The organism is Kitasatospora sp. LaBMicrA B282 (assembly GCF_050325825.1).
Taxonomy (GTDB): domain Bacteria; phylum Actinomycetota; class Actinomycetes; order Streptomycetales; family Streptomycetaceae; genus Kitasatospora.
The window spans coordinates 1-40,553 of the sequence record NZ_JBNQTI010000068.1; the positions used below are offsets into that span (position 1 = coordinate 1).

General features: G+C 74.3%; 35 protein-coding genes, 3 tRNA genes and 1 pseudogene. 15 read left to right on the forward strand and 24 right to left on the reverse strand.

Annotation, left to right across the window (positions count from 1 at the left end; genetic code table 11):
• Positions 1-1,804, reverse strand: a 1,804-nt coding sequence (locus ACQRUO_RS20070) for a PAS domain-containing protein (RefSeq protein ID WP_428317358.1), incomplete at its 3' end; no start/stop codon positions are given.
• Positions 1,805-2,006: 202 nt separating this feature from the next.
• Here ACQRUO_RS20070 and ACQRUO_RS20075 point away from each other — a divergent pair.
• From ACQRUO_RS20075 to ACQRUO_RS20100, 6 genes are all read left to right on the forward strand, one after another.
• Positions 2,007-2,100 (forward strand) — tRNA-Ser (locus ACQRUO_RS20075).
• Between the two features lie 286 nt (positions 2,101-2,386).
• Positions 2,387-2,462: transfer RNA gene (locus ACQRUO_RS20080), tRNA-Arg, on the forward strand.
• A 261-nt stretch (positions 2,463-2,723) separates the two neighbouring features.
• On the forward strand, positions 2,724-5,330 hold the full coding sequence (locus tag ACQRUO_RS20085) for an Ig-like domain-containing protein (protein ID WP_428317359.1): 2,607 nt from the start codon (positions 2,724-2,726) through the stop codon (positions 5,328-5,330).
• A gap of 114 nt (positions 5,331-5,444) precedes the next feature.
• Positions 5,445-6,707, forward strand: a complete 1,263-nt coding sequence (locus tag ACQRUO_RS20090; RefSeq protein ID WP_428317360.1) for an SPFH domain-containing protein — start codon at positions 5,445-5,447, stop codon at positions 6,705-6,707.
• Complete coding sequence (locus ACQRUO_RS20095; RefSeq protein WP_428317361.1) at positions 6,704-7,726, forward strand: C40 family peptidase; 1,023 nt, start codon at positions 6,704-6,706, stop codon at positions 7,724-7,726. Before ACQRUO_RS20090 ends, ACQRUO_RS20095 begins: the two co-directional genes overlap by 4 nt.
• Before the next feature lie 294 nt (positions 7,727-8,020).
• On the forward strand, positions 8,021-8,221 hold the full coding sequence (locus tag ACQRUO_RS20100) for a hypothetical protein (RefSeq protein WP_428317362.1): 201 nt from the start codon (positions 8,021-8,023) through the stop codon (positions 8,219-8,221).
• Between the two features lie 40 nt (positions 8,222-8,261).
• Here the strand turns inward: ACQRUO_RS20100 and ACQRUO_RS20105 are convergent, their stop codons facing one another.
• The 8 genes and pseudogenes from ACQRUO_RS20105 to ACQRUO_RS20140 all read right to left on the reverse strand — a co-directional run bounded on the left by ACQRUO_RS20105 (position 8,262) and on the right by ACQRUO_RS20140 (position 18,267).
• Positions 8,262-9,263, reverse strand: coding sequence for an endo alpha-1,4 polygalactosaminidase (locus ACQRUO_RS20105; protein ID WP_428317363.1), 1,002 nt, complete (start codon positions 9,261-9,263; stop codon positions 8,262-8,264).
• A gap of 45 nt (positions 9,264-9,308) precedes the next feature.
• Positions 9,309-10,025: a spherulation-specific family 4 protein gene (locus ACQRUO_RS20110; RefSeq protein WP_428317364.1), complete on the reverse strand. Its 717-nt coding sequence runs from the start codon at positions 10,023-10,025 to the stop codon at positions 9,309-9,311.
• Positions 10,022-10,927, reverse strand: a complete 906-nt coding sequence (locus tag ACQRUO_RS20115; RefSeq protein WP_428317365.1) for an NAD-dependent epimerase/dehydratase family protein — start codon at positions 10,925-10,927, stop codon at positions 10,022-10,024. Before ACQRUO_RS20115 ends, ACQRUO_RS20110 begins: the two co-directional genes overlap by 4 nt.
• A 119-nt stretch (positions 10,928-11,046) precedes the next feature.
• Positions 11,047-11,751, reverse strand: a pseudogene (locus tag ACQRUO_RS20120) (nucleotidyltransferase family protein); the annotation flags it as partial.
• Positions 11,752-11,804: 53 nt separating this feature from the next.
• The gene (locus tag ACQRUO_RS20125; RefSeq protein ID WP_428317366.1) at positions 11,805-12,797 is read right to left on the reverse strand and encodes an SDR family NAD(P)-dependent oxidoreductase; all 993 of its coding nucleotides are present in this window, start codon (positions 12,795-12,797) and stop codon (positions 11,805-11,807) included.
• Between the two features lie 86 nt (positions 12,798-12,883).
• A complete protein-coding gene (locus tag ACQRUO_RS20130) occupies positions 12,884-14,374 on the reverse strand; it encodes a hypothetical protein (protein ID WP_428317367.1) in 1,491 nt (496 codons plus the stop codon).
• A gap of 73 nt (positions 14,375-14,447) precedes the next feature.
• A complete protein-coding gene (gene pelF, locus ACQRUO_RS20135; RefSeq protein ID WP_428317368.1) occupies positions 14,448-15,899 on the reverse strand; it encodes a GT4 family glycosyltransferase PelF in 1,452 nt (483 codons plus the stop codon).
• A gap of 127 nt (positions 15,900-16,026) precedes the next feature.
• Complete coding sequence (locus tag ACQRUO_RS20140; protein ID WP_428317369.1) at positions 16,027-18,267, reverse strand: hypothetical protein; 2,241 nt, start codon at positions 18,265-18,267, stop codon at positions 16,027-16,029.
• A 386-nt stretch (positions 18,268-18,653) separates the two neighbouring features.
• Between ACQRUO_RS20140 and ACQRUO_RS20145 the strand changes: the two genes are divergently transcribed.
• Positions 18,654-19,598 (forward strand): tyrosine-protein phosphatase, encoded by a 945-nt coding sequence (locus ACQRUO_RS20145; RefSeq protein ID WP_428317370.1) that lies wholly within the window; start codon positions 18,654-18,656, stop codon positions 19,596-19,598.
• A gap of 56 nt (positions 19,599-19,654) precedes the next feature.
• Here ACQRUO_RS20145 and ACQRUO_RS20150 read toward each other — a convergent pair whose 3' ends face one another.
• From ACQRUO_RS20150 to ACQRUO_RS20195, 10 genes are all read right to left on the reverse strand, one after another.
• Positions 19,655-20,515 (reverse strand): RNA polymerase sigma factor SigF, encoded by an 861-nt coding sequence (locus ACQRUO_RS20150; protein WP_428317371.1) that lies wholly within the window; start codon positions 20,513-20,515, stop codon positions 19,655-19,657.
• 195 nt (positions 20,516-20,710) lie between these two features.
• Positions 20,711-21,682 (reverse strand): RNA polymerase sigma factor SigF, encoded by a 972-nt coding sequence (locus ACQRUO_RS20155; RefSeq protein WP_428317372.1) that lies wholly within the window; start codon positions 21,680-21,682, stop codon positions 20,711-20,713.
• Between the two features lie 166 nt (positions 21,683-21,848).
• On the reverse strand, positions 21,849-22,142 hold the full coding sequence (locus tag ACQRUO_RS20160; protein ID WP_428317373.1) for a Dabb family protein: 294 nt from the start codon (positions 22,140-22,142) through the stop codon (positions 21,849-21,851).
• A 93-nt stretch (positions 22,143-22,235) separates the two neighbouring features.
• Positions 22,236-22,376 carry a hypothetical protein gene (locus ACQRUO_RS20165; RefSeq protein ID WP_428317374.1) on the reverse strand — a complete coding sequence of 47 codons (141 nt, stop codon included), beginning with the start codon at positions 22,374-22,376 and terminating at the stop codon, positions 22,236-22,238.
• Between the two features lie 433 nt (positions 22,377-22,809).
• Positions 22,810-23,295: a DUF6917 domain-containing protein gene (locus tag ACQRUO_RS20170; RefSeq protein WP_428317375.1), complete on the reverse strand. Its 486-nt coding sequence runs from the start codon at positions 23,293-23,295 to the stop codon at positions 22,810-22,812.
• Positions 23,292-24,314, reverse strand: a complete 1,023-nt coding sequence (locus ACQRUO_RS20175) for a Gfo/Idh/MocA family protein (RefSeq protein WP_428317376.1) — start codon at positions 24,312-24,314, stop codon at positions 23,292-23,294. The genes ACQRUO_RS20170 and ACQRUO_RS20175 overlap by 4 nt, the downstream gene beginning before the upstream one ends.
• Positions 24,311-25,606 carry an Ldh family oxidoreductase gene (locus tag ACQRUO_RS20180; RefSeq protein ID WP_428317377.1) on the reverse strand — a complete coding sequence of 432 codons (1,296 nt, stop codon included), beginning with the start codon at positions 25,604-25,606 and terminating at the stop codon, positions 24,311-24,313. The genes ACQRUO_RS20175 and ACQRUO_RS20180 overlap by 4 nt, the downstream gene beginning before the upstream one ends.
• On the reverse strand, positions 25,597-26,931 hold the full coding sequence (locus ACQRUO_RS20185) for a M20/M25/M40 family metallo-hydrolase (RefSeq protein WP_428317378.1): 1,335 nt from the start codon (positions 26,929-26,931) through the stop codon (positions 25,597-25,599). Before ACQRUO_RS20185 ends, ACQRUO_RS20180 begins: the two co-directional genes overlap by 10 nt.
• Positions 26,925-27,944 carry a sugar phosphate isomerase/epimerase family protein gene (locus tag ACQRUO_RS20190; protein ID WP_428317379.1) on the reverse strand — a complete coding sequence of 340 codons (1,020 nt, stop codon included), beginning with the start codon at positions 27,942-27,944 and terminating at the stop codon, positions 26,925-26,927. Before ACQRUO_RS20190 ends, ACQRUO_RS20185 begins: the two co-directional genes overlap by 7 nt.
• A complete protein-coding gene (locus ACQRUO_RS20195) occupies positions 27,934-28,974 on the reverse strand; it encodes a Gfo/Idh/MocA family oxidoreductase (RefSeq protein ID WP_428317380.1) in 1,041 nt (346 codons plus the stop codon). Before ACQRUO_RS20195 ends, ACQRUO_RS20190 begins: the two co-directional genes overlap by 11 nt.
• Before the next feature lie 342 nt (positions 28,975-29,316).
• Here ACQRUO_RS20195 and ACQRUO_RS20200 point away from each other — a divergent pair, with 342 nt between their 5' ends.
• From ACQRUO_RS20200 to ACQRUO_RS20230, 7 genes are all read left to right on the forward strand, one after another.
• Positions 29,317-30,516, forward strand: a complete 1,200-nt coding sequence (locus tag ACQRUO_RS20200) for a DegT/DnrJ/EryC1/StrS family aminotransferase (RefSeq protein ID WP_428317381.1) — start codon at positions 29,317-29,319, stop codon at positions 30,514-30,516.
• Positions 30,513-31,649: a DegT/DnrJ/EryC1/StrS family aminotransferase gene (locus ACQRUO_RS20205; protein ID WP_428317382.1), complete on the forward strand. Its 1,137-nt coding sequence runs from the start codon at positions 30,513-30,515 to the stop codon at positions 31,647-31,649. Before ACQRUO_RS20200 ends, ACQRUO_RS20205 begins: the two co-directional genes overlap by 4 nt.
• 302 nt (positions 31,650-31,951) lie before the next feature.
• A complete protein-coding gene (locus ACQRUO_RS20210) occupies positions 31,952-32,461 on the forward strand; it encodes a hypothetical protein (RefSeq protein ID WP_428317383.1) in 510 nt (169 codons plus the stop codon).
• 82 nt (positions 32,462-32,543) lie between these two features.
• The gene (locus ACQRUO_RS20215) at positions 32,544-33,344 is read left to right on the forward strand and encodes a class I SAM-dependent methyltransferase (protein WP_428317384.1); all 801 of its coding nucleotides are present in this window, start codon (positions 32,544-32,546) and stop codon (positions 33,342-33,344) included.
• Positions 33,345-33,407: 63 nt separating this feature from the next.
• Entirely contained in the window at positions 33,408-34,379 is a 972-nt protein-coding gene (locus ACQRUO_RS20220) for a UbiA family prenyltransferase (protein WP_428317385.1), read from the forward strand.
• Complete coding sequence (locus ACQRUO_RS20225; protein WP_428317386.1) at positions 34,376-35,989, forward strand: class I adenylate-forming enzyme family protein; 1,614 nt, start codon at positions 34,376-34,378, stop codon at positions 35,987-35,989. Before ACQRUO_RS20220 ends, ACQRUO_RS20225 begins: the two co-directional genes overlap by 4 nt.
• The gene (locus ACQRUO_RS20230; protein ID WP_428317387.1) at positions 35,989-37,326 is read left to right on the forward strand and encodes a protoporphyrinogen/coproporphyrinogen oxidase; all 1,338 of its coding nucleotides are present in this window, start codon (positions 35,989-35,991) and stop codon (positions 37,324-37,326) included. Before ACQRUO_RS20225 ends, ACQRUO_RS20230 begins: the two co-directional genes overlap by 1 nt.
• A gap of 82 nt (positions 37,327-37,408) precedes the next feature.
• On the opposite strand, the gene ACQRUO_RS20235 is transcribed toward ACQRUO_RS20230, so the two are convergent.
• From ACQRUO_RS20235 to ACQRUO_RS20250, 4 genes are all read right to left on the reverse strand, one after another.
• Positions 37,409-37,498: transfer RNA gene (locus ACQRUO_RS20235), tRNA-Ser, on the reverse strand.
• Between the two features lie 68 nt (positions 37,499-37,566).
• Complete coding sequence (gene tadA / locus ACQRUO_RS20240) at positions 37,567-38,076, reverse strand: tRNA adenosine(34) deaminase TadA (protein WP_428317388.1); 510 nt, start codon at positions 38,074-38,076, stop codon at positions 37,567-37,569.
• A 45-nt stretch (positions 38,077-38,121) separates the two neighbouring features.
• On the reverse strand, positions 38,122-38,676 hold the full coding sequence (locus tag ACQRUO_RS20245) for a hypothetical protein (protein ID WP_428317391.1): 555 nt from the start codon (positions 38,674-38,676) through the stop codon (positions 38,122-38,124).
• Between the two features lie 284 nt (positions 38,677-38,960).
• Positions 38,961-39,215: a hypothetical protein gene (locus tag ACQRUO_RS20250; protein WP_428317389.1), complete on the reverse strand. Its 255-nt coding sequence runs from the start codon at positions 39,213-39,215 to the stop codon at positions 38,961-38,963.
• A 107-nt stretch (positions 39,216-39,322) separates the two neighbouring features.
• Here ACQRUO_RS20250 and upp point away from each other — a divergent pair, with 107 nt between their 5' ends.
• Positions 39,323-39,958, forward strand: coding sequence for a uracil phosphoribosyltransferase (gene upp, locus ACQRUO_RS20255; RefSeq protein WP_266295966.1), 636 nt, complete (start codon positions 39,323-39,325; stop codon positions 39,956-39,958).
• A gap of 139 nt (positions 39,959-40,097) precedes the next feature.
• Here upp and ACQRUO_RS20260 read toward each other — a convergent pair.
• Positions 40,098-40,553, reverse strand: a 456-nt coding sequence (locus tag ACQRUO_RS20260; RefSeq protein ID WP_428317390.1) for a LytR C-terminal domain-containing protein, incomplete at its 5' end; no start/stop codon positions are given.

Genomic DNA, 40,553 nt, shown 5'->3' on the forward strand with positions numbered 1-40,553 from the left:
CGCCCGTGGCCGGACCCAGCGCCAGCGGGCCGCGCTCGACGCCCGCCGGCTGCGCTTCGGCGTTCCGGCCCCGGCCGGAGCGCGGCTGCTCGGCCGGCGGTGTGGCCTCGTCCTGCGGTCCGGTCGGCCCGGTGGGCTCCGCCGCCCGGGCCTCGGCAGCGGCCGCCCGGACCAGCTCCTCGGCCAGGCCCGGCAGGTCGGGCAGGACGGCGGTGTCGGTCTCCCGCGGCACCTGACGGCCGCCGTTGGCGGCCTCGCGCGCCGCGGCGGCGCGGGCCGCCGCCGGGTCGATCGGCAGTTCCACCACATAGGTGGTGCCCGCGTGGCCCGGCAGCTCGTGCGGCTGCAGCACCCCGCCGTGCCGTTCGACCAGACCGCGGGCGATCGGCAGGTGCACCCGGCTGCCGCCCCGGCCGGGGCCGCGGACCTCGATCCGGGCCACCTCGCCGCGCTGCGCCGCCGCCAGCACCACCATCGGCTGCTCGCTGCCGAGCGGGCCGTTCAGCTCGCCGCCGGTCACGTCGGCGACCAGGTGGGCCAGCGCCTGGGCGAGCCGCTCGTGGTCGACGGTCACCTCGACCGGGGCCGCGTGCACCGAGAAGCGCAGCCGGCCCGGGCCGACCAGCTGACCGGACAGCTCCACGGCGCGGGCGACCAGCTTGTCCAGCGAGGTCTCCGCGCGGTTCAGCGCGTCCTCGCCGTCGCCCTCACCGCCGTCCCGGCCCTCGGCGCCGCCCTCGCGTTCGTAGCGCTGGTGCGCCAGCACCCCGTCGATCAGCATGCCGAACCGCCGGCAGTCGTCGGCGAGCGCCCGCAGCGTCCAGTTGGCCTCCGGCCACAGCTGGCTGGCCGGGTCGCCGACCAGGGTGTCGATCCGCTGTCGCAGCGCCTCCAGGGCGCCGCTGACCTCGGTCTCCAGCACGGCGGTCAGATGCTCGGCCCGGGCGGTCAGGGCCAGCTCGCGGGTCCGGTCGGTGAAGGTCATCACCGCGCCGACCAGCTGCTCGCCGTCCCGCACCGGGGCGGTGGTCAGGTCGACGGTGACCGGGCGGCCGTCCTTGCGCCAGAGCGTGGCGCCGCGCACCCGGTGCTTGCGGCCGGAGGCGAGGGTGTCGAGCAGCGCCGACTCCTCGGCGGCCAGCGGGGTGCCGTCGGCCCGGGAGTGCTGGACCAGCGGGTGCAGCTCGCGGCCGCCCAGCTCGCTGGCCCGGAAGTCCAGGATGTGCGCGGCGGCCGGGTTGACCAGGACCACCCGGCCTTCCAGGTCCACCCCGAGCACGCCCTCGGCCGCGGCCCGCAGGATCATCTCGGTCTGCTTGTGCTGGCGGCGCAGTTCCGCCTCGACGCCCAGCTTGCTGGTCAGGTCGCGGACCAGGAGGAGCAGCAGGTCGTTGGGGTTGGAGGCGCGGCCGCCGTCCCGGTACGGGTCGTAGGGGACCAGGGGGGAGAGCGCGTAGCCGCGGCCCTCGCTGCCGCCGTCGTCGGCGAAGTCGTTGCCGGAGACCTCGACCGGGAAGGTGCTGCCGTCGGTGCGCCGGGCGGTCATCCGGACCGGCTCGGCCGCTTCCTGGGGGTCCTTGGGGGCGGGCCGCATCGAACCGGGGATCCGGCTCGGGTCGAAGTCGGGGAGCAGATCGAGGACGCCTCGGCCGACCAGGGAGGTGCCGGGGGTCTGCATGCTGAGCACGGCGGCCTGGTTGGCATCCACCACGGTGCCGTTGCTGTTGACCAGCAGCAGCGCGTCGGGGAGGGCGTCGAGTATCGCGGCGAGGCGAGCAGCGCCTCGGATCGGCCTGCTGCTCACGTCGACAGGTCTCCTCACGACTTACGACTTGCGGTTCGCGCTCGCGGACCGGGCTGTCTCCGGGGGTTGGAGTATCCCATTGTTTTTGCCGAGAGGACGACCCGCCTAGTAACGTAACCAGCGGTTGGTGCCGGAGCCCCGAGCTGTGGCATCATCGCATGCACGCGGTTCGCAACCGGAGACGGTGGCGGCCCGGGTGGATGGAGGCTTCGCCTAGTCCGGTCTATGGCGCCGCACTGCTAATGCGGTTTCGGGGTTATTCCTGATCGAGGGTTCAAATCCCTCAGCCTCCGCCAGACGAGAGCCCCGTCGACTTCGGTCGGCGGGGCTCTCGCCGTCTCCGGAGTAGGACGGGGTCGCCGGCTGGGGAGCCGGCCGTGGGGGTCCGCCTCGTGGGAGTCGGTTGTGCGGATCCGACTCGTGGGAGCCGGCCGTGGGGATCCCGCCCGGGGATCCGGTCCAGCGACCCGGCCCCGCCCCCTGCGGGTGGTCTGACCCGCCCGAACTTATCGATTTCACCCCAGGTCGACGGTCATGTAATGTTGTTCCCGCACCGCCCCGGAGGCCAAGTCGCCGGGGCGAGCGCTCATAGCTCAACGGATAGAGCACTTGACTACGGATCAAGAGGTTGCAGGTTCGAATCCTGCTGAGCGCACCACCTGTCGAAGGGCCCCTCATCGAGGGGCCCTTCGGCGTTTCCGGGGTCGATCGCCCGGCGACCGTCGACCGTGAAGCCGATGTGATGCCCGTCACTCCGCACCCGTCCGGGTGGTTCTCCCGGCGTGCCTCGAGGTTCGTCCGCTGACCGACAGTTAGATCGTGATTTCTTCTTGTCACATCGTGTGCACAGGAGGATCTCATGCCCGCGAGATCGCCACGCCGCAGCCGCAGGGGCGGCGCCGGGACCCTTCGGACGGCCGTGGTGGCGGTGGTACTCGCCACCGGGCTCGCGGTCGGCTGGCTGCCCGCCGTCTCGTCGGCCGAGCAGTCGCCGGACTCGTGGACGGCCGACCAGCGCGCGGTGCTGCGCTCCGGGCTGGCCGTCGACCTCGACTTCGCCGCCGTCCCCGGGGTCACCGTCCAGGCCGCCCCGGGCGCGCTGCCCGACGGCGGAGCGCAGTACGTGGACGGGATCCGCCCCGGCGCGCCCGCCGAGACCCTGCGGCTCGCCGAGGACCGCCCGCAGTCCGACGGCAGCTGGCGCACCCTGGGCACCCTGCAACTCAGCTTCTCCCGACCGGTGCGCAACCCCCGGCTGCACCTGAGCGGCCTGGCCGGCGCGGCGGACGGCCCCGGCGGCCGGACCAGCTCGGCCCTGCGGCTGAGCGTCATCGGCGGCAGCCCCGGCGGCCCCGCGCTCACCTCCCGCTCCCCGTGGCAGGGCTGGACCACGGCCGACGGCAGCCTGGCCCCCGGCAGTCAGGACGGCAGCGGCGACGCGAGCCTGGACCCGGCCGGCAGCCTGGAACTCGACGGCACCTTCGACACCGCGACCTTCCGCGTCGAACGCCGCGACACCGCCGCCCACGGCAGCAGTACCGCGCCGCCGGACCTGACCCAGGCCTTCACCGTCACCCTGGACGAGACGCTGGGCAGCGCACCGGTCGGCTACGGCAACGCCTCCCACGTGATCTCCGACCTCTTCCTCGGCAGCGACGCGCTCGGATCGGTGCCGACCACGGGCCTCAGCCACCGCGGCGGCACCGGGCCGCAGCCGGCGCCGCCCGAGCTCCAGCCCGGGCGGGTCGAGCACGTCGCCAACGACCCGGCGGTCAGCTTCCCCACGGCCGCCTCGATCGGGAACTACTACGACGTCACGGTGCCGGTCAGCCCCGGCCCGACCGGCGCGACCCTGGCCGGCTGGATCGACTTCGACCGCGACGGCCGGTTCGACGCCGCCGAACGCGCCCAGGCCGACGTCCCGCCCGGGGCGACCAGCGCCACCCTGGAGTGGATCGTGCCGCCCGGCGTCTCCGCCGGGGACACCTGGGCCCGGCTGCGGATCGCCCGCGACCCGGCCCAGGTGGTCTCCCCCGACGGCTACGCGGACGCCGGCGAGGTCGAGGACCAGGCGATCCGGCTGGGCGTCGGCGCGGCCAAGCCGGAACTCACCAACCCGGTGCCGGGCACCGAGGTCGCCGACCTGCGGCCGCAGTTCAGCGGTGACGCCGGGGTGCCCGGGGCGACCGTGACCGTGCAGGAGGGCGGCGCGACGCTCTGCCGGGCGGTGGTGGACGGCGACGGGAACTGGAACTGCCGCCCGACCGACGCGCTCGCCCAGGGCGCGCACACCGTCCAGCCGGTCGAGACCACCAGCGGCGGCGTGCCGCTCGCCGGCGACCCGGTCCGGATCACCGTCAACACCACCCCGCCCGCGGTGCCGACGTTCACCCTGCCCGAGTTCACCAACGACCCGGGCCTGCTGCTCACCGGCACCGGCGGGCCGGGCAGCACCGTGGTGGTGACCGACGGGGACGGCAGCGAACTCTGCCGCACCGAGGTGACGGACCGTCGGACCTGGTCCTGCCTGCCGGTCGAGCAACTGGCCGAAGGCCCCCATGTCCTCACCGCCACCGCCACCGACGAGGCCGGCAACCGTGCCGTCGGGCACCCCACCACGCTGGTGGTGGACACCGTGCCCCCGGCCAAGCCGGTGATCACCGTGCCCGGCCCCGGCGAGGAACTGCACCAGCTCCGCCCCCGGCTCGCCGGCACCGGCGAGCCGGCCAGCACCGTGACCGTGGTGGCGGGCGGCGGCGGTGCGCTCTGCTCGGCGGTCACCGCGGTCGACGGCAGCTGGACCTGCAACGCCATGCGGGACCTGGCGGTCGGGGAGCAGCTGCTCACTCCGACGGCCACCGACCGCGCGGGCAACGCGACCACGGGCGACCCGGTCCGGGTGCGGGTGGTGCTGGCGACGCCGAGCGTGAGTGCGAGCGCGAGTGCGGGGGTGAGTCCCGGGGTCAGTACGAGTGCGAGCGCCAGTCTGAGTCCTGGTGCGAGTACGAGCCCGCAGGCCAGTGCCAGTGCCAGTGCCAGTGCCAGTGCCAGTGTCAGTGCGAGTGCCAGTGCCGGCTCCAGCCCGAGTCCGAGCCCCAGTCCCAGCCCGAGTCCGAGTCCCAGCTCCAGTCCCAGCCCCGGCACGGTTCTCGTGCCGATCCCGGTCCCTGCCCCCGGCCCCACGGCCGGCGCGACCCCGAGCCGGAGCGCGACCCCCAGCGCCGCGAGCCCGACCGCAACGAACGCGGCCGGCCCCGCACCTGCCCCGACCTCCCCAGCCCCGGCGTCCCCCACCCCTACACCTGCACCCACCCCCGCTCCCACCCTGCCGCCCGCCGTTTCGCTCGACCAGGCGTTCGAGCTCGCGCCGCCGCCACCCCCCGGCGCGACCCAGGCACAGGCGCGGGCCGTGGCGGAGCTGGAGGGCTGGCGGGTGGTGAGCTGCGGGGCGCTGCTGATCCTCGCGGGGCTGACCTTGATCCTCCGGCGGATCCTCGCCAGTGGCCCGGGCAGTCGGCGGCGCTGAGGTCCGGTCAGCTGAAGTGGCGCCACGCCGACCGACCGTCCACCAAATGTCGCATATGAAGAGTTATGTACTTAATCTGACCATGTGTAAGACATCGACCCCGAGGATCCCCTGATGGACGTCCCCCGCGACCTGTCCCGCGTCACCCTCGCCGGGGCGACCCCGCTGCCCAAGCGGCCCACCGGCCTGCGGCCCGCCAGCGCCCAACCGGCCCCCCTCGAGCCCGCCCCCGCCCCGACGCCTGCCCCCGCCCCGACGTCCGCCCCCGACCCCGTCGCCACCAGCCCCATCCCCGTCGTCGAGGCGCTCCCCGCGCCCCGTCCACAGCTTGTGGACACCCGGGCCGAGGCCGCTGCCCGGCGCCCGCCGAAGGTGGATCCCCGGTTGCGCGAGCGCGCGGCGCTGGCCCTGCCGGGGTGGCTGGCGGTGGCCGCGCTGCTGCTCGCCGCGGGCTCGGTGGCGCTGGTGCTGGGGCGGGTCGGGCTGCTGCCCCGGTTCGCCGAGCCGCTGCCCGACCTGCGTGGCCCGGCGGCCCGGGCGGCGGGCGGGCCGGTGGTGACGGGGTGGGCGCTGGCCGGCGCCGTCGTGGGTGCGCTGGTCTGCCTGGTGGTGCTGGTGGGCCTGCTGGCCAACGCGGGCGGCGAGACCAGGGTGCTGAGCCGCTGGGGCCGGTACCGCGGGACGGTGCGCCGGACGGGGCTGGTCTGGGTCAGCCCGTTGGCCCGCAGGCACCGGGTCGACGTCCGGCTCCGGCACTGGCGCAGCGAGCCGGTGCGGGTGACGGACCGGACCGGTACGCCGATCGTCGTGCGGCTGCTGGTGGTCTGGCGGATCAAGGACACCGCCCGCGCGGTCTTCGCGGTCGGCGACCACGAGGACTACCTGCGCGAGCAGATCCACGCCGTGCTGACCCGCACCGCCAGCACCCTGCCCTGTGACAGCAACGCGGCGCCCGGCCCGGCGCTGCGCGACGGGCAGTGGTTCGCCGACGAGCTGACCCGCGCCCTGGTGGCCGAGGTGGCCCCGGCCGGGCTGGAGGTGTACTCGGTGCAGCCGGTGGCGCTGGAGTACGCGCCGGAGGTGGCCGAGTCGATGCGCCGCCGCCGGTTGGCGGACCTGGACGCCGGGCTGCGCACGGTGCTGGTGGACGACGCGGTGGAGGCGGCCGCGCTGGCGGTGCGGCGCCTGGAGCGTGCCACCGCGCACGAACTCGACGAGGCGGCCCGCAGCGCCCTGATGGAGCAGTTGCTGGTGGCCTTCGTCGCGCCCGCCGGTGTGCCGAGCGGGCTGCCCGGCACCGTCCCGGGCCCGGCGGCCGCGCCCCAGGCGCAGCCGCCACGGGTGGCCAACCGGAAGAGGGAAGGGAACCGCGCATGAAGATAGCCAACGGCCCCGGCGCGATCGGGTTCGAGGAGTGGATCGGGCAGCCGCCGGATCCCGCGCGGTGCGGCTGCCCGTCCTGTGCCGCCGCCCGGGCGGCCGCGACGGCCGCGGCCCGGGTGGACCGCGAGCGAATACCGCGGTTCGGCCTGACCGTGCGGGGCGCCTGCCTGGCCACCACCGTGCTCGCCGGCGCGGGCACCCTCGGCCTCACCGTAGGGGCCGGCCCCGCCGCTGCCGCCGACTCCGCCCCCACCCGTCCGGGCTGGGACGGCTCCCGCTACTGGTTCAAGAACGCCGCGGGGGAGTGGCGGTACACCTCGCACTACGACGTCTACCTGAGCCGGACCGGCCAGTCGGCGGCCGGCCAGTCGACGGATGACGACCCGGCGATGCGCCAGGGCTGGGACGGTTCTCGCTACTGGTTCAAGAACGCGGCGGGCGAGTGGCGCTACACCACCCACTACGACGTCTACCTGAGCCGCACGGGCCAGTCGGCGGACGACGGCTCCGGGATGCGCCAGGGCTGGGACGGTTCCCGCTACTGGTTCAGGAACGCCGCCGGCGAGTGGCGCTACACCACCCACTACGACGTCTACCTCGGCAACACCGGCGGCACCGCCACCACCAGCGACGAGGCGAGCCCCGCCGCCACCGGGGTCGAGCAGGCCGTCGACTACGCCCTGGCGCAGCTCGGGAAGCCCTACCTCTGGGGCGGCGACGGGCCGGACGGCTACGACTGTTCGGGGCTGGTGCAGCAGGCGTACCGCCGGGCCGGGATCGAGCTGCCCCGGGTGGCCGACGACCAGTACGCGGCGACCACGCCGGTCGCCGCGGACCAGCTGCGCCGCGGTGACCTGATCTTCTGGTCCGACAGCGGCCGCGCCTCCGGCATCCACCACGTGGCCATCTACCTGGGCGACAGCCGCTACGTCGAGGCCCCGCGCCCCGGCCGCAGCGTGCGGATCGCCACCCTCAGCGCGGGCTACTACCCCACCCAGCTCGGCCGCCCCTGACCACGGACCGAGCCGGTGGGCCCGGCACCTCGGGTTGCTGTCCACAGCCTGTGGACAGCAATCCGGGGTGCGACGGACTCAGGCCGGCGCCACGGTGGCCGGCTGCACGCCGTGCCCGGCGGCCACGTGTCCAGGGCGGCGAGTACGACGGTTGAACAACCGGCGTCGCCGGGTGGCCGTTCCGGGGCGGGCGGTGATCGTGGGGACCCTTCTGTGTCGGTTTGGCGCAGGCACTCACCCCGGAGAGGGGCCGGACTGTCCTGATGAGTCCGGGATTGGTTAGAGTCCCATGCCATGGCTGAGAACTATGAAGACCCCGCCGGCAGCACCCAGATGTTCCGGGCCTTTGTCGAGACCCCGGCCGCCCAGGCCACCCAGACCAACGTCTCGGTGCACCGCAGCAGCGGCGGCAGCAGCCGCACCGGCGTGATCGCGCTGGCCGCGATCGTCGCCATCGCGGTGATCGTCGGCGTGGTCTGGCTCGCCGTCAAGTAACGGGACCTCAGCGCGCAGCCGCCGGGCGGGCGGGCCGTGCTCAGCACGGCTCGCGCCAGGCGTCCAGGTTCAGGTGCTTCTCCATCGAGCTGAGGTCCAGCTGGGCGGACTGCGCGCAGTACTGGTCGTTCGGCACGTTGTACTCGACGTGCAGCACGGCCTTGCCCTGCTTGATGAAGGGCGTCAGTTCGTCGCACTCCTGGAACTCGGCGCACTGCTCGTCGACCGAGAAGTCGAAGTAGTCGACGAGCTGCGCCACCTGGTCCGCGTCGTTCTTCAGGGCCACGCCGAGGCCGCGCTGGTGCGCGAGCTGGGCGATCATCTTGTTGTAGGCCAGCTGGTCGTCGGCGGTGATCGGGAACCCGGTGTGGTTCTGGTAGGCGTCCAGCAGGTCGGGCTCCACCGCGTCGAAGCCCTTCTCCTTGCACATGTCGAAGCGCTTGGCGATCAGCGGTTCCAGCACGCCCAGCTGCCGGACGTCGAACCACTTCTCGCCCTTCCAGCCGTCCCCGGAGCCGAGCACCGCGTTGGGGAAGGCACCGGCGTCGGGTCGGAAGGTCTCCCAGGCGCCCGCGTTGACGTAGCAGATCACCTTGCGGCCCTTGGCGTGCAGGGCGGCGACCACCGAGGCGTCGTTCTCGAAGCCGTCGATGTCGTACACCGGCACGTCCACCGACTGGTCGACTGGTGTGGTCAACTGCCACTGCCAGGCGGTGCCCGGGGTCGGGTGCCAGATGCCCTGGGCCGGCGAGCCGCTCGCGCCCGGCGAGGCACTCGCGCTCGGCGAGCCGCCGGGCGAGCCGCTCGGGGTCGGTGAGCCGCTCGGTGAGCCGCCCGGTGACCCGCTCGGCGAGCCGCTCGGCACGGAAGTCGACGGCGCGCCGGTCGGGTTGACCGGGCTGCTGCTGCCGGAGGGCACCGGGTTGGGCGGGGTCGAGTCGTCGTCATCGCCACCGCCGCCGTCACTGGCGCAGCCGCTGGCGAGCACGGCGGTGGTGGTCAGGAGCAGCGCCGCCAGCAGGGCGGTGGTACGACGGGTCACGGCGAGCACTCCAGGTGGATCGGTCGAGGTGGTGGAGTGGCGGGGTCACCCGTGGCGGCGGGCCGTTGCTGATGGTGCGTCGGGGCCGGCGTGCAGCCCGTAGGGCAGCGTAGCCCAGGGGTTCGCACCGGAGCCGGGCACCGCGCAGCCGAAGGCGGCGCGGTGCGAGCCGATCAGCGCGCCGGCGGAGCCGGCCCGGGCGGTGGGGACTTCGTAGACCAGGTGGCAGAACCGCTCGGCCGGGTGGTGCCCGGTCCACAGCGGCAGCGCCAGGGCCTGGTACTCCCGCCAGCTGCCCTCGAAGGTGACCAGCAGGTCGCCCGACTCGGGCTCGGCGAAGGCGGGTTCGGGGTGCAGGCCGTGGCCCAGCACCACGGTCTCGCAGCCGGCCGCGCGGGCCGCGGTGGTCAGCCGGCGGTAGTGCGCGAGGGCCGCGGTGTGCGCGGCGGCCTGGTCGAAGTAGACACCGGTGGTGCCGTACCACTGGCGGTGGTTCAGCAGGTCGGCGACGACCGCGGCGTGCGGGCGCCGCCCGTAGTCGGTGTCCACGTAGCCGAGCAACGGGATGCCGGCTGCGGTCAGGTCGGCGGCGGCCCGCTCGAAGGCGGGGTCGGGCGCGGGGCCCGGGCCGTTGGCGACGTTCAGCACCACGGCCCGGACCAGCTGCGGCCCGGCCGCCGCGACCGCCTGCCAGGCCGCCGGGTCCACCTCGGGGTGGACGTACAGCGGCACCAGCAGGCGGGCGGCTACGGGGTGGGTCATCGAGTGCCGGCCACCTGGGGGTCGCCGGACACGCCGGCCCACAGGTCGCGCAGGCTCTGTTCCAGGGTGATCCGGGGCCGCCAGTCGAGCGCCTGCTCGGCCGCCGAGATGTCCCCCTGGTGCCAGGAGACGCTGGCCGACCGGTCCGAGCCGGCACCGCTCTCCTCGATCGTCCCGGTGAAGCCGGCGGCCGCGACCAGGCCCTCGGCGATCGCCCGGACCGGTTGCGCCCGGCCGCCGGAGATGTTGAGGATCCGCGGCAGCGGCCCCTCGACGGTCGCCGCGGCGACCACCGCGGCGGCCAGGTCGCGGGCGTCGACGAAGTCCCGGAAGGCCGACAGGTCGCCGACCGTGACCGTGCCGCCGGGGCGGGCCGCCATCTCGGCGGCCAGCTTGCCGGGCAGCGAGGCGGCGGAGGCCCCCGGGCCGACCGGGTTGAAGACCCGCAGCGAGACCGCGTCCAGCGCGGAGTCGGCCACCGCGAAGGTCCCGGCCAGCTTGGTGGCGCCGTAGATCCCGGTCGGGCGCGGCAGGTCGCTCTCCTTCAGCGGCTTGCCGTGGTCCGCCGGACCGTACTCGCCGCCCGACCCGAGGTGCACCAGCCTGGCCTTCGGGCAGGCGCGTTCGAGGGCCTCGACCAGGACCGCCGGGCCCCGGGCGTTGACCTCGCTCTGGTGCCGGGCGCTGCCGGCCACCGCCCCGGCGCAGTTGACCACCAGGTCGGGGGCCAGTCGGGCCAGGTCGTCGGCCAGCGGCTCGACCTGGGCGTTCGTCAGGTCCACCCGCAGGTGGTGGGAGGGCCGCCGACCGGCGGTGGCCAGTTCGGCCGCCGGCACGTCGCGCAGCGCGTCGGCGATGTGCCGCCCCAGGAACCCGTCACCCCCGAGGAGCAGGATCTTCACGCGGCCCGCCCGTCCGCCGCGCCCACCACGGCGGGCTCGGCCGGCTCCAGTTCGATGGCCTCCACCGCGGCCGCGGCGGTGCGGCCGAGCTCGTTCAGTGCCCGCTCGGTCCGATCGTCCTTGAGCAGCATGGACTTGCGGGAGGCGAACTCGGCGTTGGCCCGGTCGTAGTCGTCCGGGCGGCCGATGTCCAGCCAGTAGCCGTTGAACTCGTAGGCGCACGGCGGGGTCTGGGCCGCCAGCAGGTCCAGCACCAGTTCGTCGAAGCCGAGCGGCAGGCCGGGCGTGTAGGCGGCCAGCGCGGCCCGGGAGACGCCGTAGACGCCCATCGAGACCCGGTAGTCCATGCTCGGCTTCTCCCGGAAGGCCGTGATGGAGCCGGCCTCGGTGGTCAGCACGCCGAAGTCGATCTTCACCTCGCGGGCGTAGGTCGCGATGGTCAGCGGTGCGCCGGAGGTCTCGTGGTGCTTCAGCACGCCGGCGAAGTCCAGGTCGGTGAGGATGTCGCCGTTCATCACCAGGAAGTTCTCGGGCAGCCGGTCGAGCATGGTGAGCAGCGGGCCCATGGTGCCGAGCGGGGTGTCCTCGACGGCGTAGCCGACCCGCAGCCCCCACTGCGAGCCGTTGCCGACGTAGGCGCGGATGATGTGGCCCAGGTGTCCGATCGCGAGCGTGACGGTCTTGAAGCCGGCCGCGGCCAGCTGACGCATCACGATCTCCAGGATGGCGTGCTGGTCACCGATCGGGACCAGCGGCTTGGGCAGGGCGGTGGTGTAGGGCCGCAGCCGAACGCCCTTGCCCCCGGCCAGAATCACTGCGTGCATGGTGGTCTCCCCCACAGAGTCGGGTGGACGTGACGAAGTTGATGTGGACGGGCTCAGACGTTGTACAGGTCGGTCTTGTAGCGGGCCAGGTTGGCCGGGTTGCGGAAGAACTCGATGGTCTCGAGCAGGCCTTCCTCCAGGGTGTGCCCCGGCGCCCAGCCGGTGGCCGTGCGCAGCCGGGTGGCGTCGCAGACCAGGCGCATCACCTCGGAGTTGGTCGGGCGCAGCCGCTGGGTGTCCTCCCGGACGGTCAGGTCGACGTCCATCAGCTTGCCGACCAGGGTGACCAGGTCGCCGACCGAGATCTCGCCGCCGGTGCCCGCGTTGAAGGTGCGACCGACCACGGTCTCGGCCGCCGCGGTGCCGACCGTGTGGAAGGCCGCGGCGGTGTCCTTGACGAACATGAAGTCGCGGGTGGGCCGCAGGTCGCCGAGGACGATCTCGCGGGTGCCGGCGGCGACCTGGGCGATCACGGTCGGGATCACGGCGCGCATCGACTGGCGCGGGCCGAAGGTGTTGAACGGGCGCAGGGTGACCACGGGGGTGTTGAAGCTGGCGTAGTAGCCGTCGGCCAGCCGGTCGCCGCCCGCCTTGGAGGCCGAGTAGGGCGACTGGGTGTTGATCGGGTGGTCCTCGGTGATCGGCACGGTCTGCGCGGTGCCGTAGGTCTCGCTGGTGGAGGTGTGCACCATCCGCGGGATCTCGAGGTGGCGCACCGCCTCCAGCACGTTCAGGGTGCCGCTGACGTTGGTGTCGATGTAGGAGTGCGGGGCCTGGTAGGAGTACGGGATCGCGATCAGCGCGGCCAGGTGGTAGACCGCCTCGGTGCCCTTGACCAGACCGGTCACCGAGCCGGGGTCGCGCACGTCGCCGAGCACGATCTCCACCGAGTCCAGGACGTCCGCGTCCAGGGTCTCCAGCCAGCCGAAGTTGGAGAAGGAGTTGTACTGCACCATGGCCCGCACCTTGTGCCCCCGGGCGACCAGGTGTTCGGTCAGGTGGGAGCCGATGAAGCCTTCGGCGCCGGTGACTGCGACAGTGCTCATGTCGGGGTACTGCCTTCTCTGTGTGGTGTTCTGACGTTGCGTCAGTTATGTGGGGTCGTGCGTGCTGCAGGGTGGGACAAGGTCGCTCAGCGGTGTCTGGTGGTGCGGCCGAGGACGACCACGGCCAGTGGCACCAGCAGGACGGCGGCTGCTCCACAGCCGTACTGCTGGACGGTGCCGGGGTCGGCGCCGGTCAGGACAGCGGTGAGCTCGTACCCGGCCGCCGCTAGGCAGAGGCCGGCGGTGCGCCAGGCGACCGACAGGGCCTGCAGCAGCAGCGCCGTCCACAGGGCGGCGGCGAGCAGCAGCAGGTCGGTCAGCTGGATCGGACCGATCTTGGGGGCGCCCCGCCACAGCGCGTCGGCGGCGAAGGCCAACGCGGCGACGAAGGACAGGTAGCCCAGCAGGCAGCCGGCCAGCGCCAGGGCGGTGCGGCGGCGGAACTCGCCGGGGCTGGCGCTGGTGGCCAGCGCCCGGGTGGCCAGGCTGCGGTAGCGGTAGAGCAGCCACTCGGCCAGGCCCAGGCTCAGGGTGAGCGCCGCCAGGGCCGGCCCGGTGGCGGTGGCGCCGGCCGGGGCGTGCGGGCGGACGGCGTGGTGCAGCTGGGGGCCGAGGCCGGCGATCAGGGTCATGGTGCCGACCGCCAGGCCGAACAGGCCGGCCGCCCAGGTCGCGGACCAGACCGGACCGTCGGCCCGGTTGCCCGCACCGGCGCAGCAGCGGTACAGCTGCCAGCCGGCCAGGCCCACCGCGGCCGCCAGGGTGGCCAGCAGGATCGCCGCCCGGACCCAGGGCGGCAGGTGGACCGCCAGCACCACCACCGCGCCGGCCGAGGCCGGTGCCAGCGCCGCCAGCAGCAGCTTCTCCTGGCCGAGCACCAGCAGCACGGTGGCCGCGCCCAGGTAGCAGGACTGCCCGATGACGAAGAGCAGCGCGTCCAGCGGCCCGCCGACCACCCAGCCGCAGCCCGCCGCGAGCAGCGCGCCCAGCGGCGCGCCCAGCGCGAGCGTGCGGCCGGACGACCGGCGGTCGGTCAGGCTCAGCCAGCTGTACGCCCGGTGCGCCAGCGCCTGGTTGAACGCCCAGCTGACCAGGGTGGCCACGGCCAGCGCGGCCATCCCGGAGGGCAGGCCGAAGCGCAGCCGCTGGGCGGCGAACAGGTCCGCGCCGAGCAGGTAGCCGAGCCCGGGCAGCGCGAAGACCAGCCCGCGCAGCACGCAGCGCCACGGGTCGGCCTGCCACGGGTTGGTGCCGGTGGGCGCGCCGGGGTAGCGGCGGGCCACCTTGGCGAACAGGTCCTCGGCCAGGGTGAAGGCGTCGGGGCGGCCGTAGACCAGCGCGGCCTGCTCGTCGGTCAGTCCGTCCGACTCCAGGAACGCGGCGATCTCGAACGGGTGCACCGCGTCGGCGCACACCTCGGCCAGCCGCTCGGCGAGCTCGTCCAGCGGGTCGGGGCAGACCTCGGGCGGCGCGGCCGAGCGGCCGCGGCGGCGCGGCGGCAGGGTGCGCAGCCGCATCGTCTCCTCGGCCCAGCCGGGCGTCCCCTCGTCCGGGACCAGGCGCAGCGGACCGCTCATGCGCCCACCTCGCAGAGCTCGGTGGCCGCTTCGCGGGACGCGCACCTCTTGATGATGACCTCGCTTCGCGCGGTCATGCCGCCCCCTCGGTCGCGCTGCGCAGCGTGGTGGGCTGCGTGCCCTGGCCGAGGAGCTCGGCGTAGATGCCGCGGAAGGCGTCGATGGTCTGGCGCAGGGTGAACTGCTCGACCACTCTGATCCGGGCCCCGGCGCCCATCCTGGCCCGCTTCTCGGGGTCGCGCAGCAGCTCCAGGGCGGCCCGCGCCATCGGCTCGGGCTCGCGCGGCGGCACCACCAGACCGGTGTCGCCGACCGCCTCGCGCACCCCGCCGACGTCGGTCGAGACGGTGGGCCGCCCCGAGCTCATCGCCTCGATCAGGGTGAACGGGAAGCCCTCGCTGATGCTGGAGAGCATGCAGATGCTGCCGGCCGCGTACGCGTCCTTGATCTCGTCGACCCGGCCCTCGAAGACCACCGAGTCGGCCACCCCGAGGTCGGCGGCGAGCTTGACGCAGCCGTCGCGGTAGCCCTCGGCGCCGCGCGCGGTGCCGCCGAACAGCCGCAGCCGGGTCTCCGGCAGCTCCGCCTTGACCAGCGCGAAGGCGCGGATCAGGGTCTCCAGGTCCTTGATCGGGTCGACCCGCCCGGCCCAGCTCATGGTCAGGGTCTCCGGCTCCGGGCCGGCGGCCGGGAACAGGTCGGGGTCCACCCCGTTGTAGACGGTGCGGATGTTCTCGCTGGGGGTGCCGCCGCGCTCCTCCCAGCGCCGGTTGTACCGGTTGCCGGGGGTGACCAGCGCGGCCCGCGCGTAGCTCTCCTCGGCGAGCATCCGGTAGAAGCCCAGCACCAGCGCCTTGACCGGCCAGCGGTAGGGCCCGGTGCGGTACCCGAGGTAACGTTCCCTCAGGTAGATGCCGTGTTCGGTGAGCAGGAACGGCACGTGGTGCTGCTGGGCGGCGATCAGCCCGGGCAGCGCCGCCAGGCCCCCGCTGACCGCGTGCGTGACCCCCTCGCTCGGCACCTCCACCACCAGCGGGCGCAGCGCGTGCTCCAGCAGGTCAGTGGCGTGCAGCGCGTCGTGCAGGGTCGGCTCGGAGGCGGCGGTGGGCAGGTAGGGCCGGGTCCACACCTGCTGCAGGGTGCGCAGCGCCCCCTCGCTGCGCATCGCCGGGGCCAGCAGGCCGCGCCGGGCGAAGTCGGCGAAGCCGTACAGCTCGGTGCCGAAGTGCGCGGCGTAGACCGGGTCGAGGATCGAGTGCAGGAAGCGCTCGTAGGAGTCCAGGAAGCGGCGCAGCTCACGGCCGCGCGGCGGTTTGCCGGGCAGCGGTGGACCCCAGAGCGGCGCGGTGGTGACCTTGTTGACCCACGGCGGCAGCTGCCAGGCGAGCTGCTCGGTGCCGGTGCCGGTCACCGCGATGATGTCGAACTCCACGTCGGGCATGCCCTGGACCAACTGGTCGCACCAGACACTGACCCCGCCGTGCGCGTGCGGATACGTCCCCTCGGTGAGCAAGGTGACTCGCATCTTGCTTCCCTTCCCCCCAAAAATTTCGGCCGTGCCCGATGGCGGTCGGGCGTGCCGCGGCCGGGGCGGCCGCGCGGGATCGCCGCGCGGCCGGCCGGTCGCGTCGTGGTGCGGTGGTGCGGTGGTGCTACTTGCCGTCGCCGGTCGGAACCAGGGACGTGGCCTTCGTCCGCTGGGTGTCACCGGGACCGACCGGGACGGCCTTGGCCGTGCCGGCCGGCACGGTGGCCTTGGGCGCCTTGACGGTCTTCTTCGCTGCGGTGGCGGCCGCGTTGACCGTGGTCGGCGAGGCCTTGACCGCGCTGGGCGCGGCGGCCGTGGCCAGCTGCAGGTTCACCGAGCCCTGGAACGGGCCCGGGGTGGTCCAGCCGGAGAGCGTGCCGGCGTAGGCGCTGCCGAACGGCGAGCTGCCGAGCAGCATGTGCTGGGTGGTGCCGGTCGGCATGGTGGCCTCGACCTGGACCCCGGCGGGGGCCTGGACCGTGACGTTGTTGCCGATCCGGTAGGCGGTCACCTTGCCGGCGGCCACCGCGGCGTTCCACGCGGAGCGCTTCTGCAGCTCGGCGCCGATCTGGCTCTCGCGCAGGTTCACCAGCGGGGTGTTCGCCGCGTACAGGCCCTTGTAGGTGCCGAGGATCGAGTTGAGCACCGGGTAGGCGATCTGGTCCTCGGCGAAGTTGGACTGGTGGATGAAGTTCGGCCGCGGGTCGTTGTCCATCGCGTAGCCGAGGTCGATCCTGGTCTGCAGCGGCACGATGTACGAGGCGTAGCCGGTGCCGGTGTTCAGCGGCGCCGACAGGCAGGTGGAGTCGGTGGAGGTCGAGCAGATGCCGCTGCCGCCCTGGGCCTTGCTGGTGTAGATCCAGTTGTACTCGTCCACCTCCTCGTTGGTGTGCCCCGCGTTGTAGAAGACATTCATCGGGTAGCGCGGGACGGTCAGCGTGGAGGAGCCCACCGCGCGCTGGTTCGGCTCGCGGGAGGCGTCCGAACCGGTCCACTTGATGCCGTTGGCGGCCAGCGCCGGGGCCAGGTTCGGGTTGTCGGTGGGCTGCTGGGGCAGCGTCACCAGGCCGGAGTGTTCACCGGTGATCAGCTCGGTGGGGTCGATCGGCAGGCCGTTCTGCTTCGCGAAGGCGATGTTCTGCGAGATCTCGTTCTGGATGGTGTTCTCGTCCACCCAGACGTCGTTGCCGGCCGCGTCCTTGGTGCACTGCCACGGGACCACGGTGACGTTCTGCACGCACCCGATGAACGGGTGGTCCCAGGTGTGGTTGATGAACCGCAGCGCGTTGGCGTTCGCCTTGATCGAGTCGAACAGCGGGTCGTCGGTGGTGTTGTTGGTCTGCTCCCAGTCCGACACGCCACCGCCGTTGAAGGCGAAGTCGACGGTGAAGTTGTTGGCCTTCTCCCACGCCACCAGGGTGTTGACGTCGGAGGGGGTCATCCGGATCGGGTTGCTGTCGGTGTTGTCGCTGCCGGGCGGGCAGGTGACGTCACCGGGCGTGCACTTGAGCGTGGTGTTCCAGCGGTCGTCCGACAGGAACAGGTCGTCGACGTGGACCGCGAAGTAGTTGCGGTCGTAGCCGAGGTGGATGCCCTGGGTCAGCCAGTCGACGAAGCCGCGGGCCAGCAGGCGGTACTGCTGCTGGTACTGGTTGTAGACGAAGGTGACCACCAGCTCCTTGCGGCTGTCGTGGTCGTACTCGCCGACCAGCGAACCGCGCGCGGTGCTGCCCGGGATCGGCGCGTCCACCAGCGGGGTGAACGAGGCGCCGGCCGGCAGCGCGGCGAGCGGGGTGGCCAGGTAGCCGTAGCTGGTGGAGACGCCCGGCTCGGGCTGCTCGAACGGCACCTTGCCGCTGAGGTAGCCGAACGGACCGGTCAGCCCGGCGGAGGTGACCGCGCCCTGGGTGCCGTCCAGCGAGCCGATGTAGCCGGGGTTCTGAGCCCAGTTCAGACCGACGCTGGGGCTGGCGAAGGTGTAGGCGTCGATCTGGCGGATGCCGAAGGCGGCCTCGTAGGAGGCGAGCGCGGTCATCTCGGCGGAGCCGGTGCCGAACGGGTTCTCGTTGGGCAGCACGACGCCCTGGAACTTGGCCCGCGGCGCGCCGTTCACGGTGTCGCTGAGGAAGGCGGCGTTGATCGTCGGCCGGTTGGGGTCGGACAGCTTGACCACCGTGTACGGGGTGCCCTCGCTGGCCAGCTCGGCGGTGATCGCGGCGGTGGCGGGACCGCCGTCGTCGACCACCAGCACGGTGAGGTCGATTCGGTTCTGCACCGCGGCGAAGGCGGTGGTGGTGGTCTGCAGTCCGGCAGCCAGCAGACCGGCGGCCGCGCAGGCGGCAGCACGACGGGTCGCTCGACCCATGTAGGTGTTCCTCCCCTGAAAAGGGCGGACTGCCCCCGCGTCCGCCCCGGATGTACTGATGCGTCCCCCCGCGTCGCACGGCCCGCCGTGCGAGGCACTGCGGAACATGGTGGGGCAGAACCATTGGCTTCATAGGCCGAATGGGTGAGAGTGCAGCGAATCTGTCATAGACGTTCACCTGTGGGCCATGTTCGACACCCTGCGGTCGTTAAGGCGCTCTTAAGGGAGCAGAAATCGGTCAGATCATGACAACTTTCTTTTTATGAATGCGTCTCGTCAGACGGAATATGTCGTATACGGCCGTCAGGCCGGGTGGGCGCGCACCGGCGCGCGGTTCGTACCCTGGTCGGACCGGACGACCGTGAGTGCAACCCCTGGAGGCCCCCGTGACCAAGCAGCCCGAGGCGATGCGGCACCCGGCCGGCGACCCGGGGCCGGTCGCCCGCAGCCTGGGCCTGACCGGCGCGGTCAACGCCCGTGACCTGGGCGGGTACCGGACCGCGGACGGGCGGGTGCTGCGCGCCGGCGTGGCGCTGCGCAGCGACGGGCTCAACCGGCTGGCCGAGGCGGACCTGCCGGTGCTCACCGCGCTCGGCATCCGGCAGGTGGTCGACCTGCGCAGCCTGGACGAGGTCCGCGAGGCCGGCCCCGACCGGGTGCCCGGCCTGCCGGTGGCCGACGTCTCCGCGGTCGAGCTGTCCGCGCAGCCGCTCAGCGTCCGGGCCGCCGGCCCCGACGGCATCACCCTGCACCACCTGCCGGTCTACGCCGCGGACTTCGACATCTACGTGGCGCTGCGCGACGCGCTGGCCGACCGCGACCCGGCCAAGCAGTACGCGCTGCTCGGCGAGGGCAAGGCCGCGCGCATGATGACCGGCCTGTACCGCTGGTTCGTCACCGACCCGGTGGCCCGCGAGCGGTTCGCGGCCGTGCTGCGGCTGCTCGCCGCGCCGGACGGCCCGCCGCTGCTCTTCCACTGCACCGCGGGCAAGGACCGCACCGGCTGGGTCGCCGCGCTGCTGCTCACCGCGCTCGGCGTGGACCGGGAGACGGTCTTCGAGGACTACCTGCTGACCAACACCCGTTCGGCCGCGATCATCGAACGGATCACCGCCAGCTTCTACGAGCGCGGCCTGATGGAGGACCCGGGCCTGCTGCTGCCGCTGTTCCGCGCCGACCGCGACTACCTGGCCGCCGCCTTCGCCGAGGTCGAGGCCGGGTGGGGCAGCTTCGCCGCGTTCTGGCAGGACGGCCTGGGGCTCGACGAGGCGGTGCTGGCCGGGCTGCGCAAGAACCTGCTCGGCGACGCCGGCGGCGAACCGGCGCGCTGAGCGGCCCGGCCCCCACGGCTGCGCGGGGCGCCGGGCCGGTCGGCACGCGCGCGGGCTCAGCCCTCCCCGGTCAGGCCCTCGCGCAGCTGGGTCAGGGTCTTGGTGAGCAGCCGGGAGACGTGCATCTGCGAGATGCCGATCTCGTCGCCGATCTGCGACTGGGTGAGGTTGCCGAAGAACCGCAGCATGATGATCCGCCGCTCCCGGGCCGGCAGCTTGGCCAGCAGCGGCTTGAGCGACTCGCGGTACTCCACGCCCTCCAGCGCCAGGTCCTCGTAGCCGAGCCGGTCGGCGAGCGGCCCGTCGCCGTCCTCCTCGCCGGGGGTGGAGTCCAGCGAGCTGGCGGTGTAGGCGTTGCCGACCGCCAGGCCCTCCACCACGTCCTCCTCGCTCACCCCGAGGCAGGCGGCCAGCTCGGCCACCGTGGGGGAGCGGTCCAGCCGCTGGGCGAGCTCGTCGCCGGCCTTGGTCAGCGCCAGCCGCAGCTCCTGCAGCCGTCTGGGCACCCGGACCGACCAGCTGGTGTCCCTGAAGAACCGTTTGATCTCACCGACCACGGTGGGCATCGCGAAGGTGGGGAACTCCACCCCGCGGTCCGGGTCGAACCGGTCGATCGCCTTGATCAGGCCGATGGTGCCGACCTGGACGATGTCCTCCATCGGCTCGTTGCGGCTGCGGAACCGGGCCGAGGCGTAGCGCACCAGCGGCAGGTTGAGCTCGATCAGGGTGTCCCGGACGTAGGTGTGCTCGGCGCTGTCGGCCGGCAGCGTGGCCAGCCGCCGGAACAGCGAGCGGGAGAGCGTACGGGTGTCGAGCCCGGGGGTGGCGGTGGGGCCCGGGACCTCCGGCGGCGCCGGTGCGTGCTCGACGACTGCCGTCCCACCGTGGATCTCCGTGCTGCCCAGCTCCGCGGACATGCACCCACCCCCTCCAGACCGGTCCGACGGGAGCCCGCGCGCCGCGGCTCCCGGTTGCGCGTCGAATGATCGATGCGTCCCCCACCGCTTGCTTACCGGATGCGCGCACCCGGCAAACCCGAATATCGCGATTCGTCACGCGCCGGTAACGCGTAGCGATGCCCGGGGCGCGCTGCTCCGGATGGCCGCTCCGGGTCACTCCTCCCAGCTGTTTCCCGTGCGCAGCCTGGTGAGGATGCGGGACAGGAGGCGGGAGACGTGCATCTGGGACATGCCGAGCTCGTTGGAGATCTGGGACTGCGTCAGGTTGGCGAAGAACCGCAGCATGACGATCCGCCGCTCCCGCTCGGGGAGCTGAACCAGCAGGTGGCGCACCATGTCGCGGTGCTCCACGTCGGTCAGTGCGGAGTCCTCGTAGCCGAGCCGGTCGAGCAGGGCCAGGCCGCCCTCGTGCTCCTGGGCGGCTTCGAGCGAAGCTGCGTTGTACGCCCGCCCGGCGTCCAGGCAGGCTCGAACGTCCTCCTCCGGGATCCGCAGGTTGGCGGCGATCTCCGGAACCTTGGGGGTCCGCCCGTGCAGCACGGTGAGTTCCTCCATCGCTCCGCTGACCTGGACCCAGAGCTCCTGCAGCCGGCGCGGCACGTGCATGGTGCGCACGTTGTCCCGGAAGTAACGTTTGATCTCCCCCAGGATGGTCGGCAGCGCATAGGTGGGGAACTGGACGCCGCGGCTGGGGTCGAACCGGTCGATCGCGTTGATCAGGCCGATGGTGCCGACCTGGACCACGTCCTCCATCGGTTCGTTGCGGCTGCGGAACCTGGTGGCGGCGTAGCGCACCAGCGGGATGTTGACCTCGATCAGCGCGGCGCGGACCTGCTCGCGCTCGGGCGCGTGGGCGGGCAGCTCGGCGAGCCGTTCGAAGAGCACCCGGGTCAGGGTGCGCACGTCGATCGGGCCGCCGAGCGCGGCGCCCGCGCCGAACTCCTCGGCGCAGGCGGCGGCCTCGGCCTCGGCGGCGGCGCCGGCCGCGGGGCCGTCCGGGTGGGCGGGGTCGGGCTCGGCCTCGGGGCCGCCCGTGCCGGTGTCCGGCGTGTCGTCCTGGATCCGCACGGACGCGTCACCCCTCCCTCGGTTCACCACCTCGTCCTGCCCGGCAAAATCGGTCATAGCATCACAAGACGGACGCCATTCCTTCAAGTACCGGACGGAGGCGTGTTGCTGACCCGACGTCAACAAAACGACGACCCCCGGCGCCCGGGAGCGGCTCGAGGGGAGCGCTCCGGGTGCGGGGGGCCGTTGGGTCGTCTGGATACGACCGAGTCGCCGGGGTGGCTCAGACCTCGAAGTCGGCGACCACCAGGGTGGCGATGGCCCGCCACAGCTGGGCGGCCGCGACGTGCGCCGGATGGGTGGCGTAGACCTGGAGCGCGTCCTGGTCGGCGACCAGGCTGTTGATCGCGTAGTCGTAGGCCACGTCGCGCGGGCTGACGTTGAAGCCGTGCTGCCACTCCAGCAGCTCGGGGATCTGCTCCTCGAGCCCGTCGAAGGCCTTGGCGGCGGCCAGCGCGCGCGGGTCGTCCTTCGCGATGCCTTCGTTGAGCTTGAACATGACCAGGTGGCGGATCACTGCTGCTCCTTGTGGCCCACGGGTGGGCCGAGGGTAAGCCGGGGTTGGACCCCGACACGGTAACCCGGCTGGTCGGGGCCCCGGAGCCCGGTCCTATTTGATGAGACCGGTCATGAACTCGCCGACCGACTTGGCGGCGTCCGAGATGCCGACGAAGCCCGACTGGACCAGCTCCGCGGCACGATCGGGCGAGTGGATGATCGTGTACACCACGAAGATCAGCAGGACGTACATGCCGATCTTCCTTGCCTGCGCCATCCGAACCGCCCGCCTCGCCTAGTCCGCCCCAGCCGTCGTGCCCGCCCAAGCCTCGTGCCCGCGCCGGGCCCCCGGCCGCTGCGGGGCCCAGCGTGCAGCTTATCCACCGGATGGCCGAATCCGTGAGCAACGCGTTCACTCGGCGGGACGAAGGTCCCCGGGACTCGGGCCCTTGTGCGGATGCCCCGCGCCTGCTCCGGCGGCAGGATGGTTGGCGTACCGGGGAACCTGGCAGGAGTCACCGGTACGTGGATCCGGAGAGCTCCCCGCTGTGGGACCGGGCGCCGCGACTTCCCCCCGACGCGGTACCGGTTGTGGGACCTCCGTCGGGGGAGCGATCCGGTCCCCCGGGATCGCTCCCCCCATCCGGTCCACCCGTCCCGTCCCGTCCATTCGACCTGGCGGGCGATCAGAACTGCTGGGTGAAGCGCACCTCGCACTCCGGGGCCAGCCCCAGCTCCTCACCGGTCACCGGCTCGCCGGTGCTGATCAGGATGTTGTAGTGGTTCGGGAAGTGGCAGGCGTCGAAGCCGAGCACCGTGCCGACCGGCCGGCCGCCGATCCAGACGGTGTCCCCGCGGTCGATCACCCCGGCCCGGGAGATCTCGGTGAAGCCGAGGAACCCCACCCGGTCCACCCGGGTGCCGGGCGTGCCGTCCGCCACGTCGGTGCTGACCAGCTCGTGCAGCTCGCCGGCCCGCACGCAGCGGCTGGCGTACGGCTCCACTGTCATGCCGCGGTCCTCGCGCCGGTGGACCAGCACCTTGACCAGCTCGCCGGCCACCGTCCGCTTGGCGCCGTCCTCCCGCGGCGCGCCGGCGGGTGCGCCGCCCGGCCGGCCGGGCGCCGCGCCGGTGACCAGGCCGCCCGCGTTCACCAGGCCGCCCGCGTTCACCGGGCCGCTCCCGCGGCGCGCTGGAGCACGTGGGTGTCGACGTCGCCGTCCAGCCGGTAGGCGGCGGTGACCAGGTCGAGGGCCGCCAGACCGCCGTCCCGGCGCCCGTTCGGGGCCTCGATCGCGGCCCGGAAGGCGGCCAGCACCCCCTGGTACTCGTGCCGGAGCGAGGCCTTGAACCCGGTGTGGCCGGCCAGCAGGTCGGCCCGCAGCACCCGGCCGTCGGCCAGCGTGACCTCCACGTCCTTGAGCTCACCCGGGTAGGACCAGTCCAGCTCCACCCGGGCCCGGCGCGGCGCCGGCCCGGCGGTGACCAGGTCGAGGGTCGCCTGCCGGTCCAGCCCGGCCGGGTCCCGCTCGATCGCGGCCCGGACCACGCTCAGCTCCGCCTCGCCGAAGAGCAGCCGGACCAGGTCGAAGGCGTTGGGGCCGTTGTCGGCCACACAGCCGCCGCCGCAGCGCGCCGGGTCCAGGTACCAGGCGTCGGTGCCGATGTGCTCCTCGATCCGCTCCAGGTAGCGCACCTTCACCTTGCTGATCGTGCCGCCCGTGCCGCCCGTGCCGCCCGGGCCGGCTGGGCCGCCCTGGCCCCCCGCACCCTCCGCGCAGGCCGCGACCAGCGCGCGCACCGCGCTGTTGTAGCGGCGGTGGAAGGCGGTGAAGAGCACCAGCGAACGCTCGGCGGCGATCGCGGTCAGCGCCCGGGCGTCCGACAGCCGGGTGGCCAGCGGCTTCTCCACGCAGACCGGCAGGCCGGCGGCCAGCAGGTCGCGGCAGAGCGCGGCGTGCGCGTCGTTGGGCACGGTGACGATCGCCCCGCCCAGGTCGTGGTGGGCGGCCAGCAGCGCCCGGTGGTCGCGGTAGGCGGGCACCCCGGCCGCGCGGTGCTCGGCCAGCGCGGCCTCGTCGAGGTCGCAGACGGCGGCCAGGGTGACGGCCGGGTCGGCCGCGATCGCGTCCAGGTAGTACCTGGCGATCACGCCGAGGCCGATCACGGCCAGTTTGCGGGGAGCGGTCACGAGGTCCCTCCGGAGGGTTCGGGGGTCGGCTTGGGGGCGGTCAGTCCGGTGGCCTCGGCCAGCGTGGTCAGCTCGGCGAAGCGGGCGGGCGAGAGCCGCACGCCCTCGCGCAGCCGGCGTTCGGCCAGCTCGCCCTCCGGGAAGCCGGGGTAGCCCACCGGGTGGTCGGGGTCGACCGGGGGGCAGTCCAGCAGGGTGCCGAAGAGCGAGTCGGCCTGCCGGGCGAAGTCCGCGCGGTCCCGCAGCAGCCCGGGGTCGACGGCCAGCGCCAGGTAGCCGATGTCGTCGTCCCGGCCGGTCGGGTTGCCGTCGCCGGCCAGCGCGGCCGGGGCCGGCCCCAGACCCGCGCCGGCCAGCAGCGCGCCCAGCACCTCGACCACCAGCCCCAGCCCGTACCCCTTGAACGCGCCGGTCTCCGGCCGGCTGCCCAGCCAGAGCAGGTGCGCCTCGCCCCGGTCGAAGGCCCCGGGGTCGGTCACCGGGGCGCCGCCCGGGCCGGCCAGCCAGCCGGGCGGGATCTGCTGCCCGGCCCGGGCGGCGGCCCGCACCCGCCCGGTGGGCACCGCGGTGGTGCTCATGTCCAGCACGAAGGGGTGCCGGTCGCCGGCCGGCGCGGCCACGCTCAGCGGGTTGGTGCCGAGCAGCGCCACCGCCCCGCCCGGCGGCCGGGCGATCCGCTGCCGGCCGCAGTTCGCGGCGAGCACCCCGATCATTCCGCGCCGGGCGGCGCGCAGCGTGTGGAAGCCGGCGCAGCCCAGGTGGGTGGCGCCGCGCACCGAGACCAGGCCGACGCCGTGCCGGCCGGCCCGCTCGACCGCCAGGTCCATCGCGGCCGGTGCGGACCACAGGCCGAGCGCCCGGCGGTCGTCGCGCAGCACCGCGGCGCCCAGGTCGACCAGGTTCTCGGGCTCGGCCGCCGGGTCGGCCCGGCCCTCGTCCAGCAGCGGCAGGTAGAGCCGGGTCAGGTTGACCAGCCCGTGCGAGGTCAGGCCGGTCAGGTCGCCGTAGCAGAGCGCCTCGGCGGCGGTGGCGGCCCGGGCGGCGGGCAGGCCGCGGCCGCCGAACACCTCGGCGGTGAACCGCAGCAGCTCCGGGTAGCGGACCGAAACGCCCGGCGCGCCGGCGCGCGGGGCGCCGATCCGGGCGCCGTCGTCCTCGGGCAGCGGATCGGAGCGCCCGTGCGGCGGCTCGGTCGGCCCGGGGGGCGCCGCCGCCGGGTGCGGTTCGGCTGGCGGGTGCGGTTCGGCCAGCGGGTGCGGCGGCAGGGTGGCGGACGGGGGCGTCAGCGGCATGCGGGGCGGGCCTCCTGCGGGATGGCGGCGGACTGGGACGGCACGGCGGGCGCCGCGGGGGCCGGCCCGGTGGCGGAGTCGAAGGCGAGCAGCAGGTCGGCGACCGAGCGGGCGAACGCGGTCAGCTCGGCGAGGCGGACGAACTCCCCGTCCGCGTGCGCGTTGTTGCCGGCCAGCGTGCCGGGGCCGAGCACCACGGTGGCGGCGCCCGGCTTGCCGGCCAGCCAGATCGCGTCGCAGGTGAACCCGGGCTCCCCGGCCGGCCAGCGCTCGATCCCGGCGGCCGCCAGCAGCCGGGTCAGCCAGGGCAGTTCGGTGCCGGCTTCGGTGAGCGCGGGCAGGCCGCGCTTGAGCCAGTGCAGGTGGGTGATCGCGGCCGCGTCCACCGCGGTGCGGGCCAGCAGCGGGGTGGCGGCGAACCGCTCGGCGAAGGCGGCCAGGCCCGCCGCCAGCCCCTCGGTGACCGCCCGCTCCAGCCGCTCGGCGGTGGCCGGGTCCGGGTAGGCCAGGTTGAGCAGCAGTTCGCCCTGCCCGTAGACCCGGTTGTGCAGGTGGCCGGTGTGCAGGCCGGCCACGCAGAGCCGACCCGGGCACGGGTTGATCGCGCCGGCCAGGTACTGGGCCAGGAAGCCGAGCAGCACGGTGGCGTTGTGCCCGGCGGCCGGCCGGTCGTCCACCGCGTCCTGGCCGCGCACCTCGATCCGCGCGGTCATCGCGGCGGTGCAGTTGGTCAGCGCGCGGTTGCCGGTGGGTTCGCAGAAGACGTTCAACCGGCCGAAGTGGCCGGCCGCGACCAGCGGGCGGGTGCCGATCGTGCCGAGCGCCCCGCCCTCCTCGCCGGCCACCGCCTGCACCAGCACCCGGACCCGCTCGGTCAGTGCCGGCCGCTCGGCCAGCGCGGCGCGCAGTCCGGCCAGCAGCGCGACGGCCGGGCCCTTGGCGTCCACCGCGCCGCGCCCGTGGAAGGTGTCGCCGTCGCGGCGCACCGGCAGCTCGCCGGCCACGGTGTCCAGGTGGACGTTGAACATCACGGTGCGCTCGCGCGCCACCGCTGCGCCCAGGCCCAGCAGCAGGCTCGGCTGGTCGGCCAGGAAGGCGGGGTCGGCGCCGGCCGTGCGGACCGGCTGCGGCACGTCGGGCAGCTCGGTCCAGGCCGGATCGGGGGTGTCGTGCCGCAGCACCGCGAAGCCCAGGTCGGCGGCGGCCTCGGCGTAGCGGTGCTGCGCGGCCCAGAGTTCGGGCACCGCGCCGGGCTGCTCCAGCGGGCCCGCGGTGGGCAGTGCCAGCAGCGCGAGCAACAGGTCGTGGTCGGTGGGGGTCAGCATGCCGCCAGGCCCGCCGCGGTGCAGGTCCAGTCCGTGCCGTCGGCCGCGGCCAGCTGCTCGGCCAGGCTCCGCAGCGCCTGGCCGCAGGCGGCGAAGTCGGCCCGGCAGCGCGCCGGTTCGGCCCGGAACTGCTCGTGCGGGCGGACCGACAGGTGCGGTTCGATCGACCAGTGCCCCTGGTAGCCGGTGGCCAGCAGCAGCCGCAGGCAGTCGGCGACCGCCGCCTCGCCCTGGCCGGGCAGGGTGTACTCGGGCGCGGCCGGGCCGCCGGTGGCGTCCTTGACCTGGACGTGCCGGACGTAGGGGGCCAGGGTGCGCAGCTGGTCCAGCGGCCGGTAGCCGTGGGCGGCGCCGTTGCCGGTGTCGAAGAGGAAGCCGAAGGCCTCGGGGCCGGCGGCCTCCAGCAGCCGCAGCGCCCGGCCGGCGTCGGTGCCGGCCCAGCCGGCGCAGTTCTCGTGCAGCAGCACCAGGCCCCGGTCGGCCGCGTGCTTGGCCAGCACCCGGGTGCGGCGCAGCACTTCGCGTTCCCACTCGACCTCGGGGAGCGGGCCGCCGACCGGATCCTCGTTCGGGTAGGACATGATCCGCAGGTAGCGGGTGCCGAGCACGGCGCAGCGGTCGCCGAGCACCGCGAGTTCGGCCAGCTCCTGGTCGAGGTCGCAGCTGATCGGGCGGGACCAGCCGCCGATCCGGCTGGCGATCACCGGGACGGTCAGGCCGGCCTCGGCGATCCGGGCCGCCGCGCGGGCGAACGCCGGGCCGCTCAGCAGGTCCACCGGCTGGCCGTCGATGGTGCGCAACTCGATCGCCCGCCAGCCCAGTTCGCGGGTGGCGGCGAGCTGGCCGGCCAGGTCGACGGCGGCCTCGTCGGCGATCCCGCAGTAGTCGATCCGCCGCACCGGGACCGGCGCGGCGGCGTCGGCCGGGGGCGAGTGGCCGGTGGAGCGCAGCCGGGACGGTGCGGTGGCCGGTGGGGTCGGTTCGGCGGCGGTGCGGGTGAGTTCAGTGGACACAGGAGAGCTCCCGTTCGAAGGAGGGGGCGGGGGAGGGCAGCAGGTCTGGGGCGCCGCTGAGCCGCTTGGCCTCGCTCAGCAGCCGCACCGCCCGCACGTGCCCGTCGAACTCGGCGGCGGGCGGCAGCGGGCCGCGCTGGAAGCGGCGGTAGGCGCGCAGCAGGTAGGCGCCCAGCGCGTCGTCCGGGAAGACCTCCCGCACGGTGCCGTGGCGGCCGGACAGCCGCAGTTGGGCGTACTCGTCGTCGGCGCTGCCCGGGTAGTGGCCGATCGCGCTGCCGCGGGCGAAGCGCAGCTCGATCCGGCGCTCGCGCACCGGGGAGGTGAGGTCGGAGACGATCTCGGTGCGCACCCCGCCGCGGTGGGCCAGCTTGAGCCGGGCGCCGCCGAGCAGCGGGCGGACCTCGCCGCCCACCCGCAGGTCGTGCCCGCCGGCCTCGGTCACCTCGGCGTCGCCGGCCAGCAGCAGGGCCACCCCGAGCGCGTGCGGGACCTCGATGTCGAAGGCGGTGGGGTGGCCGCTGGTGGCCAGGGTGCGCCGGAACCGGGGCTTGTGCTGGCGCACCCTGATCCGGCGCAGCTGGCCCAGCTCCCCCTCGTGCACCAGCTGGACCAGCCGGTCGGTGAGCGAGCTGGCCAGCCACGGCGCCACCACCGCGACCTGCAGCTGCTCCCGGTGCACCACCTCGACCAGCGCGGCCAGGTCGCCGGGGTGGGCGGCCAGCGGCTTCTCGATGATCAGCCGCCGGAAGCCCAGCGCGGCCAAGTCAGCGACCAGCTCGGCCCGGTGCTGCGGCGGGGTGCAGACGTGCACCACGGTGTGCTGCGGGTCGAGCAGCCGGCGGGCGGCGGTCGGCGAGGGCAGCAGCCGGACCTGGGCGGGGTCCGGCACGGTGGTGGGGGCCGGGTCCACCGCGAGCAGCGGCGGGCCGGCGAACGGGGGGCCGAGCTCGCGCCGCAGCCGGAGCAGCACCGGCAGGTGCAGCCCGGCACCGGCGCGCCCGAGGCCGACGATGAGCGTGCGGAACATCGCGCGGTGTCCTCCTTGCTCGCGGGGTCGTGGTGCTCACGGGGGTCGTGGCCGGTGGCGGGCGCCGGCGTCCGGTGTCCGACCGGGGGCAGCCGGGGCGGCCGCGGTGCCGGGGCGGGTGCGGGTCGGGACGGGGGTGCCTGCCCGGTGGGACGGGCTGCCGATCCGGGGGTCGGCGCCAGCCTGCCGATCATGCTGACGGCAAGTCAATTCCCTTTGGCGTGTTCCTTCACGAAAGAGTGGTTTACGCCGGATCGGCACTCTTTTGACGGTATGTCGTCTGGCGGTTGACATAGCCTCGGTGCCCCGAATGCCCGCCCCGAGACCCCTTGAGGGGGAGCGTTGCAGACTCCCGTCACAGCCGCCGGTGGCCTGCCCCGGCAGGCGGTCGGCCGCCGCCCGGTGCCGTTCTTCACCCAGGCCCGCAGCTTCGAGCAGCTCTGGCCGCTGATCGAGCGGCACGCCGTCGAGGTGCTGGACGACGGCAAGTTCTCGCACGGCCGGCAGGTCGAGCGACTGGAGGCGGCGCTGGCCGAGTACACCGGCGCCCGCCATGTGATCGGCGTCAACAGCGGCACCGACGCCCTGGTGCTGCTGCTGCGGGCAGCCGGGCTGCGGCCGGGCGACGAGGTGGTGGTGCCGGCGTTCAGCTTCGTCGCCTCGGCGAGCTCGGTGGTGCTGGCCGGCGGGCGCCCGGTCTTCGCCGACATCGACCCGGTGAGCTACGCGCTGGACCCGGCCGCGCTGGCCGAGCGGCTGACCGGGCGGACCCGGTTCGTGATGCCGGTCCACCTGTTCAGCCGGCTCGCCGACCTGACCGCGATCGGCGCGCTCGCCGAGCGGCACGGCCTGACCGTGCTGGAGGACAGCGCCGAGGCGATCGGGATGCGTCAGGGCGGGCGCCACGCGGGCCTGTTCGGGGCCGGCGGGGTACTCTCGTTCTTCCCGACCAAGACGCTCGGCGCGATCGGCGACGCCGGGGCGGTGCTCACCGACGACCCCGAGCTCGCCGCCACCGTGGCGGCGCTGCGCCACCACGGCCGGTTCGGGCGGACCATCGGCAACTTCCCCGCGATCAACACCAGCACCGCACTGCCCGGCTGCAACAGCAAGATGGACGACCTCCAGGCGGCGGTGCTGCTGGCCAAGCTGACCCGGCTGGACGCCGACATCGCCCGCCGGGCCGAGCTCGCGGCCGGCTACGACGAGCGGCTGGCCGGCCAGCCGGGGGTGCTGCGCCGCCCGCAGGTGGGCGGGATCGAGGGCCAGGTCTTCTACGTCTACCTGATCGAGGTGGAGCGCCGCGACGACCTGGCCGCCCACCTGGCCGGCCACGGCGTGGAGACCGAGGTCTACTACCCCTCGCCGTTGCACCTGCAGCCCTGCTTCGCCGAACTCGGCCACCGGGTGGGCGACTTCCCGGTCGCGGAGGCCGCCTGCACCCGCACCCTCGCCCTGCCGCTCTACCCGGACCTGACCGAGGCCGAGGTGGACGCCGTCTGCGCCCTGATCCGCGACTTCTACGCTGGAGGCCCCGCATGACCGCCGTGGAGCTGGCCGAGATCCCGTTCTTCCCACTCGACCTGTTCGAGGGCGACCGCGCGGTGCTGCTGCGGCTGCTCCGCGAGACCGGCACCGCGCCCGGCCAGCGCTTCCTGCTCGGCGAGCAGACCGCGCACTTCGAGGCCGAGTTGGGGCGGAGCCTGGGCGGCGCGGAGGTGGTGGCCTGCAGCAGCGGCACCTCGGCGCTGACCCTGGTGCTGGCGGCGATGGCGGTCGGGCCCGGGGACGAGGTGGTGGTGCCCGCCTTCGGCTGCGCGCCGCTGGCCTCCAGCGTGCTGAGCGTGGGCGCCCGGCCGGTCTTCGCCGACGTGGACCCGTGGACCATGGTGGTGGACCCGGCCGCCGCGGCGGAGCGGATCGGGCCGCGGACCAAGGCGCTGATGCCCGCGCACATGTTCTCGGTGATGGCCGACCTGCCGGCGTTCCGGGCGCTGGCCGAGCAGCACGGGCTGCGGCTGCTGGAGGACTCGGCGGTGGGCCAGGGCGGGGTGCTGGCGGGGCGGCCGGCGGGGCTGTGGGGGGACGCGGGGGTGTTCTCCTTCGTCCAGGTGAAGACCTTCGGGATGCCCGGCGAGGGCGGTGCGGTGGTCACCCGGGACGGCGAACTGGCGCGCACCGTGCGGATGCTGCGCAACCACGGGCAGGACGGGCGGACCAGGTTCCGGCACCACCGGATCGGCTGGAACAGCCGGTTCGACGAGCTGCAGGCGGCCTTCCAGCGCCACCGGCTGCCCGGCCTGCCGGCCCGCCTGGCCCGGCGGGCCGAGATCGCCGGCTACTACACCGAGCGGTTCGCCCCGCTCGCCGAGCGCGGGGTGCTGGCCCCGCCGCCGGGCACCGAGGGCCGCTGCCACTACGTCTACACGCTGCTCGCCGAGCGCCGGGACGCTTTGCAGGCGCACCTCGCGACCCGGGGCATCGCCTCGCACGCCTACTACCCGCAGGCGCTGCCGCGGCAACCCGCGTTCGCGCCGTACACCCTCCCGGGGGACGGCTGGCCGGCGGCCGAGCGGGTCGCCGAACGGGCGCTGTCGATCCCGGTCCATCCGCATCTGACGGACGGTCAGATCGAGCGGATCGCCGACGCGGTGTGTGATTTCCCGGTCAGCTGACCCCAGTTGAGGGCCCTGCGCCGGAAGTCGGTGCACCCGCGGGCCCGCGCCGGGCCGTCCGCCGGCCCGGCGCGGGTCCGCCGTACGAGTGAAGATCCTTCCCCGTCCGGGTGATGTCCGTGTCCCCTCGAACGGCTCTGCCGGCGTGACCTTTTCGATCAAGATCCCTTGTGGGACAAGGGGAAGGTGGACCCGTGTACGACCGACTTGCCCCCGCGACGGAGCGTGACGGTGCGAACCGCGACTGTGATCAACTGCAGCGCGAGATCGGGCACCCGGCCCGACGCGTCCTAGGAGGACCCATGCAACGAGTCGTCATGACCAAGCGCACCGTCGCCGTGGCCATCGCCGGTCTGGTGGTCGGCACGGTCGGCGCGCTGAGCGTGCCGGCCCTCGCGTCGTCCGAGAAGCCCCAGGTCGCCCCCGTCCAGGCGATGACCCTGGACTTCAGTGGCACCAACGACGAGACCAACGTGCCCCAGACGGTCGGGACGACCTTCGGCGGTACCGCGGTGGTCAAGGACACCGGCGGCAACGTCATCGGCAAGGCCTACGACATCTGCGCCAAGGATGTCATCAACCCCAATGCGGACACGGTCTTCTGCACCGGCACCGTCCGGGTCACCAACGGCCAGGCCAATGGCGAGATCTCCTTCAGCGCCGTGCTGCCGATCAGCGACAACGCCGCGGCGCCGGCGACGGGCGCCTTCACCGGCGTGATCAACGGCGGCACCGACGCCTTCGAGGGCATCACCGGCGAGGCCAAGTTCAAGCCGCAGACCCAGGGCGTCTTCGACGTGAACTTCTCCTGATCCCCCAGCTGTTCAGGGAGCCGCCGACCCGTCGGCGGCTCCCGCCGCTTGTGCCCGCTCGACCGTCCTTCCGGGAGTCCCGATGTCCACCACCGCCCCCGGCGCCGGCTACCTCTTCGCCGAGCTCGGTGACCTGGTCCGGCACCAGGCCGCCAGCCGGTCCGCGGCCTACGACCCCTTCACCACCGAGCGGTTGGCCGCCACCGGGGTGGGCGACGGCTGGCACTGCCTGGAAGTCGGCGCCGGCGAGGGCGAGATCGCCCGCTGGCTCGCCGCACGGGTGGCCCCCACCGGCGAGGTGCTCGCCACCGACCTGACCCCGGAAAGGGTGGCCGGCGCACCCGGCCTGCGCGTCGAACGACACGACATCGCCCGCGACCCGCTGCCCGCCGGGGCCTTCGACCTGGTGCACGCCCGGCTGGTGCTCCAACTGCTGCCCGAGCGGCGGGCCGTGCTGGAGCGGCTGCGGCAGGCCCTGCGTCCGGGCGGCTGGATCCAGATCGACGAGTTCGACGTCTCGTACGGCCCGGTGCTCACCGCGCCCACCGAGGCGGCCGCCGAGCTCTACCGCACCTTCCTGACCGCCAAGAACCGCGCCTTCGCCGCGACCGGTGCCCACCCGGTCTGGGGTCGGGAGGCGGCCGCCGACCTGGCCGCGGCGGGCTTCACCGCCCTCGACCCGCAGCCGCGGATCGTGCTCTGGCGGGCCGGCCACCCCGGCCTCGAACTGCTGGTCAGCCACACCCGCACGCTGCGCGACCAGCTGCTCGCCGAGGGCCTGACGGACGGCCAACTCGCCGAGGTGCGCGCGCTGCTGCGCCACCCCGGGTTCGCGGCCGCCTCCTGCGTCATGTACTCGGTGCAGGCCCGGCGGCCGTCCTGACGCGCGACTGCTCGCGATGCTCCGATGCCCCCGAGAGCGCTCCTGAGAGGAACGGCAACACCCGTGCATCCCACCGCAGTACTCGGCCGGCCCGCCCGTCCCGGCGGCCTCGTGCCGAAGGCCGGCTGGCGGGCCTACGCCCGGCTGGCCAAGCTCGACATCTACGACTACTACCTGGCCACCCCGCTGCTGCTGGCGATGCTGCTGCCGGCCGGGCGGCTGACCGCCGACGGCTGGGCGGTGGCCCTGCTGCTGCTGGTCGGCGGGGTGGCGATGTTCGCCGGCCTCTGCTCCTTCGACGACATCACCGGCTACCGCGACGGCAGCGACGCCGCCAACTACGGCCCCGACGCCCCGGCACGCCGGCTGGCCCGCAAGCCGCTGATCGCCGGGACGCTGGGCGAGGCCCAGGCCCACCGGTTCGCCTGGGCCGCGACCGCCGGGCAGTTCGGCTGCTGGGGGCTGGCCCTGCTGGTGGCGCCGCACCGGCCGTGGTGGGCGGTGGCGGCGATGCTGCTCTGCCTGTTCGCCGGCTTCCAGTACTCCTGGTGGCTGCGGCTGAGCTACCGCGGGTGGCAGGAGTTCCTGCTGGCCGGGTACGGCTGGGTCTTCGTGCTGGTCCCCTTCGGCCTGACCACCGGTGAGCTGCCCGCGTTCGCGCTGGTCCAGGGCCTGGTGTTCGGCCTCGGCCCGCTGCTCTTCGGCGTCTACTCCAACGTCAACGACATCGCCGGCGACCGCGCGGTGGGCCGCCGCACCGTCGCGGTGCTGGCCTCGCCGGGGGGCAACGCCGCCTTCGTGGGCGCGCTCTCGCTGCTGGAGGCGGCGCTGCTCACGGTGCCCCCGCTGCTCGGCCTGGCGCCCTGGTGGTTCGCCGCCCTGGCGGTGCCGGTGATCGCGCTGCGCTCGGCCCAGTTCACCCTCGGCCTGGTGGCCGGGCAGGTGCTGCGGGCCCGCCGGCTCGGCATCCACACCCACCGGGTCTGCTGCGCGCTGCTGATCCTCGCCTGCCTGCTCAACGGCGGTGCGGCGTGAGGTTGCTGCCCGGCCCGCGACCGCTCGACCTCGGTCCGCTCTTCGAGACGCTGGCCGAACGCGGCGTGCCGACCGTGGTCCGGCTCAGCCGCCCGCTGGACGTCGCCGCGGAGCGCGGCGAGCGCTGGACGGTGCCCGAACTGGCCGAACTGGTCGGCGAGTTGTCCGCGCTGCTGGCCGCGGTCGGGGTGCGCTACGGCGACCGGGTGGCGGTGCACAAGCGCAACCACTGGGACTACCCGCTGCTGGCCGCCGCCACCGCGCGGATCGGCGCGGTGCCCGCGCTGCTCTCCGAGCACCTCGAACCGGCCGCGCTGGCCGCCCTGGTGCGGCGGCTGGAGCCCGCGGTGCTGCTCTCCGACCGCTACACGCTGGCGCTGGGCGGCAGCCGGACCCAGGTGGCCGGCCGGCCACTCCGCACGGTCAGCCTGGACGGTCCGTCCCCCGGCGCGATCGACGCCACCACGCTGCGCGGCGGCGCGGTGCCCGCCGTCCGGCGCCGGCCCGACGACGAGCCGCTGGTGATCGTGCACACCTCGGGCACCACCGGGCTGCCCAAGCTGGTGGTGCACAGCACCGACAGCCTGGTCCGCAAGCTCACCTCCTTCGAGGCGCACCGCTGGCCGCTGATCTCGATCCGCCCCGACGACACGGTGGGCAACGCCGGCGCGTACGCGCACGGCCGGGCGGTCTCCTGGACCATCTCCGCGCTCTGGGCCCGCCCGGAGACCGTGGTGGTGCTGGCCGACGGCGAACCGGCCGAGGCCGCCCGGCTGTTCGCCGCGCACCCGCCCACCGTGCTGGAGGCGCTGCCCGCGACCTACGTCCGCTGGCAGCAGCTGGCCGCCGGGCCGAACACCCCGTTCCGCGACCTGCGGCTGGCGGTGAGCACCTTCGACGCCGTCCACCCGCCGACCGTGCGCACCTTCCTGGCCGCCTCCGAGCGCCGGCTGCCGATCTGGCTGCAGGGCTGGGGCCAGAGCGAGACCGGTCCGATCACCTTCCGCTTCCTCACCCGGCGGGCGCTGGTCCAGCGCGAGCAGCGCCACCCCACCACCCGGGACCTGGGCCGCCCGGTGCCGGGGCGGAGCAGCCTGCGGGTGGTCGACCCGGCCACCCTGGAACCGGTCCGGCGCGGCGAACCGGGCGTGGTGCTGGTCCGCACCCCCAACCTGTGCGGCGGGTACCTGGGCGAGGAGCAGCGCTGGGCCGACAAGCAGCAGGGGAGCTGGTTCAACACCGGTGACCTCGGGGTCCGCACCTGGGACGGGCGGCTGCTGCTGCTCGACCGCGAGGTGGACCAGGTGCCTGGGCTGAGCTGCGTCGAGCTGGAGGACGTGCTGCACGACCGGCTGCCCGAGCTGACCGAGGCGGTGCTGCTGGACGCCGGCCCCGGGCGGCCGCCGCTGCCGGTGCTGGTCACCGCCGACGGCACCCTCGACCCGGCGCGCTGGGCGGGCGCGGTGCACGACCTGCCCGAACTGGCCGAGCCGCTGCTGCTCGGCTGGGACTCGCTGCCGCGCACCGGCACCGGCAAGGTGCGCCGGCACGAGCTGCGCAGCCGCTACCTGGCGGGCACGGTGGCCCGCGGAACCGGAAGGTGGACCTGATGGGCGGTACTGCCACGGACCTGGACGTGGCCGTGATCGGTGCGGGGGTGGCCGGCCTGGCCACCGCCCACCGGCTCGGCCGGGCCGGGCGCGAGGTGCGGGTGTTCGAGGCGAGCAACCGGGTCGGCGGGCGGATGGCCAGCAGCGAGCACGAGGGCCACCGGATCGACGAGGGCGCCGAGACCATCGCGGTGCGCGGCTACGACGCCACCTGGGAGCTGATCCGGGCCGTCGGCCTCACCCCCGAGGAGGTGCTGCCGATCACCCACGCGCTCGCCGTGTGGCGCCACGGCCGCGCGCACGCCCGGCTCGGCCACCCGCTCGGGCTGCTCACCGGCGCCGGCATGTCGCTGCGCGGGCGGCTCGACTGGCTGCGGCTGGGCGCCGTGCTGGCCCGGCCGCTCGACCTGGAGCGGGTGGAGGCGACCCCGTTCGGCGAGCTGACGATCGCCCAGCTGGCCGCCCGCTACCACCCCGACCTGCACGACGCCCTGCTGCAACCGCTGGCCGGCTGCTTCTTCGGCTGGCACTCGGAACGCTCGGCGATCGGCCCGATGGCGGCGATGCTGGCCGCCACCGGCGGGGTCGGCGCCCGCTGGCTCACCTACCGGGACGGCATGGACACCCTGGCCCGCCGGCTGGCCGACCGGCTGCCGGTGAGCTGCGGGATGCCGCTCGCGCAGCTCACCGAGGAAGCGGCGGCGGTGCGCCTGGAGTTCGCCGACGGCACCGTGCTGACCGCCCGCCAGGCGGTGCTCGCGCTGCCCGCCCCGCTGGTGCCCGCGCTGCACCCGGGCCTGCCCGCCGAGGAGCGGCCGTTCGTCGAGGCCTGCGGGTTCACCCCGATGCTCAAGGTGGCCTGCCTGCTGGACCGGCCGCTGCCCTCGCCGACCCGCAGCCCCAGCTACGGCCTGCTGATCCCGGGCACCGAGAGCCGGGTGGTGGCGGGCGCGATCCTGGACCACCTCAAGGCCGCCGACCGGGTGCCGCCCGGCCGCGGCCTGGTCACCCTGCTGCTCGCCCCCTGGGCGGTCCCCGACCTGCTGGGCGCCACCGACGCCGAGGTGGTGGCCGCCGCGGTCCCCGAGGCCGACCGCTTCCTGCCCGGCCTGGCCGGCGCGCTGCGCACCACCCGGGTCTTCCGCCACCCGCACGGCCTCCCGGAAGCCACCCCCGCCGCCCTCCGACTGCGCCCCGCCTTCCTGGCCCGCCCGCACCGCCGCATCGACTACGCCGGCGACTGGCTCACCCTGCGCCCCAACAGCGAGGCCGCCATCGCCTCCGCCGCCCACCCCACCCGCCGCCTGGGCCTGCGGCCCACCACCCTGGCCGCCTGACCCGCCACCAGGAACACGACGAGAGGAACACGACGAAGGGCCCCGACCGCAACGGTCGGGGCCCTTCGTTCTTCCTGCTCAGTGGCGGTAGCGGTGGGATTCGAACCCACGGTGGAGTTGCCCCCACACACGCTTTCGAGGCGTGCTCCTTTGGCCGCTCGGACACGCTACCGAGAGAGACTCTACCGGACGCCTCGGGTCGGAACGAAATCCGTTCCGTCGGGGAGGTCGGGCGGGTGGTCAGCGGTGGGTGTCGAAGAAGGCGCGCAGCTGGGCGCCGCAGTCGTCGGCGAGGACGCCGGGGATGACCTCGGGGCGGTGGTTGAGGCGGCGGTCGCGCATCACGTCGAAGAGGGAGCCGGCCGCGCCCGCCTTCTCGTCGAGGGCGCCGTAGACCACCCGGTCCAGGCGGGCCAGGACGATGGCGCCGGCGCACATGGTGCACGGTTCCAGGGTGACCACCAGGGTGCAGCCGGACAGCCGCCACTCGCCGACGGCCGCGGCGGCCTGCCGGATCGCCTGGACCTCGGCGTGCGCCGTGGGGTCGCCGACGGCCTCGCGTTCGTTGTGGCCGCGGCCGAGGACGGCGCCGTCGGGGCCCAGGACCAGCGCGCCGACCGGGACGTCGCCCGTGGCGGTGGCGAGTGCGGCTTCGGCGATGGCCTGGCGCATCGGGGCCGTCCAGCGGTCGCGGACCGGGTCGGGGCGCACCGGGGCGGGCAGCGGGGCGAGGTCGAGGTGGGGCTGCATCCCACCAGTGTCCGGCACCGGCAGCCCCACCCCGATCGGGCTCCGCTAGCGGACCGCCTCCAGCACCTCGGCGCAGCCCAGGGCGTCGGCGATCTCGCCGAGCGCGTCGTTCGGGTCGCTGCTGATGCCCAGCAGCTCCTTCTCGCCGATGCCCAGGTCGGCGAGCAGGGCGGCGTCGCCCAGCGGGCCGACCGGGACCCGCTCGGCGCCGGCCGCCGGTGCCTCCTCGTCCTCCTCCTCGTCCTCGTCGTCGGCGTCCGCGCTGTCCTCCAGCTCGGTCACCAGGTCGTCGAGGTTGTCGAACTCGCTGTCCCCGGCCCGGCCGACCAGCTCGTCGGTGAGGACCACGTCCCCGTAGGAGCTGCGCTTGGCCGCCGCGGCGTCGGAGACGAAGATCCGCGGGTCCTCCTCGCCGTCCACCCGGACGACGGCGAACCAGGTGTCCTCCTGCTCGATGAACACCAGCACGGTGTCCTCGTCCTGTGCCGCTTCGCGTGCCAGGTCGGCAAGATCGGCAAGGGTTTCGACATTGTCCAACTCGGTCTCGCTCGCATCCCACCCGTCCTCGGTGCGAGCAAGCACTGCAGCGAAGTACGCCACCAGGGACACTCCCAAATTGTCTCGGCCGTTGGCGATCTCGGGCGAACGCGGTCTGGCCGCCCCCGCACCAGAGCCGGTCCGCTGTTCGGACCGTCCCACCGGCATCGTGACAGAAAGCCGGGCCTCGCGGGGAGTGTTCGGCAGCGCGTCTTCGCAGGTCGTGTCGGAAACCGGGCCGGGTTCGGCCAATGACCGTGGAACGGCCGGGGAACGGGCGGCTGCCGGGCGGGGCCGGGGCGGGCGCGGAACGTCGGCGGGTGTGGCGGAGCGGGTGCGGGGCGTTGTCAGATGCGGAAGGTGCGCATGCGGAGCGCTTCCCGCATGCGCCGCTCCTTGGTCTTCCGGGGCTGCACCCGGGCCCGCAGCTCGCGGGCTTCGGCCAGCTCGCGCAGGAAGACCGCGCGGCGGCGCCGGCGCTCGGCCTCGGTCTCCCGGGGCGGCGGCTCGACCGGCTCGGCGGCGGCCCGGCGGCCGGCGCTGTTCGGATCCGCGACCGGCTCCTCGGAGGGTCCGTCGACCGGGCCCGGCGTCCTCTTCATACGGTCTGACATTCCCAGAAGTCCCGATTTGATACCACACGTGTCTCACCTGTCGACCCGTGCCACGGCGGTCATCGAGCCGTCCGGATCGCCGTTAAGGTCGGTCTATGCGGATCCACGTCGTCGACCACCCCCTGGTGGCCCACAAGCTCTCCACGCTGCGCGATGAGCGCACCGACTCCCCGACCTTCCGTCGCCTCACCGACGAGCTGGTCACCCTGCTCGCCTACGAGGCCACCCGGGACGTGCGGACCGACGAGGTCGAGATCACCACGCCGGTCGCCGTCACCACCGGTACCCGGCTCAGCTACCCGCGTCCGCTGGTGGTGCCGATCCTGCGGGCCGGGCTCGGCATGCTGGACGGCATGACCCGGCTGCTGCCGACCGCCGAGGTCGGCTTCCTCGGCATGGTCCGCAACGAGGAGACCCTGGAGGCGTCCACCTACGCCACCCGGATGCCGGACGACCTGTCGGGCCGCCAGGTCTACGTGCTCGACCCGATGCTGGCCACCGGCGGGACCCTGGTGGCGGCGATCCGGCTGCTGATCGAGCGCGGGGCCACCGACGTGACCGCCGTGGTGCTGCTGGCCGCGCCGGAGGGCGTCGCGGTGATGGAGAAGGAGCTGGCCGGGCTGCCGGTCACCGTGGTCACCGCCGCGCTGGACCAGCGGCTGAACGAGCACGGCTACATCGTGCCCGGCCTCGGCGACGCGGGCGACCGGCTCTACGGCACGGCCGGCTGAGCAGCGGCCGCAGCTGCAGTCACAGCCGCAACCGCAGTCGCAACCGCGGCCGCAACCGCAGGGACGGGCGGAGCAGGGCGGTGGCCCCGGGGAGACCGGGGCCACCGCCCTTTCGAATGCCGTGGGGGTGCCGGGCGGCTCAGCAGCTGCCCGGCAGCGGCGACGGGCTGGGGGAGGGCTTGAGCGCCGCCGCCAGCGCGGCCTGGGCGGCGTTCGGGTCGAGCAGCGCCGTGTAACCCTCGCCGATCACGAAGTCCACGCTGCCGTCGGTGCGCCCGTCGTCCATCGTGGCGGCCCCGCTGACCTGGGCGCCGAGCAGGGCGGCAGCCCCGGCCCCGCCCTTGCCGCCGACCAGCTCCGCGGGCCCGGTCACCTTGTTCTCCAGCGCGGTCGGCGCGTTGCCGACCTTGCCGATGGTGAAGCCGCGCTGCTTGAGGTCGTCGGCGGTCTTGGCGGCGAGCCCGGTCTTGTCGGTCGCGTTCAGCACGTTGACGGTGACCTGCTGCGGCTGCGGGGCGGCGGTCGCGGCGGGCAGCGGGCTGGCCGCGGGGGCGCCGGCACCGGGGGCGGCGCCCGACGCGCCGGCCGAGGCGCT

Bases quoted from the DNA above. Each gene is read 5' to 3' on its own strand.
- ACQRUO_RS20210 (WP_428317383.1), top strand. From the start codon at position 31,952: ATGCAACGAGTCGTCATGACCAAGCGCACCGTCGCCGTGGCCATCGCC.
- ACQRUO_RS20215 (WP_428317384.1), top strand. From the start codon at position 32,544: ATGTCCACCACCGCCCCCGGCGCCGGCTACCTCTTCGCCGAGCTCGGT.
- ACQRUO_RS20180 (WP_428317377.1), bottom strand. From the start codon at position 25,606: ATGCCGCTGACGCCCCCGTCCGCCACCCTGCCGCCGCACCCGCTGGCC.
- ACQRUO_RS20095 (WP_428317361.1), top strand. From the start codon at position 6,704: ATGAAGATAGCCAACGGCCCCGGCGCGATCGGGTTCGAGGAGTGGATC.
- ACQRUO_RS20195 (WP_428317380.1), bottom strand. From the start codon at position 28,974: ATGTTCCGCACGCTCATCGTCGGCCTCGGGCGCGCCGGTGCCGGGCTG.
- ACQRUO_RS20150 (WP_428317371.1), bottom strand. From the start codon at position 20,515: ATGTCCGCGGAGCTGGGCAGCACGGAGATCCACGGTGGGACGGCAGTC.
- ACQRUO_RS20125 (WP_428317366.1), bottom strand. From the start codon at position 12,797: ATGAGCACTGTCGCAGTCACCGGCGCCGAAGGCTTCATCGGCTCCCAC.
- ACQRUO_RS20205 (WP_428317382.1), top strand. From the start codon at position 30,513: ATGACCGCCGTGGAGCTGGCCGAGATCCCGTTCTTCCCACTCGACCTG.
- pelF (WP_428317368.1), bottom strand. From the start codon at position 15,899: ATGCGAGTCACCTTGCTCACCGAGGGGACGTATCCGCACGCGCACGGC.
- ACQRUO_RS20100 (WP_428317362.1), top strand. From the start codon at position 8,021: ATGGCTGAGAACTATGAAGACCCCGCCGGCAGCACCCAGATGTTCCGG.
- upp (WP_266295966.1), top strand. From the start codon at position 39,323: ATGCGGATCCACGTCGTCGACCACCCCCTGGTGGCCCACAAGCTCTCC.
- ACQRUO_RS20185 (WP_428317378.1), bottom strand. From the start codon at position 26,931: ATGCTGACCCCCACCGACCACGACCTGTTGCTCGCGCTGCTGGCACTG.
- ACQRUO_RS20230 (WP_428317387.1), top strand. From the start codon at position 35,989: ATGGGCGGTACTGCCACGGACCTGGACGTGGCCGTGATCGGTGCGGGG.
- ACQRUO_RS20090 (WP_428317360.1), top strand. From the start codon at position 5,445: ATGGACGTCCCCCGCGACCTGTCCCGCGTCACCCTCGCCGGGGCGACC.
- ACQRUO_RS20155 (WP_428317372.1), bottom strand. From the start codon at position 21,682: ATGACCGATTTTGCCGGGCAGGACGAGGTGGTGAACCGAGGGAGGGGT.
- ACQRUO_RS20130 (WP_428317367.1), bottom strand. From the start codon at position 14,374: ATGAGCGGTCCGCTGCGCCTGGTCCCGGACGAGGGGACGCCCGGCTGG.
- ACQRUO_RS20165 (WP_428317374.1), bottom strand. From the start codon at position 22,376: ATGTACGTCCTGCTGATCTTCGTGGTGTACACGATCATCCACTCGCCC.
- ACQRUO_RS20250 (WP_428317389.1), bottom strand. From the start codon at position 39,215: ATGAAGAGGACGCCGGGCCCGGTCGACGGACCCTCCGAGGAGCCGGTC.
- tadA (WP_428317388.1), bottom strand. From the start codon at position 38,076: ATGCAGCCCCACCTCGACCTCGCCCCGCTGCCCGCCCCGGTGCGCCCC.
- ACQRUO_RS20140 (WP_428317369.1), bottom strand. From the start codon at position 18,267: ATGGGTCGAGCGACCCGTCGTGCTGCCGCCTGCGCGGCCGCCGGTCTG.
- ACQRUO_RS20110 (WP_428317364.1), bottom strand. From the start codon at position 10,025: ATGACCCACCCCGTAGCCGCCCGCCTGCTGGTGCCGCTGTACGTCCAC.